The sequence below is a fragment of the Pseudomaricurvus alkylphenolicus genome (assembly GCF_011683955.1).
Lineage (GTDB): Bacteria > Pseudomonadota > Gammaproteobacteria > Pseudomonadales > Cellvibrionaceae > Pseudomaricurvus > Pseudomaricurvus alkylphenolicus.
The window spans coordinates 57,672-115,342 of sequence record NZ_JAAQPI010000007.1; the positions used below are offsets into that span (position 1 = coordinate 57,672).

Genomic DNA, 57,671 nt, shown 5'->3' on the forward strand with positions numbered 1-57,671 from the left:
ACGAAGAGACTAGGCAAACCGTGCGCTCCATGGGCGGGTTAACTATTTTCCGCGCCGAAATCAGTTTTGTTCTCGTATAATCGTGAATCAGATCCCAGGGAGCAAAGCTGTGCGCCAGACCCGCCTCCACAATCTTCAGGCTGGCATGCGCTGACTGAAAGTCCAGGGAATAGTTGAGCTGTACACCATTATCAAAAGCGTATTTTTCTACCGTTCGCCGCATGGAATGGGTGCCTGGGCTGGAAACGATTGGCAGGTCTTCAATATCCTTTCCGTCGATAGATGTCACTTGATCGAGGATCGGATCGTAGGCGCTAACCAAATAGAGATGCTCGATATACAAGGGCACACACTTCTTGTCCATTTGTTCGGGCATGTCGTAAGTAATCATCACGTCAAGCAAATCGTTGTCGTAAGAGCGCTCCAGGCTGGTGGTATTACCCTCTTCAATAATCAGGTTAATATCGGGAAAGTTTTCCAATAGCAGTTTAAACAGCGGTGCCGCCAGGGCATTGTTGGCACCGTAGGGCAAACCCAGCCTGACGTTGCCACTCGGGCTTTTCTGAGTACCCTGCAATGAGGCCCTGAGATCATCAATCTGCCGCAGGATGGCATGAGCTCCGATCAGAAACTGCTCACCTGCATAGGTCATTGCCACGCCTTTTCTGCCCTTATTAAGCAGCTGAACCCCCAGATCCGTCTCCAGGTTCTTGATGCTCATACTCAGAGCCGGATGGCTGATATGGATATTTTCGCTGGCCTGGCGCAGATTACCGGCCTCCACAGCGGCGATAAAATGTCGTAACTGTCTGATTTCCATAGCTTTTATCTCACAGGCTATTATGGATAGAAGGTCCTTGTATCAACGCAAGCTTCTCGCTGCAGCCGTTAACTGACTTTTATTAAGAAAAACTTACCCTTTTTGTCAAAAAAAACAAATTTATTTAACCAACAGCAGAGCTTACAGTTTATCGACACATTGTGGTACATATAAACCACATTGCGGCAAGCGAACTATCATAACAACGAAAAAGCTCTCTGAGCAGGAGATAAAGACATGCAGAACACTGAGTTCAGTGGTAAATACGCTTTGAGAAGCGCCATTGCTCTCGCCACTTTGGCGACTTCAATGGAAAGTTTTACAGCATACGCAGAAAGCAGTTTCTCCATTGAAGAGGTCGTGGTTACCGCACGGAGGGTAGAAGAAGGACTGCAGAACGCTCCAATCGCCGTTTCTGCCTTCACCGGCAAGGATCTGGAAAACCGCGGCGCCATCGATGTTACTGACGTGGCAGCAGCCTCGCCCAATGTTCACTTCCAGACCGGGGGTTCCACCAGCGGTATGTCCGCTGCACCCACAGTGTTTATTCGAGGAATCGGGCAAAGCGATTTCAACATCAACAATGATCCTGCGGTGGGAATGTATATCGACGGAATATACCTGGGCCGCATGGTGGGCAGCTTGACCGATCTTATGGACCTGGAACGTGCAGAAGTCTTGCGTGGTCCCCAGGGCACGCTGTTTGGCCGTAACTCCATTGGCGGCGCAATCAATCTGATCACCAAAAAACCCAGCACTGATGAAGGTTTTAATGGGGATGTCATGGTTTCCCTCGGCGAGCGGGATCTGCGCTATGTCAAAGCCTCTGCCAATGTCCCCATATCCGATAAAGTGGCGGCCAGACTGGGGGCCTTCTACCGGGAACGCGATGGCTACGTCGATGCCGTCCAATATGATGACCTTAAGTTGGGCGGCGAGGATGTCTGGGGCGTGCGTGGCGCACTCAGGATGGATCTGAGTGAGAACGCCACGCTTGATCTTGCCGTTGACTGGTCAGAGAGGCGTGATCCCCCTGCCGCAGTCATTCCGCTGCAACTGGGTAATGTTTCCCTTAATCCCGGCTCGGGAAATGTCGCCGGAGATGATCGCTCCAGTTTTGCCAGCGGTTTTCGTTTTAATACCGGATTGAATCACTATGGTTCTGCGCCGCTGCCGCCACCCAACCCCGCCTGGGTTTCATCTGATACCACCACCTGTAGCAATCAGTCGCTGGTGAACGCCAGTCTCGCCTGTTACGGCAATGCGCATATACTGGGGGACGACAAAGTCAACTCAGTTTGGGTGGATAAGAATGGTAATAAAATAACGCCCGAACAGGTACTGGATGTGGGCGGCCTGTCGGCAGTATTGACCTGGGAGTTACCGTTCGGGACCTTGACCTCAACAACCGCCTATCGGGAAATGGATGCCAGCTTCAATAATGACAATGACTATACCCCCTATGTTATTTTCCAAAACCTCAACGATAATTTTGAGCAGGATCAATTCTCACAGGAAATCCAATTAACCGGTTCCTTCACCGAAGATCTGACCTACGTTGCCGGCTTGTACTATTTCAAGGAGGAAGGGCTGCAAGTGGTCTCCCTGGTGACCCCGCTGCTACCGCCTGCGGGAGCACCGCCGGCGGCGGCCACCCTGCCGTTCTTTCAGACCATTGATCGAGAAGTAGAAAACGAATCTAAAGCGATCTACGGACAGGTAGTCTACAACTTAAACCATGACCTGCGATTAACCTCTGGAGTCCGCTATACCGAAAACGAAAAAGACATTGGTCTGTTCCTGTTTCGGGGAGACGAAGCTGCTCCCTGGTTCACAGTGGAAGGTACCGATCAACAATCAGCGGCTGAAACCAATGTTCTGCTAAACCTCTCCTGGGATGTCAATGAAGACATGATGCTGTATGGGCAATACGCCAATGGATTTCGTGATGGCGGTTGGCCGGTACGATTCCCGGGTCTTCCGGCAGGCATTCCGCCATTGGACACTGTAGACTTTGGTCCTGAAACCGTCGACTCCTTTGAATTGGGGCTCAAATCAACCTGGCTGGATGGCGACTTGCGGTTGAACGCCGCGCTGTTCACCACCAAATACGATGATATGCAAATTGAGTTTTCCGATCCTGTGTTGAACGGCGCCCCCAACACTTCCAATGTCGGTGAAGCGACCATCTCCGGACTGGAAGCTGAACTCAATCTATTGGTCACCGACAATCTGCGTTTTGATATCTCCCTGGGGTATCTGGACGCTGGTCTGGACAAAATTGAAGGTGGCAACCTGAATTCCGGCGCAGACAACACCCGCACGGTACTGACCACCAACAACGAAATGCCCTACACCCCGGACTGGCAGATTTCCATCGGTGCAAATCACTCTATCAATCTTGATGGGGGGGCCTATATACGCACACGGATCGACTGGGTTTACACCGACGAACAGTTCTACACCATCGAAAACAGCCACCGCAATTTTCAGGACTCCTACTCTATCGTCAATGCCAACGCAACCTATGTGTCACCCGACGAAACCTGGGAAATCACACTGGGCGCCAAGAACCTGACCGACGAAGATTATCTGACGACCTCAAGAACCCAGGCTGACTCTTCAAGTGTGTTTGGCAGTGTCGCCCGCCCGCTGGAAGTATATATCCAGGCGCGCTACCGCTTTGGTAGCCAATAACCCCTCGCTCACAGCTCTCTTCCCCATTTCATCCCTCTGCTGGGCAAAAAAGGGGAAGAGCCACTAAGGCTCCAGAATTAGACTATGAAAAAAACAATTCAGTTGTTGGCCGCGATAACCACTGTTGTCCTGACCGCTTGCCGGACAGAACAAACCGCTGTAGTAACGGCGGCAGAAAACGAAGCCTCCAATCCCAGCCGACCCAATATCCTGCTTATCGTTGCCGACGACCTCGGTATGCTGGACATTGGTGCCTTTGGCAGCGAAATCCGAACCCCCAACATCGACAAACTGGCCCGCAGCGGCATCAGCTTCAACAACTTTTATACCTCCGCCACCTGCTCCCCGACCAGGGCCATGCTTCTCTCCGGTACAGACAGCCATACCGCCGGCCTGGGAAACATGGTTGAACATATGGCCCCCAACCAACGAGGGAAGAGCGGCTATGAAGGCCACCTGAGCTCAAACATCGTGTCGGTTGCCACCCTGCTCAGAGACAACGGCTACCGCACCTACATGGCCGGCAAATGGCATCTGGGGATGAAATACGAACAACTCCCCTACAACCGCGGCTTTGATGAATCCTTCGCGTTAATGCAAGGAGGATCGAGCTACTTCAACGACATGATGGGGTTAACCTCCAAAGTGCCAAGAGCACACTATCGCCGCAATGGTGACATCGTCACCGAATTGCCATCCGACTTCTATTCTTCAGAGTACTACGCCTCGTTTATTATCGATCAACTGAAAGCAGACAAAGCAACCGGCAAACCCTTCTTCGCCTACCTTGCCTTTACCGCTCCTCACTGGCCCCTGCAAGTCAAAGATGAGCACCTGAACCTTTACCAGGGCCGTTACGACCAGGGTTATGACGCACTGTACGAAAAACGCGTGGCAGCAGCCAAGAAACATGGTGTATTTCCACCCGACGTCCACGACTCGCAGCCTCCGGCACACATCAAACCCTGGTCATCGCTAAGCGAACAAGAACAGCGCAGACAATCCCGCACTATGGAAATCTACGGCGCCGTGGTAGAAAGAATGGACCACCATCTGGGGCGCGTGATTGAACACCTGAAAGACAGCGGTGAGCTGAATAACACCCTGATCGTATTTATGTCAGACAACGGCGCAGACGGATCGGACAGATCAAAACTTCCGGGCAATGACACCTGGCTGCCACAAGCCTGGAATCTCAGCTACGAAAACATGGGAAGAATAGGCTCATACGTCTACCCCGGAGCCGCCTGGGCGCGCACCAGCGTCGGGCCTTACAGAATGTACAAATCATTTCTGTCCGAAGGCGGAATCAAATCTCCGGCCATCATCGTTCATCCGAACCTCAACGCCAGCAACACAATGACAAATGAATTTATTACCGTGAAAGATATCACGCCAACGATTCTGGACTATGCCGACGTTCGCCACCCGGGCACTCACTACCAAGGACGAGCCGTAAAGCCACCAACTGGAGTCTCACTATTACCGTTCCTCACCGGCAGGGACAATAACCCGCATCGACCCGATGAAATTATTGGTTGGGAGCTGTTCGGCCAAAAAGCCATCAGGAAAGACAACTGGAAACTGGTGCATCTCTCCTCCAAACCAAAGTGGCTGGTAAAACCCGATCTTTCCGATCAATGGGCCCTTTACAACCTCGCGGAAGACCCGACAGAACTCAACGACCTGTCAGCGGTAGAAGCCCAGATATTTTCAGAAATGAAAAAACACTGGCAAGAATACGCAACAAAACAAAAAGTGGTACTTCCAGAATGGAAATAACAATGAGGTACCACACAGCGGGTACCGCGGAGTAAAGGGTGGCTGGGTGTCCCCTGGAGGGGCATTTCAAGCGAACGCCGAAAGAGTCAATGAGACAAGCGTTTTTCAGCTTGGCTCATTGGGGACTGAGGGAAGCCCGGAGGGCCGGTAGCGTGCCCCTCCAGGGGATTCCCAGCCGCCCGATGTGGCACATGCCCTGCTGGCCCTTTCGCACTTCCCTGCCCGCGCAGCGATCACTTACCGGTAAACACCGGCTTTTCCTTCTTAAAGAAAGCGGCAACCGCATTCAGACTATCGGCGCTGGTAGAACACGCCACCTGATGGTGAGCCTCCATATCCAACACCTCCTCCATTGCCCTCTGCTGAGACGCCTTCAGACACTTCTTCCCCCAGCGATGAGCAAGAGGCGCACCTTCGGCCAGCACCTCAGCCCACTGCTGAGTCACTTCCCGCAACTGATCAGAAGGTACCACCTTATTGGCCAGACCATACTCCAAACAATCGTTAGCCTTAAGACGCCCAGCCTCCACAAACAACTGCAAGGCGCGCTTATACCCCATAGCCTTAACCACATGGAAACTCGCACCACCGTCCGGAACCAGACTGATACCCGCGAACGGAAGATAAATAAACGCATCCTCCGACATCACCGTCAAATCACAACCCATAGCCAGGGCACTACCGATACCGGCACAAGCCCCATGCACAGAAGAAATAAACAACTTACTGCTCTGATCGATCCCCATCAGAATTGGCTTATACTCTTCCTGGATTTGATCCTCAATCGTCTCAAACCCTGCCAGCCCCTCAGACAAATCCGTACCGGAAGAAAACCCGCGGCCTTCAGCGGCAATAACAGCAATACGGACACCCTCATCAGTCTCCACCTGCTGAACTGCTGCCAGCAGTTCATGACGCATCTTCTGACTGATCGCATTCATGGTGCCGGGCAGATTCAAGGTAATTGTGGCTACCCGATTGGTAACCTCATAGTTGATCGTTTCAAAATCGCTCATAATTCCATCCTCCCAAGGCAGCCCTTATTTGGGCTGCATACGGATACCGGCGTCCATACGAATACATTCGCCATTGGTGTAGTCATTTTCCACAATGTACTGGGAAAGATGGGCGATTTCGTCTGGCTTACCAAGGCGCTTGGGATACAAGGGACTCTTGGAAAGCGCCTCGTAGGCAGGCTCAGGCAAAGTATCAAACAGCGGAGTATGAATCAAACCCGGCACAATCGTATTCACACGAATACCATAGGAGGCCAGATCACGGGCGACCGGCAGAGTCATACCCACAACGCCACCTTTTGATGCACTGTAGGCCGCCTGACCGATTTGGCCCTCGTACGCCGCAATAGAAGCGGTGTTAATAATCACGCCTCGAGAACCATCATCGTTGACCGGCTCCTGCTCAGACATTTGCAGGGCAACCAGGCGCAGAACATTAAAAGTACCGATCAGGTTAACGTCGATCACTTTTTTGAACTTGTTCAGTGGGAAAGCGCCATCTTTACCAACTGTCTTGCAGGCATCACCGATACCCGCGTAGTTGTTGCAGATATGGATCGCACCAAACTTTTCAACAACCGCTTTGATGGAAGATTCCACCGCGGCTTCGTCGGCAACGTTGACATTGAAATAAGTGGTGGCATCACCCAGCTCGTTAACCAACGCGTTGCCGCGATCATCGTTCATGTCAAAAATCGCCACCTTGGCGCCGTTGGCGACGTAGCGGCGTACTGTTGCTTCACCCAAACCCGACGCACCGCCGGTGACTAGAGCGACTTTACCGTTGATTTCCATGTTTTGTTCCTCTCTGCTTAGTCTAATATACTGCTGTAATTGTCAGAAAATACATCACGACCGATGATCAACTTCATCACCTCGGAGCTGCCGGCCAAAATGCGATTGATGCGGGCGTCAGTAAACATATTGCAGATGGGGTATTCCTGCATATAACCGGCACCACCGTGCTGCTGGACTCCCAGATCCAACATGCGCCATTCGATCTCCGTGGCCTGCAGCTTCGCTTTGGCGGCCATGTTCACGGTTAACTTGCCCTCATTGTGAAGAGCCACGCAGTGGTCCACAAACACCTGCAACACTTCGATTTCCGCATCCATTTCCGCCATTTTGAACTGAGTGTTCTGGGTGTAAGACAATGGCTTGCCAAAAATCTTACGCTCCATGGCAAATTCGCGGGTAATATTGAATGCCTTACGGGCGTTGGCCGCCGCCATCACCGCCGCAATCAGTCGCTCTTCCGCCAGGCCCTGCATCAGGTAAAAGAAGCCGTGGCCCACCTCACCCAGAATATTTTCCTGGGGAATAATCACATTGCTGAAAAACAGCTCGGCCGTGTCCTGGGCCTTTAGCCCCATCTTGTCCAGATTGCGACCGCGTTCAAAACCCTCCATGCCCGCCTCGACCACACACAGGGTCATGGCATGCGGGTTGTTGTCCGGATCGGATTTACCGGCCACGACAATATAGTCGGCGTTAATGCCGTTGGAAATATAGGTCTTGGAGCCATTCAGGATAAAGTGATCACCCTCCTGCTTGAGGGTAGTGCGCATGCCGGCCAGATCGCTGCCCGCATCCGGCTCAGTCATGGCAATCGCCAGAATCTCATCGCCACTTGCGGCACCGGTTAGAAATTTCTGCTTTTGTTCGTCGGTGCCAAAGTGATCGATATAGGGCCCCACCAGACGGCTGTGCAGGGTGTTAAACCACTCGCCACAACCAGCACGACAGGTCTCTTCCATAATGATCTGCTCAAAACGAAAGTCGCGATCCCCCATACCACCGTACTGCTCGTCCGGCCAGATCATCAAAAAACCCTGATCTCCGGCCTTTTTGAAAATTTCGCGATCGACAATGCCCTGTTCGCGAAAACGCTCCATATGCGGAGCCACTTCCGTTTCGAGGAACTTGCGATAGGCTTCGCGCAGCATATTTTGTTCTTCGGTAAACTGTCTCATCATCTCATCCTAAATTATTGACCGGGGACGGTAGTCAATCGTGACCACCGCCCCAACCGGCTTCAGCCATTACTGGAAGGTTTCTCCAGCTGCGATCTTGTCGGCCACAATTTGTGGGCACTCGAAGCGTTCGCCGTACTTCTCGGCCAGCTCGCCACAACGGGCCTGGAACTTCTCCAGACCATAAGTATTAACGAACTGCAGGAAGCCGCCAGTCCAGACCGGCGCGCCGATTCCCATGATAGAGCCGATGTTGCCATCGGCCACAGTGCGCAGAACATTGGTCTGCAGACACTTGAGGGTTTCAATCACCTGGCGGAATAACAACCGGTCTTTGATATCCTCATCGCAGATATTCACATCGGCGTTGTAGTACTTCTCCAGCAACCCCGGCCAGATGGTTTTGCTGCCGTCGGCACCATACTCAAAGTAACCGCCACCGTGGTAACGACCACCGCGGCCGTTTTCACCGATCATAAACTGCACCATTTCATTCAGTGCTTTCTGCTCGCCCCACTTGTCAGTCACACCCATATCCGCCCAGGTTTCAGCCGCCTTGCGGGTCAGCTCCAGGCTCACTTCATCGTGAACGGTCAGTGGGCCAACGGGCATACCAATGGCCTTACCCAGATTATCGGTTTTCACCGGGTGTACCCCTTCGGTGACGATGCGCACACCTTCATCGAAGTAGGTACCGAAGGTACGAGAGGTAAAGAAGCCCAGGGAGTCATTTACGACGATAGGTGTCTTCTTGATCTGACGGGTATAGTCGAACGCCTTAGCCAGTGCCACATCACTGGTCTTATCTCCGCAGATAATTTCAATCAGCGGCATCTTATCGACCGGCGAGAAGAAGTGAATACCAATAAAGTTCTCCGGCTTGCTGGAGGCTTCTGCCAACTGGGTAATGGGCAAAGTCGAGGTGTTGGAGCCCCAGATACCGCCCTCGCACAGATACTGTTCCGTGGACTGAGTAATCTTGTTCTTGAGCTCAATATTTTCGAATACCGCCTCGATAATCAGATCACAGCCCTGCAGATCCGCATCGTCGGCAGTGGGTTTGATCAGGTTCAGAATTTCAGCCTTCTTCTCTTCGGTCATACGACCACGAGAGACTTTTTTCTCCAACAGCTTTTCGGTGTAAGCCTTGCCTTTTTCAGCCGCTTCCACACTGATGTCTTTCAGAATCACTTCAATGCCGGCAACGGCAGAGACATAGGCGATGCCCTGACCCATCATGCCGGCGCCCAATACGCCCACCTTTTTGGTCAACTGCGGTTCTACACCCTTGGGCCGCGAAGCGCCGCCATTCACCTTGTTCATCTGGAAAAAGAAGGTATTGATCATGTTTTTGGCTTGAGGCGTGGTTACCAGATAGGCCAGGCCGCGACTTTCAATACGCAGAGCAGTGTCCAGGTCAAGTCTTGCCGCTTCCACTGCACAATCCAGAATCTGTTCTGGTGCGGGCAGCAAGCCACGAGTTTTTTGTGCCAACATTGCCGGTGCACCCGTGAGTACCTGAGCCAGTTTCGGTGAATTGGCGTTGCCTCCCGGAATTCTGAAACCCTTTCGATCCCAAGGCTGTACGGCCGCTTCGGGATTGTCTTTTTGTTCAAGGATATAGGCCTTGGCACGAGGCAACAGTTCTTCAAGCGTCTCCACCGTTTCGTGGATCATGCCAGCTTTCATGGCTTTCTCAGGGGTTACTTTCTTGCCCTCGAGCAGGTAAGGCAGCGCGTCTTGAAGCCCTAGCAGGTTCACCAGACGCACTACGCCGCCACCGCCCGGCAACAGTCCCAACCCCACTTCAGGCAGCCCCAGTTGAACAGATTTGTGGTTGTAAGCAATACGATGGTTGGTTGCCAGGCACAGTTCATAGCCACCGCCCAATGCCGCTCCATTAATCGCGGACACAACGGGCACAGGCAGTTTTTCCAATTTACGGAAGTCGCTCTTGATGTTGGTGAGCATTTCCATAAATGCCGCTTCCTGACCTTGTTCAGCGGCGAGTAGATCGTTCAGATCACCGCCAGCGAAAAAAACTTTTTTGGCCGACGCAAAGATGACCCCCGTCAAGCCCTGCTCAGCTTCCAACTTGGCCACAGAGTCCGTCATCGCGGTTCGGAATTCTGCGTTCATTGCATTGACCGGACCGGTCATGTCCATGGTGATGGTTACGATACCGTCAGCGTCTTTTTCGTATTTAAATACACTCATGATGTTCTTCCCAAATTCTGTCGTTGATCGGTTCGTTTACACGCGTTCAATAATGGCGGAGATACCCATGCCACCACCCACACACAGAGACAGCATGGCGCGTTTGGCGTTGCGGCGTTCCAGCTCATCGAGCATAGTGCTGACCAGCATGGCACCGGTGGCACCCAGGGGGTGGCCCATGGCAATGGCACCGCCGTTAACGTTCGTCACCTCGTGATCGATATCCAGATCCTTCATGTAGCGCATGGCAACAGAGGCGAATGCTTCGTTGATTTCCCACAGATCAATGTCGGACTTTTTCAGACCGGCTTTTTGCAGGCACTTCTCGGCCGCCGGGCCAGGGCCTGTCAGCATAATGATGGGGCAGGTGGAGGTAACGGCGGTGGCAACGATACGACCGCGAGGCGTCAGGCCCAGGTCCTTGCCGGCTTTTTCGCTGCCGATAAGGACTGCTGACGCGCCATCAACAATACCGGAGGAGTTACCGGGGGTGTGAACGTGAGTCACTTTCTCCAGAGTGTTGTATTTTCTCAGGATCACGTCGTCGAAGCCGAAACCACCCATCATTTCAAAGGATGGCTTAAGCGCACCCAGCCCTTCCATCGTGGTATCCGGCTTGATGAAGTCGTCTTTTTCCAGAATCACCAAGCCGTTCTTGTCTTTTACGGGAAGTACAGACTTGCCGAAATAGCCATTGTCCCTTGCATGGGTAGCGCGCTTCTGGGATTCCAATGAATAGGCGTCAACATCTTCACGACTCCAACCTTCCAGATTGGCGATGACGTCAGCCCCGATGCCTTGCGGAACAAAACCGGTTTTCAATTGAAACGCGGCATCGCTGCCCATGGCGCCACCACTCGTGCCCATAGGCACACGGGACATGGATTCAACACCACCGGCAACCACCAGATCTTCCCACCCGGAGGCAATTTTCTGGGCGGCGATATTGACGGCTTCCAGACCGGAAGCGCAGAAGCGATCCAATTGAACGCCAGCAACGGATTCATCCCAGTCGGCATTCTGAACGATCATCTTGGCGACATCCGAACCCTGTTCACCCACAGGGCTCACGCAGCCCATCACCACATCGTCCACATAGGAGGTATCCAGATCATGGCGGGCCTGCAGCCCCTTTAGCAATCCAGCGCCCAGATCGATGGGTTTGACTTCGTGCAGGCTACCGTCCTTTTTACCCTTACTGCGGGGGGTACGTACGGCGTCGTAGATATATGCGTGATGGGTCATTGCGTGCCTCTCTAATGGGATTCTCGTTCAATGAAGCTCAGTCTGAGCCTTTGAGCCAATTTGAGCCATGGCGTAGACATACAGCGAAATAGGCATTATCTTCCAAAGCTGACTCTGTAGATTTTCAGGCCAGACCCTATGCAAGGCGCAACCATATCACCGATTTTTGTCAAAATGTTGCTGGAGGGCGCGTCACTCAAAGGCTACAGCCCTGAGGAGATACTCAGAGTGCAGGGATTACCCACGCAACTGCTGAGCAATAACAAGCTACGGATATCGACATTATCGTTTGCCGAGCTGTTTCATTCGGTCATTCAGCTGCTCAGGGACGAATCCTTCGGCCTGATGGAGAAGCCCCAGGTCAGGGGTACCTTCAAGTATGTCACCTACGCCTGTGCCCAGGCCCGTGACGTGAGGGAATCCCTGAAGATCTGGCGGGACGTGGTCAATATTATCGATGGCAGCCTGAAAGGATCTATCCATCTGGATGACAACGGCGGCTACGCGGCTTTGCACTGCCAGCGGCGCAAGGGGGTTCGCCATCAGTTTATTACGGAAACAAGCCTGACCACGCTGCATCGAGTACACTGCTGGTTAAGCAACGAGTTTCTGCCCATTGAAAAAGTGGAGCTGGCCTATCCGGAGCCCAGCTTCAGCGAGGAATATCGATTCCTGTTCTACGGCGCGCCGGTTCTATTCGGGCAAAAACGCAATGCTCTGCACTTTAGTCATGGCAGCCTGAACATGCCCGTGCGCCGCAGCCGCGACGAACTGGATGAACTGATTAAAAATGTGCATGTACGACTCATCACTCAACCGCGAAGAAGCACGTCGATTCCCATCAAAATTCGCCTGTGGATGGAAAATATATTTCGAGATGGCAGTAGCAGCCCTCACCTGGTTGAGGCGGCAAAACACGTGGGCATGAGCGAACAGACCCTGCGCCGCCACCTTAAGAAGGACGGCTATTCATTTCAGCAGCTGAAAGAGGACACACGCAGAGACATGGCCATTCATTTTATCAATGGCAAGCAATACAGCGTGGAGGAGATCGCATTTAAGTTGGGGTTTTCTGAAGCCAGTACGTTTATTCGCGCTTTTAAGAAGTGGACGGGGGTGACGCCGTTGGCCTATAGGAAGCTTTAATTTTATGGATCATTGTTCTATAGGCCATAGTTCCAGGAACTTCAGCCCCCAACGGCCATGACCATCGCTCCAACTTCCCCAGAGGCTCCCTGTAAACCTGTGGGAACAATATAGTCCGACGGATTGATGTCAGGAATCATATAGCCGTTCATCAATTCGACAAATCTGCGCCTGATTTTTGGAAACAAGTGTGCCTGATCCATCACGCCACCCCCTAGAATAATGATTTCAGGGGAGTAGGACAGAGTGATATTGACACACATTATTGCGAGATAGTGTGCCTGAAGATCCCATGCCTCATGATTTTCAGGTAACTCATGTCCCTTACAGCCCCAACGTGCCTCAATCGCTGGCCCGCAAGCCAGGGCTGAGAGACAGTCCGTATGGAACGGGCAGTGTCCTTTAAAAGTGTCTCCGGGATCTCGTGGAACGAGAATATGACCAAACTCAGTATGAGCGATTCCGTTGAGAGGTTTGCCGTCGACGAATACACCCGCGCCAATTCCTGTACCGACGGTTACATACACAAAATTCGGTCTCCCTCGGGCAGCACCGCAGTGGTATTCGCCCAAGGCGGCACAATTAACATCGGTGTCAAAGCTCACGGGCACATCCAGCGCCGAGGAAAAGAACCCCGCAATATCTGTCTGGGACCAATGGGGTTTGGGCGTTGCTGTAATGTATCCGTAGGTATTTGATCCGGGATTCAAATCGAGCGGGCCGAAACAGCCGATTCCAATACCTGCAAATTCACCGTGCTCTGAAGCCTGTGACAGAAAGAAGTCTTTCACCCTTCCGAGGGTTTCACTGGGAGTGGTGGTGGCAAATCGCTCACGGGCCAGAATAGTGAATGGGTCAGTTCCCACAACACAATTAAATTTGGTACCGCCTGCCTCAATACCTGCGTACAACGCGCTCACTAACGTCATCCCCCTTATGATGTAAACTTCTGTTTGCTGTTGATTGACACCAAAAAATTACACGGTCAGTTGCCCGTCGGGCGCGATATTGATACGCATAGGCTCTGAGAGCCCTCCAACAAAGTCGCCTTTTGTATCACGGTTCAGGAAACCCATCAGATACCAGTCCTTATCCGGACCCTGAATCACCTTACCAGAATACAGACTGAATTGTGCATCGGCATACAGGTAGCCTGATCCGACAGATTTATAGGGGCCCTCAAGGTTTTCTGACATATAGTAGATGACCCCGTTCAAAGGCTCTTCAGCCAACAGCGCTCTTTGTTGCTTGGAAGTAAACCGTTCTGATACAGAACAAAAGAGGTAATAGTGGCGGCCGATTTTTTCAACCTGTGGAACTTCCATCTCACCATAGCTTCCGGGTGCCAGGAATGGTTCCTTAACCTCCCAGTCAATCAGGTTTTTTGATTGGGCGTAACCAATCGCACCACGACCATCGTTCTCTCCCCGATTTGCACGACAAGTCACCAGCATATGGTAACGATCACTCGCAGGATCTTTCATCACCCATGGGTCACGCCAGGAAGCATCGTGCCAACGCTCCAGATTCAAACCGTCATACCAGCGCTCGTCCAACTCCACCAACGGATTGGCCGGATGTTTTTCCCAGGCCATCAAATCGTTGGACGTCGCCAGGCAGACCCGCTGCACTAACCCATCCTCCGCTTTGCTGGAACCGGTGTAATACATATACCAAGTACCGTCGTGCTGGATCACACACCCCGTCCAGGTGGTGCAGGAATCTGCGGGAATCATTCCTTGAGAGCCCTCCGGCACAGGTGAGGGCGCAATCGCATCAGGCAGGACCTTCCAGTCATTCAGATCTGTCGAGACCGCGTGACCAATACTCACATTCCAGTGCCGCAACTCCGGATCTTCGAGCGCACGATCCGCTTGCAAATAAAACAGGTGGTAATCCTCCCCATCCTTTGCAAACCAAAAATCCCAAACCCATTTATCTTTTAAGGAAAATCCCACGTAAACATCTCCTGGGGTAAAGAAGACCCGGGCACGGTTGATGCCCGGGTTCTCGATGACGAGAAAGGTCTCAGAAAGCGTATTTGAGACTCAGGGAGCTGGAGCGCCCATTGATCGAACGGGCGCGAATAATGCCGTTGTCAGGCACGGAACCCTCTTCGGCCTCGGTCAGTCCGGTTTCATCGAACAGATTGTTGACGTTGATGCTGATCGACAGGTCGGTCGTAAAGTAATAGTGTGCAAACAGATTCACCTGGGTATAAGCATCAAACTCCAGATCGTTGTTGTCCTGTGCATAGGCTTCGGTGGTACCAATGATGTTGGCACCGACACTGAATTGCTCGGTGTCGTAGGACGGCGTTACCGAATAAATCCAGTCCGCCTGACGACGCGGCGTATTGCCTACAACGGAAGGATTGAGCTGATCACCGGCGATTTCAGCATCGGTCCAAGTGGCACTGCCGGATACGTTGAAGTTGCCGATTTGATAAGACGCTTCGAATTCCAGGCCGTGAGCTTCATACTCTCTGGCAAAAAACGTTTGCGTCGTGGCTTCAAAGTTCTGCTCTTCCGTTTCCGCGTAGAAGGCAGTTACAAACAGCCCCAGATTGTCGCCGCGATACTTCACGCCCAGTTCAAACTGATCAACTTCATCGACTGCGGCATCGTCGTCAAGAACATCGCCATCGGCCAGGATATTGGGGCCAAACAGCAGGCGATCCGCGTTGGCACGACCACCGTGGCTGATTCTACCGAACACCGCCAGATCTTCTGACAACAGATAGTTGGCGCCCAATGAATAGGAGGTGTAGCTCCAGTCGTAATCGACAGGCATGGCGTTGCTGTTATCCACGAAGGAAACACTCTGCTCCGGCACAGAAATCACACCATCGCGATTCACATCCACATTGCTGGCCTGCACAGTACCGGCGTAAGAACCTGTGGCCTCACCGCTGTCATGTCTCACACTGAGATCCACGGTCAAATCACCGGTAACCCACTCAACGGACATATAGGGCGCTCGAATGTCATACTCAGCGTCGTAGTTGCGGGTACAGCAATTGCCCCAGAAAGGAACACCGTAGGCGATCAGCCCGTTGTCAGTCTGCGCATTGCCATTGGCATCCACCACATCCAGCAGAGCCGCTTTATCGCCCTTAACCTCCAGCAGGTAAGAGTTCCACAACCAGGACATATCGATGGTCTGCGAAGCCATGTAATAGCCGAAAGTAACGGTTACATCATCAAACTGCTTGCTGACTTTAAGGTCATTGGCGAAGCTGCCAAAGTCGTTGTATTCGGTATCAAACAGGTGCATGCGCATAGCCAGCCCATTACCGTTTAACGCACTGGGATCGGCAATCACTTCGCCCGCGTTGCCACCATTGGCGTAAACAAGACTGGCGCCTTCACCACCGATGGATTCGGCGATGGACTGCGCATCGTCAATCTGTGCCGGAAAGGGCGATACAAAACCACCGTCCACAAATGCCTTGCGAAAGCGATTGGTCACATTCCAGTCATCCGCCAGTTCAAACGAAAATTCCGCACCAATTGAGGTGTAGACCGGGTGCATGCCTTCAGTGATATCGCTCTTGCGCAAGCTGCCGTCATCGTCCACGCCAATATTGTTCTTCAGCAATGAAGTCTGCAGGGTGTCTTCAAGAATATCGTAGCCGGGAATCGAACTGCCACTGGCCGTCGTCGGCATGGGCATATAACTGATGCCCTGATCATCGAGATGCTTGAAGTAAACCCGCGCGTAGCCGTTTTCGAACTCGCGGGTCAAGTTGAATTTGACTTGGCCGCCGGAATTACCTTTATAGCCGGCATCACGAGGACCATCACCTTCACGGAAGTAACCACCGATATGAAAACGCCATTCGTCATTGATCGGACCGCCGTATTCAAAGTCGGTACGGAAGCTGTCGTAATCCATTCCCAGGGTAATGCCAACACTGCCGGCGGCTTCCTCACCGGTGTTACTGATAAAGTTGATCACGCCACCGGGGGAGTTGGAAGCAAAAGTGGAAGCAGAGCCACCCCGAATGGATTCGATTCTTTGCACGGTAGAATCGGCGCGTACAAAAATGTCGGCGTTACCAAAGGCAATATCACCAAACTGCATTACCGGCAGTCCGTCTTCCTGCAGCAACAGGAACTTGGCACCACCCGAAGCCACAGGCAAACCGCGCACCGCGATATTGGCGTTACCTTCACCGCCGGAGGATTCTGAGCGGATACCGGGGATATTGCGAAAGATCTCAGCGGTGGATCGGGGGGCGAAGTCAGCGATGTCATCCGTCCCCATGCTACTGACGGAAATACTGGATTCCAACTTGCTGACCGGGCGGGCGGTTGCGGTAACGATTATTTCTTCCAGGTTCAGCAGGTCTTCACCAAGGCTGGGTACAGCGAAGCTGGAGGCAATGGCAACAGCCAGGGTACTTGGGGCAAAAGCGCGAAGCTTGGGCATGCTCGTCTCTCCTCAGGTGTCTTTTTAGGCGTCTTTTCAAACGCCTTAGTGAATTATTAGTCATCCTCACTGACTCTGGATCCCATCCAGCGTTATTGAGGCGCATTTTTAAGTTACGACACATTACAACCGGTTGCAATCGTTTTTTGCAACCGGTTGTAATTTATTTTTATGAAGCCCCGTGCGGTCATAACTGTTCAGAATATGAGCCTCAATGGCCCTTTATGACCAATACAACCGGTTGCAACTATGGATGAGATGGCGTTTAATGATTTTGGGGCGCCAACGGCTAGAGAGGCGCTACGCTTTTTCTATGGCTCCCAAGATCTAATGACTCAGCAGGGTTGAAATCACAATGACAAACACACAGCACGCCGATCAGCACAATCTACTACTGATCAAGGGCCTGACCTTTTTAATGTTTTTGATGTTCGCCATGACCACGGACGCGGTAGGGGTCATTATTCCGGAGGTCATTCGTGAATTCGGCTTGAGCATGACTGCCGCGGGCGCCTTTCACTATGCGCCCATGATTGCCATCGCCCTCAGCGGTGTGCTGTTCGGTTTTCTGGCGGACAAACTGGGCCGCAAGACTACCATATTGATTGGGTTGATATTGTTCGCTGCTGCCTGTTTTTTGTTTGTGCTGGGCAATAGCTTTGAGTTTTTCCTGGGTTTGCTGGTGGTGTCCGGAGCCGCCATCGGCATATTCAAAACCGGCGCACTGGCATTAATTGGCGATATCTCCTCTTCGACACGCCAGCATACGTCCACCATGAATGCCGTCGAAGGGTTCTTTGGTGTAGGAGCTATCATTGGACCCGCCGTGGTGACCTATCTGCTGGCTGCCGGTTATTCCTGGAAGTACCTTTACGCCATCGCTGGCGGTATCTGTTTACTGCTGGTGGTTTCTGCACTGGCGGTTCGCTACCCGCAGACCAAAACCGTCGACAGCGAACCGGTAAGCCTGAAGCACACATTGACGATGATGAAGAATCCCTATGCCTTGGGCTTCTCCCTGGCGATTGCTTTGTACGTGGCGACAGAAGTGGCGATCTATGTCTGGATGCCAACCCTGTTGGCCGACTACAACGGCTCCGCCGTTTGGTTTGCCACCTACGCGTTAACGATCTTTTTTATTCTGCGCGCCGGCGGCCGGTTTTTGGGTGTTTGGATTTTATCCCGTTACAGCTGGACCATGGTGATGATGGTGTTCAGCCTGATTATCTTTCTGTGTTATTTGGGCACCATGATCTTCGGGGTTAACGCAGCGGTGTTTCTGTTGCCTGTTTCCGGGCTGTTTATGTCGATGATTTATCCCACGCTGAATTCCAAGGGCATCAGTTGTTTTCATAAATCAGAACACGGATCAGTGGCCGGAATAATTTTGTTTTTTACCGCAGTGGCGGCAGCAATAGGCCCATTAATGATGGGGGCAATCAGTGATCTGCTCGGGCATGTGATGTACGGTTTTGGTCTTGCCACCATTTTTGCCGGGCTGCTGTTTGTGGGGATGCTATACAACTGGATTAAAAATCCCGCGCAGTCCGTTTTGAATGAGCTGGAAGAAAGTGACTACGAAGGCGCAGCGGCCGCCACAAGTTAAAAGGGGGCCCTATCTCAGATGGGGTTTGGACATTTCTCCGCCTGAGGATTTACGCACAATCAGTTCCGTCTCCAGAATCCTGGATTCGGGCTCCCTGCCCTCCACCGCCGCCAGCAGGTTTTCCACCAGCAGGCGGCCGCCTTCCACCCGATCCTGTCGCACGCTGGTCAGGGGCGGATTGTAAAACGCCGAAATGGCAATATCATCGTAACCCACCACCGCTACGTCCTCGGGCACATTAATACCGGCCTCCTGGAGAGCTGTAATGGCAGCCATGGCGTAAAGGTCACTGACCGCAAAAATCGCGTCAAACGAAACACCTTCCTCAATCAACTGTTGAGTAGAAACGTAACCGGCGCTGCGACTGTGCCGGGCGGGGCGCTCCAGAGCCCCGTCAACTTTGATGCCCGCTTCTTCCAGTGCACGGCGATACCCGGCGTAACGAAGATTGATCTCCGGGACGCTGGTGTAACCCAGAAAAGCAATACGCTCGCGGCCCTGTTCGATCAGGTGTCGTGTCGCCTTGTAACCACCGAGTTCATTGTCGCTGCCCACTGTCGGATAGAGCTGTTGTTCATCAACTTTTGCGCCCCAAACCGATAGGGTTTTATAGCTTTTGGCAATCTCGTTGATCTTGTCATGCTGAGCGCCCTGACCAATCAGGATGACGCCGTCGGGGGAGTTGGAATCGATAAAGTCGGCGATCCAGTTGCCGCTCTGGGCATGGGTTTTTGCCAGCAACAGCTGGTGTCCTTCTTCGTTGATGGCTTCAGCAATACCACCCAAGAGCTCAAGAAAAAAGGGATCCGATATTTGCCAGTCACTGCGACCGGCGGCCGGCAGCAGCACCGCAATAGTCAGTGTGTTTTGCAGAAACAGATCCCGGGCCCGGGTATTGATACGATAGTTGTGTTCGGCAGCGAGCTGTTTGATCAGCTCGCGGGTTTCTTTATTGACCAGCTCACTGCCGGCGAGCGCGCGGGAGACCGTAGACTTGGAGACACCGGCCATCTTGGCCAGGTCAGACATTTTCAGCGCGGGTTTGCGGGAGCCTTTCATTCCTATCCGAGAAGCCTTGGCTATGGGTTGTTGCCGGCATTATAACCCACAACAACCCGGGCTGGCTGCCGCTGGCCGGGTTTAGTTCACTTGTCGGTCCCGGCCCTCCCAGTAGGGCTTGCGCAGCTCGGTTTTCAATACCTTGCCGGCACCGGACAATGGCAGTGGCTGCTCGCGGAAAGTCACCGACTTGGGCAGTTTATAACCGGCGATGCGCTCACGGCAGTGGGCAATCAATTGGTCTTCGGTTATTGACTTGCCCGGATGCAGTATCACGATTGCGTGCACCGCCTCACCCCATTCGTCGTGAGGAATACCGATCACCGCCACATCCTGAACAGCATCGTGGCTGATCACGGCACCCTCCACCTCGGTGGTAAATACATTTTCGCCACCACTGACGACCATGTCCTTTAGACGATCCACAATATAGAGATAGCCGTTTTCATCGAACAACCCTGCATCACCGGTAAATACCCAGCCGTTCTGCAGGGCCTTGGCGGTTTCTTCCGGTTTGTTCCAGTAGCCAATCATCGTGTGCGGCCCCCGTACCACCACTTCGCCGGATACCCCCAACGGACAATCGTTGCCTTCGTCATCAACAATGCGAACATCACTTACCGTCGTTGGCCTGCCGGCCGACTTCAAACGTTGCCCGCCGGCCAGATGATCTGCGGATGACAGCGTCGTCACCACCGGTGCCAGCTCCGTTTGACCATAGGCCTGGGCCAGACCAACACCGGGCCATTGAGCCATACACTGTTCCAGGGTCGCCGGCGGCATGGGCGAGGCGCCGTACATGATTTTTTCCAGTGCACTGACGTCAGTACCCGAGGCATCGGGGTGGTTGAGTACCATCTTGATCATGGCCGGCACCAGCAGCACATGGGAGATCTTCTCCTGAGCCAGGGTGCTGAGGACCTGGCCGGGCTCAAAGCTTTGCAAGAAAACGTGGGTGGTGCAACACATGGTGGTTACCATGGATGCGCAAAAGTCAGCCATATGGAACATCGGGGCCACGTGCAGATATAGGCTGTCACGGGTCATTTCAAAGTCGGGCAGGCAGCCGACGGTGCTGGCCCAGATGGCGCGGTGGGATTGCATCACCCCCTTCGGGAATCCGGTGGTGCCACCGGTGTAAAAAATGCCAGCCATGTCATCGCCGCCACGGCTGGAAGCATCAATAGGAGGATGGTTTTGTATCAGTTGTTCATAGGATGTTGCCCAACCAGGGCAGTCGCCGTTGCCCATGTAAATGGCAACGTCCAGGTCCTGTACCTGCTGTAATAGCTGCTCAGCCTGCCCGGCGAAGGCATCATCGAAAAACAGCACCCTGGTACCCGAATCGCTCACCGCGTATTGGTTTTCGGGCAGCGCCCAGCGGGTATTGAGCGGTACCACACAGTAGCCCGCCCAGGGCACCGCAAACAGAGACTCATAGTAGCGATCACTATTGAGACTTAAAATACCCACACGATCGCCTTCACTGAGCCCGAATTGCTGTAATCCGGAGGCGAGGCTGGCAATTCGGTCTCGAAGTTCAGTCCAGCTGTGTTCTCGGCGCTGGCCACCTTCCTCGTAGCGAGTACTTGTTCCGTTTGGATTCAGGCGCGCCGCCCGCTCGATCATACCTTGCAGGGAAATCATATCCACCTCTGTATTCGTTATTCTGACGTTGGACTGCTTTCAGTCTATTACAGAACTGCATAAACACAACGACAGAAACGAGCCCTAAGCTTGTCGAAAACGACCACGGTCGGCGCAGGGGGCCGCCCCCAGTCAACAGAACGGCTGGAGGCGGTTGAGATGGCGGGCGCCAAGGGTGTTAAGTGAAGAGCTCACCCTTTTCAGCCTTGTCCACCACAATGGCGGGTGGTTCAAAGCGATTGCCGAACTTGGCCTGCAATTCACGGGCCCGCTCAACAAACCGTTTGGCGCCATAAGTATTGATAAACTGCAGGTAGCCACCGGTCCAGATCGGTGCACCGATACCCATGATGGAGCCGATATTGCCATCGGCCACAGAGCGCAGAACACCTTCCTGAAGACACTTTAAAGTCTCGATGACGGAGCGGAACAGCAAGCGATCTTTCATATCCTGCTCTTCAATGCCGTGATCCGGTTTGTGGTACTTGTCTACCAGAGGCTGCCAGATGGTTTTGCTGCCATCTTCGCCATAGGTGTAGTAGCCGCCGCCGTGGTGACGACCACCGCGATTGTTCTCCACATAAATCCAGTCCACCATTTCACTCATGGCATCGCCGTCAACCGGCTCGACGAACAGGCCCATGTCTTTCTGGGTACCGACAACTTTGTGTGACAACTGCTGGCTGGTCTCATCGTGCACGGTAAGCGAACCGACCGGCATACCAATCGCCTTGCCCATGTTATCCACCTGGATGGGATGCACACCTTCCTGAGTGAGTCGAATACCTTCATCAATGTAGGTGCCGAAGGTGCGGGAGGTAAAGAAGCCGAGGGAATCGTTGACCACGATTGGCGTCTTCTTGATCTGGCGTACGTAGTCAAAAGCTCGGGCCAGGGTTTCATCGTTGGTTTTCTCGCCGCAGATGATTTCCACCAGAGGCATTTTGTCTACCGGCGAGAAGAAGTGAATACCGATAAAGTTGGCGGCGTTGGAAGAGGCATCCGCCAGCTGCGTAATAGGCAGGGTTGAAGTGTTGGAACCCCAGACGCCGTTCTCTGCCAGATAACCCTCGGTGGATTTGGTGATCTTGTGCTTGAGTTCCATATTCTCAAACACGGCCTCAATGATAAGGTCGCAACCCTGCAGATCCGCATCGGCGTCGGTAGCCTTGATCAGCGAGAGAATTTCCGCCTTTTTCTCTGCGCTCATGCGACCGCGGGATACTCGCTTGTCCAACAGCTTTTCGGTGTATGCCTTGCCTTTATCCGCCGCTTCCTGAGAGATATCCTTGAGCACCACTTCAATGCCGGCCATGGCAGATGAGTAGGCGATGCCCTGCCCCATCATGCCGGCACCCAGGATGCCCACTTTCTTGACTTTGGACGAGGCGATATCGGCGGGTCGGCTGGCGCCACCATTAACCTTGTTCAGACCAAAGAAAAAGGTGCTGATCATATTTTTGGCAACGTCCGAAGTTGCCAGGCGAGTAAAGTTGCGCGCCTCCACAATCTGGGCGTTATCAAAGTCCAAACGGGCCGCTTCGGTGGCCGCATCCAGAATCATTTCCGGGGCGGGCAGCAGTCCACGGGTTTTCTGCTGCAGCATTACCGGCGCCATCATCAGGGTCTGGGCGAGTTTGGGCGTACCGGCTTTGCCTCCGGGGATCTTAAAGCCTTTTTGATCCCAGGGCTGTACAGCAGCGGTTTCTGACTCCTTGTTTTCCAGAATCCAGGTTTTGGCGCGCGGCAGCAACTCATCCAGGGTGTCAACGGTTTCGTGGATCAGACCGGCAGCCAGTGCTTTTTCAGCATTGACCTTTTTGCCTTCCAGCAGATAGGGCAGCGCGGTTTCCAGCCCCAGCAGGTTAACCATACGCACAACACCACCACCCCCAGGCAGCAGTCCCAGGCCTACCTCAGGCAAACCAACCTGTACGGCTTTGCTGTTCCAGGCAACGCGATGGTTACAGGACAGACACAACTCAAAGCCACCACCCAATGCGGCACCGTTAATGGCAGCGACAACTGGAACCGGAAGCTTTTCCAGACGGCGCAGGCGCTCTTTGGTCTCGATAATACCTTCATAAAACTCTTCTGCCTGCTGCGGCTGGATGGACACCAGCATATTCAGGTCACCACCTGCAAAGAAGGTGTTTTTGGCGGACGCGAAGACCACACCGGTGAGGCCCTGCTCGGCTTCCAGTTTGTCGACAGTTTCGTTCATGGCGACGTTGTATTCGTCGTTCATGGCGTTAACGGGACCGGTCATGTCCATAGTGACGGTTACAATACCGTCGGCGTCTTTTTCGTACTTAAATACACTCATTGTTCTATCCCCTGGCTCCGTCTCTTACACACGCTCAATAATGGTGGAAATACCCATACCGCCACCCACACACAGGGACAGCATGGCGCGCTTGAGGCCGCGACGCTCCAGCTCATCCAACACAATGCTGACGAGCATGGCGCCGGTGGCGCCCAGCGGGTGACCCATGGCAATAGCGCCGCCGTTGACGTTGGTAATCTCGTGGTCGACGCCCAGATCTTTCATGTAGCGCATGGCCACAGAAGCGAATGCCTCATTGATTTCCCACAGGTCGATATCAGATTTGTTCAGGCCGGCTTTCTGCAGGCATTTCTCTGCAGCCGGACCAGGTCCGGTGAGCATGATGATTGGGTCGGTTGCCAGAATTGCGGTGGCAAGGATACGGCCGCGAGGAGTCAGGCCAAGATCCTTGCCCGCCTTTTCACTGCCGATCAGTACCGCACTGGAACCATCGACAATGCCGGAAGAGTTACCCGGTGTGTGTACGTGGTTGATCTTGTCGAGCGTGTTGTACTTGCGCAGGGCAATATCATCAAAACCGAATTGGCCCATCATCTCAAAAGATGGTTTCAGTTTACCCAAGCCCTCAAGGGTGGTATCGGGTTTGATAAAATCGTCTTTTTCCAAAACCGTAATGCCATTGCGGTCCAAAACAGGAACCACTGATTTGTCAAAGTAACCATTGGCCTGAGCGTGGCTGGCTCGTTTCTGGGATTCCAGTGCGTAGGCGTCCACATCTTCACGGCTCCAGCCCTCCAGAGTGGCGATCAAGTCGGCACCAATGCCCTGAGGTACAAAGCCGGTCTTCATGCTGAATTCGGGATCGCCACCCATAGCACCACCGTTGGAGCCCATAGGTACGCGAGACATGCATTCCACTCCCCCGGCCACAATCAGGTCTTCCCAACCGGAGGCCACGCGGGCGGCTGCGGTATTTACGGCTTCCAGGCCAGAGGCGCAGAATCGATCCAGCTGTACACCGGCGACAGACTCATCCCAGTCGGCGTTCTGGACAACCATCTTGGCAATATCGGAGCCCTGTTCGCCTACTGGCGTCACGCAGCCAAACACCACATCGTCGACGTAAGAGGTATCCAGATCATGGCGCGACTGCAGCTCGCGCAGCAGACCCGCCCCCAGATCGACCGGCTTTACCGTATGCAGCGAGCCATCTTTTTTCCCTTTACTGCGCGGTGTGCGCACCGCGTCATAAATAAAAGCTGAATTAGCCATGATGTTCCTCTCGAGTTAAGTTTCAGCCCCGGGCTGACTTATTGAAGTGGACGACAGTGTGAAATATAGATGCTGCACATGCATTGACCGCTGCGGCCACTCGTCTTGACATTCTCTGACACCGAAACCTGAGGTATCATGACCCCCTGTTCAGCCGCCCCTGCGCCCCCATAGGAACCAATGCCCCCCACAGCCACGCCAAGAGCCATCATGTTCGCCGACGTCAGCGGCAGCTCCAGCCTCTATAAGTTGATGGGCAACGAGGGCGCCAAAGCACGGGTGGACGCAACGCTGGTCTCCATGACACGCATTACCGAGGAGCATCGAGGGGTGCTGGTGAAAACCATCGGCGATGAGATCATGGTCTATTTTGCCGATGCCTCTCAGGCGGGTCAGGCCGCTCAGGTCATGCAACGCACGCTGTCAGACCCCAAGGGGCTTCTACCGGTTCGTATCGGTATGGCCTATGGCGATACTCTGCTGGAGAATGGCGACATTTTTGGCGAAACCGTCAACGACGCCGCCTACCTCACTCACATTGCACGAGCGGGCCAGATCCTGATTACCCAGGGGTTCTATGATGTCTGCTGCATGGACCTGCAGTTCGACTGCCACGAATTTGACCGTATCAGCCTCAAGGGGGAGGCCACTAAGCGGGTCATCTACCGTTTGGGCTGGGAGAACGAAACCAACACCAACTACGCCACCAAGGTAATGTCGATCGATGGCGTCACCTCAAGTGGGCTCAACCAGGCACTTACCCTGGTTTATGGAGACCACCAGCATCGCCTGACGCCGGAGCTGACGCCATTCGTGCTGGGCCGTGACCCCAGCCGCTCTGACCTGCATGTACAACATGGCCTCGCCTCCAGGGAACACTGCCAGATTCTGTTTCGCCGTGGCAAGTATGTACTGATCGATCACAGTACCAATGGCACCTATGTGACCAACCAGCACCAGCAGGAGATTTATCTGCGCCGGGAGGAGGTGCCCCTTCAGGGTGAAGGCACCATCTCGATTGGTCAGCCATTGGCTGGCGCCGACGATAACGTGATCCGCTTCTTTCACCCCGTCACCTGACGACTTTGATTCTGGTCAAGGCATTCCAAAAAAGTCTAAATTATTATTTTTAAATAAGATTTAAGAATAAGACCAGCCTAATGATTGGTTCTTTACTTAGATTATTTTGTGCTAATTCTTGGGGCTTCGATATTCCACTGTTTTAACAATGGCCCGAGAAGCCAGTCACAATCTGATCAAAAAACGCACAAGCCATTGGGAGTGGCCTTGACACAAGGCTTTCCAAGAAGTGTTCAGCAGGTATTGGGTTCAACCCAAAAGTTCAATAATTAACCATTCCATTTTGATCTAACCACGCCTATTCACAAACCCTTTAAAAATCACCAACATAGATAATACTCAGAGGTAAGAGGTGGCGAATTATGACGCGGTCCAAGGCATTAGTCATTGCAGCAGAGAGAACAGACTCCCGGTTTGTTGCCGGAGCCGTGTTTCTGATAGCCTGCCTGCTGGCGTTGCTGATCTGCGCCGGTGCCACCTCCGTCCATGCCGAGAAAATGATTGAGGCCGACAAACACGACGATCTGTTCGTGCCTGATCGCCTTAACTTTTATAACCCTCTCAAACACACCGGTAGTGAGCGTAAGCGCTACCAACCTCAAAACACCGCACTGACCAACAACCAGCTGGAAACCATTTGCGATCAGATTCGCAATAATGAGATGAGTGCCTCCCAACGCGCGCTCAACTATCAGTGGCTGGAGCAGGACGCCGAAGGCGCTGAACTGCATGTGGGGAGCAAAGTGGTCTCCAAATTGGTCAAGATGGGGCTGCGCACCTATTGGAATGGCGTCCACGGCAAACACTACGCCACCAGCTCTGTATTGCCTGACGGCAATGGCCACGGCAAGTTTACCGAAGAGGTGGACTATAAAATTCGCCTCTCAGGCAACAAACTCAAGCTGAGTGTGAAATACGAGTTTTAAGCGCAAAAGTCTCCTAAGTCCAATTGCTTTTGCTACAATCGCCCGCATTTTTTAATGCGGGCGTTTTTTATGGTTGACCTCCCCACTGCCAATCTCTGGCGCCGCCTGGCGGCCATGATCTACGACAGCCTGGTGCTCATGGCTGTGGCCATGGCCTATGGCGCGCTCTTCCTGAGTATCAAACACACTTTGCTGGGCATTGAGCTGGGTGAAGGCGAGAAAGCCAATTTAGGTGAAGCCGGATTTGTGGGACTGGTACTGGTCCTGGAAGGTTTTTACTGGTTCTTTTGGTGCCGGGGTGGCCAGACACTGGGCATGCGAGCCTGGCGCATACAAGTGCGCAATGTTGCCGGTGGCCCTGTGCAGATCACCCAGGCCCTGGTTCGTGGGCTGGTGGGGCCTTTCAGTTTCGCCCTGGCGGGTATGGGTTACTTCTGGGCGCTCATCGATAAAGAGGGGCGTAGCTGGCACGATGCCGCCAGCCAGACCCATGTGGTTCAATTGCCAAAGCCTGAGAAAAAGAAACCGTCAGTTCGCCCGCCGCAATAACAACAGTCCTATCAGCATACAGACCATGACCGGAAGGGCAACGGCGACCAACGGTGAGAAACCAAACACCAGGCTGGAGGGCCCCAGCAAATCCTGGGTGGTCCGGAAGACAATACCCACGATCACACCGGTGAAAATCCGGTAGCCCATGGTGACCTCTCGAAGAGGACCGAAGATAAACGACACGGCGATGATCACCAGACTGGCGGTGACCAGCGGCTGCAATACCTTCTTCCAGAAGGCGAGCCGATACTCCCGACTGTCCAGATTTTGCTCCTCCAGATAATTGGCGTAGGACCACAGATTGCGTATCGACAGTGCGTCCGGGGACAACACCAGTACGTTCAACAATTGCGGCGAAAGGTTGGTGTTCCAGCGGCGCCAGGTAAATTCATGCTTTTCGACCCCCTCCGTTGACAGCAGCGTCTCCCGGCCCATTTCCTCCAACCAGTGATCTCCCTGATATAACGCCGTTTCTGAGAAGCTTGCGGACACCAGCTGACCGTTGTCATCAAATCGATAACGGGTAACACCGTACAAGCGGCCATTGGGTTGCACCGCGTTAAAGTGCATAAACTCATTGCCTTCGCGGTTCCACAATCCGCGACGGGATTCCAGAGCCTTGCGGTCCCCCTGGGCAATGGCACGCCGGCTCTCCGAGATCTGATCCGTCAACGGTGTCACATACTCGCCGAGGCCAATGCTCAAAAGAATAAACAACATCGCCGGTTTCATAACCGCCCAGGTAATTTGCGAAACCGAGACTCCGGCCGCCCGCATCACCACCAATTCACTGGAACTGGCGAGAATTCCGAGACCCACCAGACAACCAATCAGCGAAGACAGCGGGATGTTGGTGTAAATGCGACCCGGCAAGGTCAAACCGACATACACCAAGGCTTCGGCGAAATCGTAATTGCCGCGGAGCTCTCCCACCTGATCCACCAATGCAGCAATCGCATCCAGTGAGACGATCACCAACAGCACCATGGACACGGCGCCGATCACCATCTTGGCGACATATTGATCGAGCTTACCCATGGACAGCCTCCCCCTTGCGAGAACGCAAATAGAGTCGCACATGGGGAATCAGGTACAAGATCAGGGCAATCAGTAAGAACACCCCGTGCACAGCCCAGATACTTTCCAGCGGTTCGGAATCACCTTCTTCCACCGCCCCCCGGGCCGCATTCAGGGAAACCAGATACACGATATAGAGCAGAATCGCGGGGATCATCTGCACATAGCGGCCTTGGCGAGGGTTGGTTTTACTCAGGGGAACGGCCAACAAGGTGACCACCAGCACCAGCACCGGCAGCGAAAAGCGCCAGTGCAATGCCGCAATATCCTCCGGCTTGCTGGATTCCATCAAGGTTTGGGTCGGCACCGCGTCGGCTTTGGTTGTGTAGTGTTTAAGGCGCTCGGTATCCGGCAAGTGCTGCCAGTAGGTCTCAAACTCCATAATCTGGTAGTTGGCCTCACCGGGGTTGCCGCTGTAACGGATACCATCATGCAGCTTCAAATAGCGCAGACCGGTCTCAGGATCCACCACCTGCTCACCCTTTTTGGCCATGACCACCGCCAGGTCGGTCTGATCACTGCCTTCGGAGCGCATCTCAGCCATAAACACCTGCTCCATGATCTTGCGGTCATCGCTCAGATCATCGGCATAGGTGATGCCCTTGTCACCACCGGTGCGCTGAAATCGCGCCGGCTTCATATGCTCAAACTCGCTGCGGTTTTTTTGTTGCTTGAGAATGGCTTCGGCCTTTTCGATACCCAGCGGGCTGACCACCAGACTCAGGGTTGCCACCAAACCGGCCACAAACAGGGCCGGAAACAGGCTGAACAGCATGATGCGTCGTTCACTGACGCCACAGGCACTGAGCACGGTCATTTCGCTGTCCATATAGAGTCGGCCATAGGCCAACAAAAAGGCGATAAATAACCCCAGAGGCAGTATCAATTCCAGGAATCCGGGCAGGCGGAAACCCATGATGGCAAAGAGAACCTCCGGCGCCAGTTTTCCAGCTGCGGCATCCGCGAGGTATTTCACAAAGCGACTGCTCATAATGATCAATAGCAGCACGGCGCTGACCGCAATCATGCTGACCATCACCTCGCGGGCCAGATACCTGAATACGATCATAGGGATGGGTACCGAACAATAATCACAAAAATTGGGAATCCGTGGTTGGAAATGTTTCGCTAGCTTCCGCCCTTGGCGTAAACTAGGCTGTTTTTATCGCGCTGTGGGTCTGAACGTTGTTTTCGTGTTCCCCTGCGAGCGCGCATTATCCCGTAAACCATCATTTTTGTCTTGGGGAAGGACTATGGATTTTCAGGCAAAAGCCGCCTCACCACTTACACAACGCACCGAATTGCTGGTGCTGCCCGTTTTCGAAGACGCCAAACTCGGTAGCGCCACCCGTCAACTCAGCAAGGCCGCCGGCGGCATTGTCGAAAAAATGTTCAAAAGGGGGGATCTCAATGGTAACTTGGCCACCACCCTGCTGCTTCCCCATGTAGACGGCTGTAAAGCGGAGCGTGTTCTGCTGGTGGGCTTTGGCAAATCCGGAGACGCACTCAATCCCGACAAGTTTGAAAAAGCCGTCAAAAAAATCGCCGCCGTGGCCAAATCCAGCAAAGCCACAGATGTCTGTTTGTGCCTGGAAGAAGTCGAGATTAAAAACCGCGACGAAGCCTGGAAAGCACGCCAGAGCGCCAAACTGATTGCGGACAGCGCCTACAAATTTGATCAATTCAAGAGCAAAGCCAAAAAGGGTAAGCATGACGGCCTGAAGAAAGGACTTTATATGTTGTCCGGTAAAGGGCAGCACAAAGCCATCAACCAGGCAGCGAAAGCGGGCGCGGCTATCGCCAAGGGCATGGCATTGACCAAAGACCTCGGCAACCTTCCGGGCAACGTTTGCACACCAACCTACCTGACCAAGGAAGCCCGCAAGCTCGCTCGCGGTAACGCCAAATTCTCCGCCAAAGCGCTGAATGAAAAACAAATGAACGAACTGGGAATGGGTTCGCTGCTGTCCGTCAGTGCCGGTAGTGACGAGCCTGCTCAGCTGATCATCATGGAATACAAGGGCGGCAAGAAGAGCCAGAAGCCCGTTGTGCTGGTAGGCAAGGGCATCACCTTTGACAGTGGTGGCATCAGCCTTAAGCCCGGTGCCGCTATGGATGAGATGAAGTACGACATGTGCGGCGCTGCCAGTGTTTTCGGCACAATGAAAGCAATCACTGAGATGCAACTGCCATTAAACGTGGTGGCCATTGTGGCGGCGGCGGAGAATATGCCGAGCGGCCGCGCCACCAAACCCGGTGATATCGTCACGTCCATGTCCGGTCAAACCATCGAAATCCTCAATACCGATGCCGAAGGTCGCCTGGTGCTGTGTGACGCACTGACTTATGCCGAGCGCTATAAGCCCAAGGCCGTTGTCGATGTCGCCACCCTGACGGGCGCCTGCGTCGTGGCACTGGGTAAACACGCCACCGGGCTCTACAGCAACAACGATGATCTGGCCCAGGAGCTGCTCCAGGCCGGCATCAACGCGGGTGATAAAGCCTGGCAAATGCCCCTGTGGGACGAGTATCAGCAACAGTTGGATAGCAATTTTGCCGATATGGCCAACATCGGTGGCCCCGGTGCCGGCAGCGTGACAGCCGCCTGCTTCCTGGCGCGCTATGCCAAGGCCTATGATTGGGCCCACCTGGACATCGCCGGCACTGCCTGGAACAGTGGCGCGGCGAAGGGCGCCACCGGTCGACCGGTCGCCATGCTGGTGGAATATCTGCAGCAGCAGGTGTAAGCGACACCATGACACGCGTGGATTTCTATGTCCTTAAAGATTCAGCCGCATCCAAGCGGCTGGATTTCGTCTGCCGCCTGACCCAGAAAGCCCATGCCAGTGGCAGCAAGGTGTACATTGCGGTAGACACCCGGGAGCAAGCCGAAGCCCTCGATCAGCGGCTTTGGAGTTTTAAACCGGAGAGTTTTGTCGCCCACGATTGCCAGGGCAATGAATTAACGGGTGCCCCGGTACATATCGGCTACAGCGATGAGGGTGCCGATCACCACGACCTGCTGATCAACCTGTGCCATGAGGTGCCGCCGTTTTTCAGCCGCTTCCAGCGACTGGCCGAAGTGGTGTGTCAGGAAGACAAGGTTTTATCCACCACCCGGGAACATTATACTTTCTACCGTCATCGGGGTTACCCCATCGAAACCCATAACCTTTGATTCAACTTTATGGCGAAACGCAAGGCGAAAAACAGACGGCCGGGGCCTCCACCGTCTAGTCCCGGCTCTAACCAACAGCCGGATGCAGGGAGCGAGCACACCAAGCAGGCACTGCTCGGTGAGCTGGAGTCCATCAAAGATCTTTTGAATGAAGAAGAATGGAGCGACATTCCCACTCTGAGTGACGAGGTTGACGCCAACCTGGCGGAGACCGAAGTCTATTCTCCCGAAGCGTCGCGGGACGCCACTGAGGTGTTCAGGCCCCAGCCTTCTGACGAAGAAACCGGGCGATTTAAGCCTGTTCCCTCACAAGAGGCCACCCAGGTTTTCACCCCGCCGCCGTCGCTGGAGGCAACCCAGGCATTCATACCGCCTCAATCCGAGGAAGCAACTCAGTTGCTGGACGCCGCTGCCCTCAATGGCGTTGAGGCTGAGATTACCGCCGATGATGCCTTTAGCAGTGAGGATCTGGAGGATCTTGACATCCCCTTACTGGATGACCCTCTCGCGATCAACACTGAGTCGGAACCGGATTTTGAAACCTTGAAGGAGGCACAGCTCGACCGTCTGGAGAAAAAGTTTTTTCATCATGACGAAAACAGCGCTGACACGGAGGTGCCAAAAGAGGACTTATCCGACCTGGAGGATCTGATCGATGACGCTCCTCGCGAGGGCCCGGTCAGCCCCGGGCGCGTCTCCCCCGGTACCATTGACGCTGTCGCACCTGCCGTTGCGACCGGGGAAAACCTTCCGAATGGAGTGCTGCCCGGTCAACAGAGCCTTTTCGACGCTGAGGAGCCGCCCGCGTCGCCGTCCAACGCTGCAGAAATTGAAGCTCCGCCCAACGCCCCTGAAGCAGCCGCCCCACACGCCGAATCACCCGAAGTGGCGGTCGACGACACAGATACCAACGCCGCCCGCCCCCAGGCAAAGGCCAGTGGTGAAAACCCCTTTCTGCCGAAACATATCCGGGATCGATTGCACACCGACAAGCCGCTGGTGGACATCATCAAGGATTCACCACTGCCACCCCCAGAGTCATCGAAGCCTCTGACCGAGCACCTTCACAGCGAAGTAAAGGCTAACTTACCAGAAGATATCCCCGAATCTCGCCTGCAATCTGTGGTGGATGAAGTGATCGCGATTTATCTGCCCAAAATCGAGGCGGAGTTACGGGAGCGGTTGCTGGATGAATTGAAGAAGTCGTGAATGCCCCCTGCCAGGGTAGGGTGCAGTTCCGGTTAAAGGGCCAACCTTGCCAGGTGGGCCCTGTGCATGAGGATCAGGAATGAAGCGGCTTACTCAGCGCTGCCCAATCCACCTCAGAGTCGTCCGGTAAATCCTCAAATTCCAGAATCCCCAGCTCCTCAAATTTGGGCCTGATCGCGTCCGTCAACAGGCCTATCCTGCGCAGGTTGGGCACCACTCTCTGAAACAGTAGCTTGCGGAATTGGGACATACCGCCACCGGCCAGGAACACTTGGCGAGCCTCTTCCTCATCCCAGCCAAAATGCCGGAATACGGTGGTTGGCACCAATCGCTCCCGGCTGACAAGACAGGCCTCATAGGCAAATTGTGCCCGCTCCTCGCGCTCTTCCTGAGAGAGCGTCTGAACATATTCGCTGAGGTAGTGAATACCAAACGCCACATGCCTGGCCTCGTCCCGAATGATCAATTCGAGCATGTCCTTCTTCAGCCCATTGGGCTCCACATAGTCGATGGTGGTATTGAAGGCCGCCAGGGCAAGCCCCTCGATGATGACCTGCATGCCGATGAATTTGAGATCCCAGCGAGGGTCCGTCAGGATCTTGTCGAGAATGCTCTTCAGGGCCCCGTCAATAGGGTACATGATGCCGGCTTTCTGCTGTAAAAAGCGATTAAACGTTTCGACGTGACGGGCTTCATCGAAGGTCTGTGAGGCCGCATAAAGTTTGGCGTTGTAGGTGGGGGCGCAGGAGACCAGTTGAGAGGCCACCAACAGCGCGCCCTGCTCGCCATGCAGGAACTGGGAATCCGTCCAGGCCTCCGTATGGAGCAGGAATTCCTCCTGTTGCTCCCGGCTCATATCCAGAAAGGGCTGATATTCCGAGAAGCCGCTGATGAATGCTCTGACGTCAAACGGGGCATTGCCAATGGGCTTGCTCCAGTCCAGGTCCAGATCAGCGTTCCAGTTCAGCTCCTTACCCAGTTTGTAGAGCTGCAGAATACGATCCTCATTGAGCTGGTAATCCCAATTGAAACTGCCGGTTAACGGCGTGTTGAAGATTTCCGCCACTTCGTTAACGGCGGAGCGGGTCAGATCCATATCAGTGTGGTCCACCTCTATGGCTTCGGCCCGTTCAAAAAAGCGAATATCGCTCGGTGCGTGCTCGACAAAATTGGCCGTCACGTTCATCCCTCCCTAGTATATTTATGCTTCTTGCCAAAACTGACTCAAATCCGTGCTGCACATCTCCAATAAACAGCTATTCTCTTAATGTAAGCGTAGACGCCTTTGCGGCATCTGGTTGGGCCAGTCAAGGCTTTGCCCCGTCAAAACAGGGCTTCCAGTTTTACTTGCAATGGCACCTCGCTCAAGGTTATCTTCAGCCATGGTGGCAGTCATTTCCGGCCAACACCGGAGGGATATCCCCAATGGGGGTTCCGGGACTGCCCCGGCTAACGACAAAATAAATTACAAGAATCGAGATAGGCAGGCTTGCCACGAGATTCAGGAAGGATGCCCATCTCACTAGCCAGAAGAGACTTTGCCATGCACAGTCGAGACTATCCAATTACTTACGCCGCCATCCTGTTGGATGAAGTACGCCAACTGGGGGCTTCCCGCCACGAACTGCTCCAGCGCACCGGCCTGGACCCAACCACCCTGAACAACCCCGAGAGTCGCATCAGCGACCAACAGTTCAAAACCATGTTTATAGCCGCCACAGAGCTGACGGGAGAACCCGCCATCGCACTGAGGTTTGGCCAGCATCTGACGCTCACCTCTCACGGGGTGTTTGGCTACGCGGTTATGAGCTGTCGCAATATCCGCCAGGTGATTGAGATCCTCACCAAGTATTATCGCCTGTTGCTTAACGAAGCATCGTTGAATGTCAGCATTGAAGGAGACGATGTGGCAATCGAGTACCGGCCGGCCCGACACCAGATGATTGACCGCATTCGAGACAGTGAGGTGTTCTTTTCAGGGGTAGTAAGCTCCATTAAACACCTCTTGCACCTTCACCACCTGGACGCCAGGTTGGAACTGTCGCATCAGCCGCCGGAGTACTCAGACAGCTACTCTCAGATTCTGGGCATTCCTGTGAGTTTCGGCGCCTCTTCCAATCGCATCGTGCTACCACTCGAATTGATGGAAGAGAAACCCGAGTACGCCAATCCGGTCATGCTGAAGCTGTATCAGCAGCAGTGCGATGAGCTGCTGTCTCGCATGGACAACAGTGGAGGCCTGCATTCGCGGGTGCGGGAATATCTGGTGGGGGCCAAGCAGCAATTTCCCAGCCTGGAGCAGAGCGCCAACCATTTCCATATGAGTCCCCGCACCTTCCGGCGGCGTTTGCGCGAGGAGCAGGTGTCCTTCCAGAAGATTTTGGATGAAGTGCGCCAGGAACTGGCAGAGACCTATCTGCGTAACCCGGCCATTTCGGTAAACAATACCGCCGACCTGCTGGGATTCCACGATGTCTCAAACTTCCGGCGGGCCTTTATACGCTGGAGCGGTCAGTCGCCTTCAGCCTATAAAAAAGCCAGTAGCGGCGGTGCACACGCTCGCATGTAGTGACTGCTTATTCTGGCGGTGACACCGAGTCCCGCAGGTGAAGCTGGCACTGAAAGGTGCTTTGGATATCGTCAGGGGGTTGTTTGCGCAACTCCCCGATTAACAATCGAGCCGCGCTGGAAACCATTTCGCTGATAGGCTGGCGAACTGTCGACAGCGCCGGCCAGCATTGCGCCGCCTGGGGAGAATCATCAAACCCGACCACGGACAATTGCCCCGGCAATTTCAGACCGCGTTCATGAGCCGCCACCAATGCCCCACAAGCCATATCGTCACTGCTGGCAAAAATCGCCGTGGGTGGCTGTGACAGATCCAACAGCTCCTCAGCACATTGCTTGCCGGAGACGAAGTCGAACCGGCCCTGCTGTATCAAGCTCCGGTCCACCTCAAAGCCTTGTGCCAATAGCGCCCGCTCATATCCCCTAAGCCGCTGCTGCGACACACTGTGGTCCGGGTGCCCCAAAATATGGCCAATCCGGCTGTGCCCCTGAGCCAGCAGATGTTCCGTTATCTGTTGTGCGGCCCTTTCATCATCGCAGCAGACGCTCAAGCCCCCCTGCTCACCGGTGCGTGGCGCCACGCAGACACAGGCAATATTCTCGTCGGCCAGACGTTGCTGCAACTGCGGGTTATCGGATAAGGGAGGCGTCAGGATCGCGCCGTCCACCCGCGACTCTTTCAAACGATGTAACAGCTCTCCAACCCTATCAGGCGATTGGTAGTCACAGGGCTGAATCAACAGTCCAAATCCCTCTGCGCCGCAGGCCTCCAAGGCGCCCTGCTGGGCTCGGGTGACGTAGCTGGAACTGGGGTTGGAATAGAGCAGAGCAATCAGAAAGGATTTACTGCCCGCCAGCCCGCGCGCCGATGGACTGGGCTGGTACTGCAGCTGCTCAATGGCCTTGTGAACCTTATCCCGGGTAGAGCCCCGAACATTGGGCTCTTTGTTGATGACCCTGGAAACCGTCTTCAGCGAGACTCCCGCCAGCTCGGCAACATCATAGATGGTCGCTTTGAGTTCTGACGACTTGGGCATTGACCGTTATCCGCTCTGGTTATCGTCAAGCCAGGCGGCGGCACCAATCAGCGCCGGATGGCTGTGCACGATCAGGTAAACGGGCAAATTGTCGAATAAACCCGACATTACGCCCTTATGGCGCAGTCGCTTTGCGAAACCACTGCTTTTCAAGAACTCAACCATTCTCGGCAAAATGCCCCCGCCCAGATAGAGCCCGCCCTTGGCAGCGTAGTTGACCACAGCATCACCGGCGACCGTTCCAAGACCGCAGCAAAACAGCTCCAGGGCTTCCAGCGCCAATGGCTGGCCGTCTTCCAAGGCTCGACGAGTCACCTCGGCTGGCTCCTCAGTGCGTTCCTCACGACCATCGACCTGCGCCAATGCGTTGAAGGTATTGACCAGGCCTATGCCAGACAACAGCTTCTCGGCGCAGACATAACCCTGTTCGCGCAGCACCTGCATCACGGCGACTTCACGGTCTGTCTGGGGGGGGTAGGCCACGTGCCCGCCTTCGCCGGGCACCGGCAGCCAGTGATTGCGATAGGGCATCAGTGCCGCCACGCCCAACCCGGTACCAGGCCCCACTATCGCTTTGGTCGCTGTCTGGGCCTGGCCGTCGACGATAGTCACCAGATCTTCATCACCCAGGTGAGTTACCGAACAGGCCAGGGCGGCAAAGTCATTTAATACCTCAAACCACTCAAAGCCCAGCTGTTGCTTGACGCCTTCACAGGAAAACACCCAGCCCACATTGGTCAGCTTCACCTCATCACCGGTAACGGGCCCGGCAACGGCGATACAGGCTCGGGTGGGTCTATCGCCCTCAATGTGGTCAAGGTAGGCCGTCACGCACTGCTCAAAGGTAGGATAATCACCCGTACGCAGATCCCGCGTCTGTGTCAGTTGGTAGCGACCATCGGTGCTGTCTGTTACCAGACTGAAACGGGCATTGGTCCCACCGATATCAGCGACAAGCCAAGGAAACATGATCAAACCTCTCTGAATGCGGCACTTAAACTATGAGCAAGAGGGCTATGCTATGACCAAATGACAGCGCTGTCAATTGATGATATTTTAGTCGCTCGATAAGTGCATACCAGCTAAGGGGTAAGCCGACGGTAGTGCCTGCCAGCCAAGCCCCGTAATCTGTCACTTTAAAGGCCCTACGCCATCCACGATCACTCAGCGCCTGTTGTTCAAATCCTATGATTCAAAATCCTTCCGTCGAAGCCTCCGAATTGCGCCAGTTTCGCCTCCAAAACCAACAGGGGGCTTCCGTTTGCGTTCTGAATTTCGGTGCCCGCCTGACCGAGCTCAATATCCCAACCCGACGATACGGTACCATCAATACGATTCTGGGCTTTGATCACCCGGAGACCTATCTGCAGGATGCCATGTTTCACGGCGCTATCGCCGGGCGCTACTGCAATCGCATAGGAGATGCGAGATTCACTCTCAATGGTAAAGTGTTTGAACTGCCAGCCAATAATGGCAAGCATCATTTGCACGGGGGCCACGGGTTTGCTGATCGCATCTGGCAACTGCAGGAGAAGGCAGAGCACTACGTTGTGCTGACGCTTTCCAGCGAGGACGGTGATCAGGGCTACCCGGGCAACCTGAGTGTGGAACTGCGCTACCTGTTAAACGACGATAACGGGCTTGAAGTCCAGTGGCGTGCCCGCAGTGATCAGGACACCATTGTCGGTCTGACCAACCACAGCTATTTCAATCTGGCCGGGCACGGCGATATCAGCAGTCACCAGCTGCGCATAGCTGCCGATCACTATACGCCGGTAGACGCCGAACTGATTCCAACCGGCGAGATCGCTCCCGTTGAGAATACGGTATTTGATTTGCGCCAGCTGCACTCACTGGCGCCCTGCCTGAATGGAGAAATAGCCGCACTGCAAGCCACCGATGGCTTTGATCACAACTGGGCCAGGGGTCGCAGCGGAGCGATGCTGCCAAGCGCTGAACTCTATTGCCCGGACAGCGAGCTGCGGCTGCTGGTGTCCAGCACCCTGCCTGGCATTCAGTGTTATACCGGTAACGCGTTGGGTAAAACCGGCTTTCACGGCAGCCATGAGGGCATCTGCCTGGAAACCCAGTTCTATCCGGATTCTCCCAACCAAACTGGATTTCCCAGTCCGGTATTAAAGGCTGGAGAAACCATGGCTCACACCACGCTCTTCCAATTTTCGGATTGATGATCGGCTACTCCTGAAACTTTTGTCCGGTAAGCTTGACCCTATGAGCCTGTTCGATAACATCGGCTTTTTTAAACACGATGTTATCTCCATGCTCAAGATCGCCTCACTGCATATGAACGCCGTCAACTCCTTTCTCGATGGCTGTCGGCGACGAGGTGTAGACCCAAAGGATATTGTCGCCTCGATAGGCATGAACCCGGCGATCCTCGAACAGCAGGAAAGTCGGTTTCCCGCTGAAAAAGCGGGAGAGTTGCTCACGGCCATCTCCCGTACACTCAATGATGAAACTCTGGGGTTCTTCCAGCGCTCGACCCTTCCCGGTGGCATTGAAATGTCCTTACATGTGGCCATCCATGCCTCAGATATCGAGGAAGCCATCAATCGTTGGGGGCGTTACTGGTGTCTGCTGCATGACGAGTGTCGGTTCAAACTTCACTATGAAAACAAACTGGGTGAAGATGAACTGGCGATCATTAACATCGATTTTACCGACCGCTATCTGCTTCAGTGCGCCAGCTTTATCACTTGGTTCGTGTTCTTCTTTGTACGCTGGGCCAGCTGGATGATGGACAAATCTCTGCTGCTGGAACGGCTCGATCTGCCCTTTCCTTTCTCGCACGTCGCGGAAGACTACCCGGATATGTTTCCGAGCCAGTTCTATTTCGATCAGCCCTGTATTCGATTGGTGTTTGCGCGCCGGTTTCTCACCCTGCCCATCGCCAAAAAACCCAAGGATATCCCGGAATTCGCGGCCGTCATTCCAAATCTGATGACCACGCACCGCGTTGACAGAAGCTACACCGGTCGCATTCGTCGCCTGTTGCGTCAGTCTGACAATGTGGATGCACTGCCTTTGAAAGCGATTGCCCATGAGTTCTCCCTCACTCCGGAAACCCTGCGACGCCGGTTAAAAAACGAGGGCAGCTCCTATGCCTCCATCAAAGAGGCCGTACGTCGGGACTTGGCTGTTTACCAGCTTTGCCAAACCGACCTGGCCATCAACCAAATTGCCATCAATACCGGTTTTTCAGAGCCCAGTGCATTTAATCGAGCATTCAAGCGCTGGACGGGGCAGACACCTGGTGACTATAGAAAGGGTTAACTGGAGTTATTCCGGCAGGTGCAGGGGAACGAAGGTATAACCATAGTGATCCCGCTCGTAATCGATTTGTCCAAAACCATCTTTGGCAATCTCCAGAATGCTGTTGCCGACGGGAATCACGAGCTTCCCGCCATCTCCCAGTTGATCCAGCAAGGCTGCCGGTAAAACCGGCGCCGCTGCACTGACCAGGATACGGTCAAAGGGTGCGAGCTGCGGCAAACCCAGTTCTTCTCCGGCCAGGTAGAAGGTCACGTTCGAACATCCGTAAGACAGGCAGTTGTTTTCGCCAAACACTTTCAGCTCCGCAATGCGCTCGACTGCCAGCACGGTACCCTCAGGCCCGACCAAATGCGATAGCAATGCCGTTGACCAGCCGGAGCCGGAGCCCACGTCGAGAATACGATCACCACGCTCAGGCGCCAACCATAGCAACATGTTTCTGACGGTATAGGGCTGACTGATGGTCTGGTCATAGCCAATGGGAATGGCGCCATCCACGTCCGCCATATGACGCACACTGGCCGGCATAAAGTGTGCTCGATCCGTTTCGCGAAGTGCACGGTCGACTCTGATATCCAGCAACTCAGAACTCATGGCAGAACACACCTCAAAGTCCGGCAAATTGCCTATAGTTAAGATGGGAATTACCCATCATTTCTAACATGCCCACAGGAGAGCTTAGATGGCCCACTTCTTAATTCAAGTCACCTACACCCCGGAAGCCTGGGCTTCCATGATGCACAACCCCCAGAGCCGACGCGACGCTATCCAGCCGGTGATCGAAAACCTGGGCGGCAGTATTACAGGTTCCTGGTTTGCACTGGGTGAATATGATGGCGTGGCTCTCCTGGAGTTGCCGGATAATGTCAGTGCCGCCGCTTTCTCCCTGGCCTGTTCCGCCTCCGGTGCCTTAAAGTCGTTTAAAACCACGCCACTGATTACCAACGAGGAGGCGATGGATGCTATGGGCAAAGCCAACGCATCGGGATACCGGCCGCCGAGCGAGTAAGATTCGAGCCAGACGCTGGCTCAGGTGGTTGCCGCCGCTATTGATAGGGGTCTGCTTGGGCCAGGCTTCTCCCACTTTTGCCATTGACTGGGACAGCCGCAGGGCAGAGATGCTGAACGCGGTGCGCGCCATGACACGCGATACCGCTGACTATATCGGTAAACCCTTTATCGACGCTCGCGTACTGATGGCGCTGGACAAAGTTCCGCGCCATCGTTTCGTGCCCATGCATCTCAAATTGTTTGCCTATCACAATCGTCCTCTGCCAATTGGCCACGGGCAGACCATATCGCAACCCTATATTGTAGCTTTGATGACCGACCTCCTCGATCCGCAACCGCAGCATGTGGTGCTGGAGGTAGGCACGGGCTCGGGTTATCAGGCAGCGGTGATGTCAGAGCTGGTGCGCCAGGTCTACACCATGGAAATCATTGCAGACCTCGCGGAAGAAGCCAGAGAAAGACTCAACACCCTGGGCTACGACAACATTAAAGTTCGCGCGGGCGACGGTTACTACGGCTGGCCGGACAAGGCACCGTTTGACAGCATTATTGTCACCGCCGCCGGCAATCAGATACCTCCGCCGCTGATCAAACAACTGAAGGTGGGCGGCAGGATGATTCTTCCCGTCGGCGATTTGTTTTCGGTGCAACACCTGGTATTGATTGAAAAACGGTCGGAAGGGGAAATTCAATCCCGCCAGATTCTACCGGTGCAGTTTGTTCCTTTGACCGGAAAGCACTGATATGGCGGTGGGGGAGCGCCAAATTGCCAGTATCGGCTCTGCCGTTACGCCTCCATGGCTGCTGATGTTCACGATCTCCGGTGCCACCATTGCCTACGAAATTTTGCTTATACGTTGGCTGTCTATCGTTCAGTGGTACCACTTCGCCTTTTTAGTGGTCAGCCTGGCATTACTGGCGCACGGAGTCAGTGGTAGCCTGATCACGATCTGGATTGACGCTTTCCAGCGTCACTACACAAGAGTGATTGCCACCGCCACGCTCGCCTTTGCGCTTGGCTGCCCCGTTTGCGCCTGGCTCTCCCAACATTTGGACTTTAACAGCCTGGAGATATTCTGGGATCCCTGGCAATGGCTGCGACTGCTGGGCATTTATTTGTGTTTGTTGATTCCGTTTTTTTTCGCAGCCACTGTTATCGCACTGACCTTACGACGGTTTCCGGCGCATATTAACAGTCTCTATGCGGCTGATCTTGTGGGTGCCGGTATTGGCGCCATTGCCGCTAGCCTGGCACTCTATTTCCTGGGACCGGGTGATCTGGTCTGGCTATTGGTGCTGTTTCTGATACCAGTTCTGGCCTTAACACAGTGGCACTGGAAGCTGGAACATTGCTATCGGCCACAAATCGTGAATGTCTCTGTCTGTATAATTCTCTTGGCATTGGCACCCCTAGTTACCAAACTGCAGCCGACGTCCTATAAACCTTTGACTCAGGCCCTGCGATTACCGGAAACCACAATCCGGGAACAAAGACACAGCCCTTTTGGTTGGCTGGCGTTGTTACAGAGCCCGGTCGTCCCCTTGCGAATCACACCCGGGTTGAGCTTTCACAATCAACACCCCATACCAAAGCAGTTGGGTTTATTTGTTGACGGCGACGGACCATTTGCCGTTAACCTCAGCGCTCAACAGAACCGCAGCTATGGTTTTTTGCGACATAGCCCTGACGCGCTTGCTTTCCAGTTGTCAGAGTCATCGAAATCTCCCCGAGTTCTGCTTATCGGATTCTACGGCAACGGCGATCTTCTCCAGACCAGAGAAATGGGGAGGAGTCGAATCGACATTGTGGAACCCAACCGACAACTATTGGAGTTAATGATCAACCACCTCCCCAAAGACGCGGGGACGCCGTCGTTAAACTATCATCATGCTACGGTACGCGGATATCTTTCCCGCAGTCCCGATCACGGCGACATTTCACTCACCTACGATCTGATAAAACTTCCCACGGTGTCTCGTTTCGGTCATGCACTGGTGCCGGAATACCGCTTAACCCGGGAAGCCTTCGAAACCTACTGGCGACACCTGAGTCCGGGTGGGTTTTTGGTCATCAACTCGGAAGTTCAACTGCCCACGAGAATGGCACCCAAACTACTCAACACCTTGTTGGACGCACTCAATAACCAATCGATCACTGCCGCCTCCAGACACCTGCTGATCTTGCGCAGCTGGAATCGGGTCAGTCTGTTTGTCAGCCGTTCGGAATTATCGCCTGCGCAAATTCAAACAACTCAGGCCTTTGCAAAGCATCAGGGTTTCGATGTCGTCTATTATCCCGGCATCCTTCCCGCAGAAACCAATCGTTTTAATCGCCTCTTGAAACCCGAATTTCACACCACAACAATGGCCCTGCTGAGCACGGATCGAGAGAATTTTGTTCAGGCCTACCCTTTCGATATCAGCGCGAGCACCGATGATCAGCCCTACTTTTTTCGATTTGTCCGATGGAAAACCCTAAAGCCACTATGGAATGCCAGGGAGTCCGGCGGCCTGACACTGATCAGCCGCGGTTACCCGGTGCTGATACTGGCATTGTTAATCGCTTCGTGTATGTCCATCATTCTGGTGCTGACCCCACTCAGCCGATTAGGCAGCTCCGGCACCAGCTTCCAGACCTTGTACTATTTTGGCGCTATCGGTTTGGGGTTTTTGATGGTGGAAATTGCATTGCTGCAGTGGCTGGTATTGTTTTTGAGTACGCCAACATTATCTGCCGCAGTGACAATGGGCAGCGTGCTGGTCTTCGCGGGATTGGGCAGTCTCAGTAGCAAGCGGGTTCTGCAACGTTGTCCGGACGCCATAAGCTGGGTACCGGCACTAACCAGCCTACTGGGGTTTGTCTATTGTCTGGCACTACCGGAATTGTTTGATCTGCTGGACCACTGGTCATTGATCGGGAAACTGACCGTATCCACACTGGTGGTGGCGCCACTGGCCTGGTTAATGGGTATGCCGATGCCCATGGGTCTGAGCCGCTTGGCCCAACTGGCGCCCGACCAGATACCCTGGGCCTGGGGTATAAATGGTTGTGCCTCTGTGATCAGTGCCATTATAACCGTCTTGCTGATACTGCACTGGGGACTTAAATGGACTCTGGCCGTTGCGTTTGGCTTCTACTTGCTTTTGAGCATCATCGAAGCCAGACGAACGGCCCTTACCCATTAGATTGGGAGCCCCCTGGACAGGCAAACAATAGGCATCAGAAGTGGAAACTTAACTCCAGACCATAATTCCTGGGCATCTGCCGGTAAACCACACGACCACCTTCAGGGCTGGTAAAAGAATAGGTGGTGGCGTTACGGTTTTCGAGATTGTCCACCCAGGCGGACAACTGCCACTGGCCGTCTTCTGGCTCAACCATTAACCGTAACCCCAGGTTTTCCACTTCGCCATATTTGGCTTGCGGATCTGCCAGAGCACCAAACTGCTCATCGGTCCAGCTATATTGCAGCTGTGCCTTGGTCAGGTAACCAGCTACCGGTTGCAACTCGTAACTCACCACTGCGTTGTAAGACCATTGAGGGGCTTGGGCCAAATCCACCCCCGCCTCAATCGGCTGAGCCAGCGAGAGGCCGCGAATATCCTCAACATCACCACTGACCTCACTGTCGATATAGGAAACCCCGGCACGAATATCCAACTGCTGCAGGGGCAACCAGCGGAATTCCAATTCGCCCCCGGAGATCTCTGACTCGGTAATGTTACCAAGCGTGGCGAAAATAAAACCGGGTATGGTAGGGCTATTGGCGATCACCAAAGACTGCCGATCATCGTACTCGTAACGATACCAGGCACCGGTGATCTGCATGGTATTGTCCAGCATCGCACCCTTAAAGCCCAACTCGTAGGACAGCACTTCTTCCGGTTCAACGTAGGATAATGCCTCTGAAGAGCCCGCTGGAGAGCCATAAAAAAGCCCCGCCTTGTAGCTGGTCGCCACATTGCCGTAGATCAACCAGTCCTGATCAATGGCGTAATCCAGGCCCACTTTTCCGGATACATTACGCTCCGTGCGGCTGTCATCAAGAGTCGCAATCGTCATGCCCGGTACCGGTGCGGGTGAACCGCCGAAGAGCGCATTCCAGCCGTCCAGATCGACAGAGTCACCATCAAATTCCCGTTTGTCTTGAGAATAACGAAGCCCCACCGTCAGCGTCATGGCTTCTGTCAAATCGGTTTCGGTATGAATATAGGCCCCCAGAGAGGTGGTGCTTTGCGTGTATTCTGAAAGGCTGCGGGCGTTGTCCACCACACCCGGGCCGATAATGCCATCAATGAGATCACCCGCATTGGCCATGGTGCGGGCATCAACCTCGTCGTAGGAAACAACAAGTCCGCCCACCCAGTGAAAGCCATCACTGTCACTGGAGGTTAAGCGCAGCTCCTGAGTATAAACGTCGAATTCGTCATCAAAATGAAAATCACCACTGCTCAGGGCCACTCCATCGTAGTTATCAACCACTGTGCGTTCATAAGTATCCATCGAAGTGATCGAGGTCAGGGAGAAATGATCAAAGTCCACGGTAAGCGTGGCCGCAGCGCCGTAGCCTTCCTCCGAGCGGCTCAGGTGCAGATCACCCGCGCGCACTTTGGTCGGATCATCATCACTTATACCAACCACTCCCGCCGGCAAACCAAAGACATCATCAATAGTGATATTTTGCGGCGAAACGGGTGTACTCTCGTCTTTGCTGTAGTGAATATTCAGTAGCAGTTCCGCAGACTCACCCAGATCGAATCGGGTCAGAGCGCGCACCGCCGAGCGATCGGCATCACCAAACTCACGGCCGTTGTCCAGATCTTTTTGCCATCCGTCCCCCTGGGCTGTTACAAAAGCCAGTCGGGTACTGACAGTATCACTGAGCGGTACACTGACGGCGCCTTCCAGTTGCACATGGTTCCAGCGAGAGAGTCCGGTACTGAGATAGCCTTCAAATTCCTCACCCGGCTTCACCGATACGTAGTTAATCGCGCCACCTGTCGTATTCTTTCCATAGAGGGTTCCCTGAGGCCCCTTGAGCACTTCAACCCGTTCCACATCGAACAGCTGGCCGTTCAGAAATACGGGATAAGCCGCCAGCACTTCGTCAATGTAGACCCCAACGCCGCTGGTGTTGTTGCTGTTAAAATCGTCCAGCCCGATGCCCCGAATGGCGAAAATCGGAGTGCCGCTGGATGTGGCATTGGCTGTGGACAGCCCTGGCGTTTGTGCAGCAACATCCGAGGGTTTTTCAAAGCCCAATTCTTTGATGTCGTTCTCTCCAAACGCAGTGACGGTAACACCGATATCCGCCACAGATTGCGCCCGCTTTTGGGCGGTTACCACAACCTCCTCAATGGAGAAGCCTTCGTCCAGCCCATGGGTGGTGAAGCTGGCGCTGATGGCGGCAGCAATAATGGCGGGTTTAAATACTCTCGCTTTTAGTAGTTTCATAGTGCGCTCCTCGTTGTTAGTAGAGTGTCTGTCGACTCTTGAATCGTTATTGTTCTGACTGCTGCGCCAGTGATGCCTGGCCACGTTGGTAAACCGCATCGCCGGCGATATAAGTCGTCTCCACCTGCAGTTGTAGCAGACGTTCATCCAGCGTTTGCGGCAGTGAACTGTCCAAAATGACAAAGTCTGCCCACTTACCGGTGCTGATGCTGCCCAGCTGGTTTCCCCAACCGCTCAGATCCGCACTTTGCTGTGTCATGGCATAAAGAGCTTCTTCAAAGTTCAAAGCTTGCTGTGGTTGCCAACCTCCCTTGGGTTGACCGGACAGATTTTGTCGATTGATAGCGGCGTGCAGTTGCGACAGAGGCGATGCGTCTGCGGTGGGCCAGTCGCTGCTCAGCGCCAGCCTGGCACCGCTGTTGAGTATGCTGCGCCAGGCGTAAGCCAAGTGCTCACGCTCGTCACCGATGCGTTGCACCACGTAGGGATCAATGGCCATGACAGCATGTTGCGGCTGCATGGACGCCACCACGTTCAGCTGCGCGAAGCGGGGCAGATCTTCCGGTTGCACCAGTTCAAGGTGTTCGATTCGGTTGGGCAGACTTGGTGTTTTGGGCGAGGCTTCGAAAGCGTCCAGCGCGGACCTTACCGCACCGTCACCCAGTGCATGCAGTGCCACCGGAATGTTTTCCCGGTTGGCCGCAGCCACAATGCCATTGACGGTGTCCTGAGAAATAAAGTACTTGCCCTTCTCACCCGGTGCATCGCTGTAATCGTCCAGCAGTACGGCGGTGCGGCTGGACATAACGCCGTCAACAACTGCCTTAATATAACCCAATGATAACCGGGGACCTTTGTCCTGTTGACGAACGGCACGGCGATTGATTCGTTCGCGCACCGGTAACAATGCGGCGACTTCTTCGCTAGAGTTAACCACGCCGCCATACCACATACGCAGCGGAAAGCGGCCCTCCTCAACCAGTTTGATCAAATCATCCAGATCCCTCAGATCCCCCATATTATGAAGACCCGTGATACCCAGGCTATTCACATAAGACAGGGCTTCCTGCCAAACCTTGTCGCGCTCTTCGTCTGAGGGACGAAAGGCATCGGACATCCACACAACAAATGCGGCCGTCTCCTTGAGAATACCGGTTGGCTCACCGGTTTTCGGGTCTTTAACAATTTCACCACCCGGGGGGTTGGGGCTATCGGCTTGGATATCGAACATATCCATGACCTTGCTGTTGACCCACATGGTGTGGTGGTCAATATCCCCAAGGGCTACCAGGTGGTCGGGGGCTACGGCATCCAACTGGGCTGCGGTAGGGAATTCACCGCCAGCAGCGTTATGATCCCAGCCACCGCCGACAATCCATTCCCCCTTGGGCGTCACCGCCGCTTTTGCCGCTACCCGCTCGACCCAGGTATCTATATCGTTGGTATCGGTGAGGTTGACACCGCGGCTCAGCTCGTACCAGCTGAACAGATGAAAATGACCGTCGATAATGCCCGGAATAACGGTCTTACCATTGAGGTTGTGCACCTCGGTACGCTGATCAGCCAGCGCCCGGACCTCTTTGTTAGAACCCACCGCAACGAAGCGTCCATCTTCAAGGGCAAACGCCTCCGCCTGAGGAGCGCTCGGGTCTGCGGTGTGTACATCGCCGTTCAGCCAGATCTGGTCTGGTGCGGCCTGTAGCGATGAGCTGACCATGGCGGCAAGCAGCAGAGCGGTGAGTGTTCTGCGGGAGGGAAATACCATGAAAACGTCTCCTGTGCCGTTGCCGGCGCTATTGGGAGTTTTCAGGTTATCAGTGGTGGGGCGGGCGTTTCTTTTGCGCACAGCCGCAAAAGTTTTTGCAGCCGTTTGAGGAGCGAATCACTTGCCGATGCATACCCCTCTTCAGACTAGAGAGAATCAGGCTCTCTGGCGCTCGCGGCCCGCTTTTTGGAAGGCCTTGGGGGTCATTCCAAACTGCCTCTTAAAAGCAGTCACAAAGTTGCAGGGATGCTCATACCCTACCTCCCAGGCGACCTGACTCACATTCAGGTTACTTTCCGTCAACAGCTGCTGCGCCTGTTGCATTCGAATCCGCATCACATAGTCGGAAATGGAATAACCGAATAACCACTTAAAACACTCTTTAAGTCGGCTTTTACCAATGCCCAGTAGCTGCACCAGCTCATCCTGGCTGGGCGGGTTTTGCCATTGTTTCTGTAGCAGTCGGCGGGCTTCGCTCATTTTCTGCTGTTCGCGCTTGGAGATGTGCGCCTGACCCCGTTGGTTTTCCTGCTGAAGAATGTCTCGCAGAGCAAGACAAAGGATTTCCACCGATTTGGCCCTCAGGTAGGGGCGCCCCACACTGTCAGTGGTATCGCTGTCGAGTAACATACGCAAGGATTGAAGCAGCTCCGGTCCCATCGAAAATCCCTCGGTGACCAAACTTTGCCCTTCGAGCACTTTTTGCACCACTTCGGGCAGTTGAGCCGCTTCCAGTTCGAAGGGCGGCAGCATCAGAGTATCCGGTTCACACAACATGCTTACCAGTAGAAAAGGCTCTCCCGACTCGCAGATATCCAACATCTCTTGTTCTTCGTCGTTGTAATTGAACCAGAGACTCCCCTCGGTGATAGCGCCCATAGTACCATCGGGAAACTCAACCTGGTGGTCTCCCCGCACTTTGAAGTTGAACATCAATCGCTTTGCGGGGCTCAGCAGGGGTACCGGTTTGCCGGAGAGAATCGTCAGATCCATCACCCGCAACAAAACACCTGGTTGCAGCTGATAAATCGCCTCAAACCCCTGTTCCTGCTCATTATCACGACGAATGTGATAGCGTCCAGATCCAAGATGAAAGCGACTGGAGTCTGTAAATGGGAGATTATCCTTCGCGGTATTGGCTGCGTCGGCGCTGTGATCAGACATTTTTGTACGGACTCCGGACGGCTACTGTGAAGGGCACTCATTCTCGAACACCTTACTCTAAGCCTAGCCCAGAATCCGAGCCATCCCCCAAGCGAGTGATAGACGATATCTACCCTCTCGATCTATCTGCCTCTCCATTGGGGTTTGCGCTTCTGTGCAAAGGCCTGGCTGCCCTCGAAAAAGTCTTCACTATTGAGCAGATTATCAAATACTGAGTGGGGGTAGTTCACAGCATCATCCACGTTGGCGCAATGGGAGGTTTCATTGTGCAGCTGCAGGCTGCTGCGGACAGATACCGGCGAGGCATCGCAGATCTTGCCAGCCAGTGCCAGTGCTCGCTCCAACACCTGCTCCGCGGGCACGGCATGATTGATGAGTCCCAGCTCCAGAGCCCTTTTACAGTCTACCGGTTCTCCAGTCAGAATCATTTCCATGGCGCTCTTCAGGCCAATCTGACGAGTTAACCGCTGTACACCTCCCGCGCCGGCAAACAGACCCACTTTGACTTCCGGCAAACCAAACAAAGCCTCTTGCGATGCCACCACCAGATCGCACGCCATGGCGATTTCCAGACCACCACCCAGCGCGAGTCCATTGACCGCCGCAATAACCGGTTTGGTTCGATCCCGTCGGCTGGTCAGCCCCGCGAATCCGGTTTTGGGAATCCACATGGGCTGTCCGGACGCCAGATACTTCATGTCATTACCGGCAGAAAATGACTCGGAACCGGCACCCGTCAGAACAGCCGCCCAGAGATCCTTGTCTTTCTCATAGGCATTAAAAATGCCTTCGAGTTCTTCGTTAGCGGGCGGATGAAGTGCGTTTCTGGCTTGCGGACGGTCGATGGTCACGATCAGCACATGACCACGTCTCTCCACTTGGCAGAATTCGTAGGTATCTTTGAAGTGCTCCACTTTTTCCGGCGTGAATTTCTTCAGCTGACCCAAACTGAATGCAAACCGATTACCCTTCGGATCCGCTTCTACGTAAATGGTCTCGCCCATGCAATTGCCCGCCACCACCTTTTGCAGTGTCTCGGCGTCAAAGAATGCATTAACCGCGTAGAAGCGCTTGTTGCTGCTCTTTAATCTCCCAACTGCCACACAATTAAGCGGGTCGCCTTTGAAGTAATTGACCGTGTAGGTTTCCAGCACGGCTTCGCCTTGCGGTTGCTGCTCCACCTCTACGGCAGGCAGATTATCCACCTGCGCCTGCCAGGGGCGGCTATCACTGGGTGTCCAGGTTTCTCGGGGCGGTTGTGTTGAATAGATGCCGACCGAGTGTTTGGACATCCAACCGCCGTTGGCATAGGCGAGGCCAAGGCTGCCGCGATCCGCCCGCAGCGTATCTACCAGCGAAGCGATCGCGTGCATACTGTAGTTATTACCCGGACCACCAAAAAACGGCAGCCCTCCGGTTTGAGTCAGAGGACGAGGGTCATCCTTTGCAATATTTAAAATGTCCCGCGCTTCGTTCACGACAATGGGAAAGCAACTGTAGATATCCAGATGATTGATATCACTGTCATTGCAACCGGCTTTTTTCAATGCTGCCTCGAAAGCCAACTCCATGGCCAGGGAACGCGAAAGTCCGGGACGTTGCAACAACACCCGGTCACCCACATCCGCATAGCCATGCAAGAAAATCCAGCGACTTTCATCAATGCCCAATTCCCTGGCAGCGCCCACGGTGGTCAACAAAAGTGCCGCCGCCTGATTAACGCCATCTTTGGCCACCAGGTTTTTTGGATACGGCGACGTCAACATACGGTTTTTTTCAGTAACGGTAATCAGCTCTTCCTCCGTATAGGACTGAGGGAAGGCGGAATAGGGATTATCCGCAGCAACGCGGGACAGCCCCGCAAAAGTTTCTGCCATTTCCTGACCGTACTGTTCAAGCGTCTTACCCTGCTTGGCACGTCGCGCATTTTCCATCAGCCCATAGAACTGAATCGGCTGCAATAACTGATGCTCAAATTCCTGGCGCGTGATCAGGTGAAAGCCATCCGTTTTGCCTCGGTCCTCCAACTGACCACCAGGATCTTCGTTCCAATCCAGATTGGCTTTTTGCCTGACCGCTGCGCGGATATTGCCGACCACCTCGCCCCCCACCAGCAATACCAGCTTGCTGTCTCCGTTATGGAGCCGTTCGCTGAATTCGTTCACCAGTTTCTGGGGAGACTGACCGCCAACGGATTCGTAAATGGCCAACGCCGGGTCGGCACCGATACGGCCAGCTACCGAGCGGGGAAAGTTCCTGGAACCACCGAAGGGGCAATCTGAAAGCGGCGTGGAATCCGCAAAGGTTCGCTGCCCTACAACCGTGTCGATTTTAGCGGCAACATTCTGCACGCCGGTATCTTCCAAAGCTATTCTCGCCGCCTGGGCGGCAATCACAACATGAGAACTTGCCTCTTGAATGTTCTCCGGCACCCTTTCGGTAACCTGACCTACACCCACCAGAATCGGTGTGTTGTCTGCAAGCGTATTCATAATATCTGATATTTTTCCAATTTAATGATACGGAAAGTGTAGTGTATTAAATAGATTTAGAGTCCCAATTGACGCGCCGTCAAGTCGCGCATGATTTCTTCCGATCCACCACCGATAGCCATAACGCGCACCTCGCGATAGAGGCGTTCCGTCTTACAGCCGCGCATATAGGATATGCCACCCATAATCTGCATGGCTTCACGGGCGCAGAATTCCATCGTCTCCGTGGCCTGCACCTTAAGCATGGCAATGTCCTGCACCTGTAACTGCCCCTGCATCATTTGCCAGGCACACATATCCAAATAGGCCTGGGTGGCGTTAATGCGTTTTAACATCTCCGCAAACTTGTGCCGAATCACCTGATGTTTGGACAGGGGTTTGCCAAAGGTCTTGCGATCCACCGCCCATTGAGCTGCTTCTTCCATGCAGACTTTGGCAGCCCCCAGAGATAAGGACACAATACCGATTCGTTCATGGTTAAAGTTGTGAACAATGGGCAGAAAGCCCTGGTTTTCTTCACCAATCAGATTGGTGACGGGCACCTTTACATTATCCAGATAAATGGTCGCCGTATCCGAACACCACCAACCCTGTTTTTTATCCAATTTAGTACGGGATACACCCCCGGCGTTCATAGGAATCAGCAGCAACGAGATACCGCCAATGCCCTCACCCCCAGTGCGAACGGCCGTTGTCAGCCAGTCAGCACGCATGCCGCCGGATATAAACGTCTTGCTGCCGTTGACGACATAGTAGTCCCCTTCCCGGCGGGCACTGGAGCTGATATTGGCCACATCCGAACCTGCGCCCGGCTCCGTAATACCCAGGGAAATCCGTTTCTCACCCGCCAATACCTGGGGTACCACTTCCTCCTTCATGGCGTCAGTGCCGTAGTTAGCCACCGGAGGCAAACCGATACCATGAACCGTCAGGGATGAAGAAATTCCGGTGGCACCACAACGGGCCAACTCTTCGGAGCTGACAATAGTATGAAAGATATCGATACCCTCAGATACACCCCCGTAGCTTTCGTCGTACCCAAGTTGCAATAGACCGACTTCGGCCGCCTTGCGCCAAAGCTCCAGTGGCAGCTCACCCGCCTCCTCCCAGTCATCTATATGAGGTGAGATTTCCCGCTCAACAAATTTGCGCAATTGTTGCCGCCACTGCAGATGCGACTCCGTGTAAAAGGGACTGTTCAATTGCAGGCTGTCAAAGTCGATATTCATTATTGAACCTCAGAAATTCAGAGAAGCGCTCAGGGCCAGGGTACGGGGCGCGTTGTAATAACCAAAGTGGGCTCCACTCATCAGCGGTGTGTCCGCCGCGTAGTTAAGGGTTTCCTGGTCACCCAGATTTTTCCCGACCAGGGCCAGCTCCCAGGTATCCGCGAAGTTGCTCAGTGCCACACGCAAATTGACGGTGCTGCTGGCCGCTCTTTCTCCGTGGCGATCCAGATCATTGACCAGGTAGTAGTTGTCCATAAAGTTCACGTCGAGGCGAGTGCGCAGTTCCAGGCTGTCATTAAGCGTCGTGACGTGATCCAGTGCCAGGCTTGCGGACCACTCCGGTGAAAACACCAGCTCTTTATCGGTCAAGTCTTGAAAGCAGGCAAAATTCAAAGATGACTGGGCAATGGTACAGGGAGCGCCGTCGAACTCTTTGTAGTGTGCATCGAGGTAAGCGGCAGCGCCGGAGAGAGTCAGGCTTTCACTCATGCGCCACATGCCATCCACTTCAACGCCTTGTGAGATTGCCGTACCGGCGTTGCCGACAGTAAACCCGTCAGAGGTAAAGGTACTCACTTGAAGGTCGTCAAATTCGGTATAGAATACCGCGAAATTCAGGCGAGCGGCTCCATCGAGCAAAGTGGTCTTGCCTCCGACTTCAAATGACGTTGCCTTTTCTTCGGCAAAGCCAAACGGTTTACCACCTGCATTGGGGTCGTCGACACCGGCTTCATTAAAGCCGCCTCCCTTGTAACCTACCGAAGCGCTGGCATACAACATAACGTCCTGATTAACATCCCAGCTGACATTCAGGGATGGAGTCCATTGCTCTTCCCGCAGTTCATCGCTAGCGACGTGCTCTTCGGTGTTGGTAATGATTTTGTATACTGCGGATGTCAATCCATAGATAGGCGAAGTGGGGTCCAACACGGTATTTGTGCCGGGTACCACAAACGTCAGATCACGATAAGCTGCTTTTTCTTCGAGCGAATAACGCAATCCAAAGGTCATAGCGACACTTTCATTGAGGTGCCAGGTCAGCTGCCCAAAAGCGGCATAGGTGTCGGAGTCCTGGTCAAACCGTCGCACGTTGCTGATGCCGGGCAGGGACGCCAAGGTGTGCAGCGTCGGCACAACACCAAAAGGCGCACCAAAGTTAACCCCGCCTGCAAACAGACCGCGCTGTGCCAGCGCGGCGGCCATGGCAATATCCAATTCCTGGCGGTATCCCGCCAGAGGCGCAAGGTAGGCGTCCTGACGATTGGTGGTTTCCAATTCGCTGGTCTGGAAGTAAAGCCCTGCGATGTACTCCAGGGTTTCACCCACGGGTGATGCGATACGGAACTCCTGGCTGATCTGGTCAAACTTTTGCGTCGCGTAACGATCCAGAACCGTCGCTGGAGAAAAATCCACATCCTGCAGATCGTCAGCATCAAAGCTGGAATAGCCCGTAATTGACGTCAATGTGTAGTCTTGAATGTCGTGCTCGATACTCAAGACCCAGTTTTGATTGTCGGTGGTGGACTCATCTCGATCCAGTGACTGGCGGAAGGCGTCAGTTCTAAAGTCTGCATCGGACTGTCGCATCAGATCCGCGTAGTCTCCGGTAGCGGTGGGGCTGATCAAGCCGCCGTTGGCATTGGCCTGAGCCACCAGACCGGCAAGGCCGGTGTTATTGGGGAACATCAGCGCCGGTGCCAGAGGACCGCCAGCACTCAAGGCGCCCAGTGCGAGAGGATTAACCGCTACCACAGGCAAGGATTCGGTGATCCGTTGACGGGTATGAGCACCATCGACGTCAAAGCTGCCAAACTCTGCCTTGAGAGTCACTTCGGTATTTTCGTTGACGTCCCACACCAAGGTCCCGCGCACAACGGATTCGTCCTTGGCTGGCGCATCTTCACCGGTGAGACTGTTTTCAAAGAAGCCGTCCGATTGTCTATGAGATACGGCTAATCGACCAGAGAAATCTTCACTCAAAGGCCCGGAGATAACTCCGCTGAATCGATATTGGTTGTAGCGCGGCTCGACCTCAGCAGTAACCGACGCTTCAAACTCCTGAGTCGGTTTGGCAGTGGCAATATTAATTGCACCGGCAATGGTATTTTTGCCAAACAGAATACCCTGGGGACCACGCAACACCTCTACGCGCTCAATGTCGAGAAACGGTGCTCGGAACTGGCGATCACGGCCACCGTAAACACCGTCGATATACATTCCGACGGATTGCTCGAACCCGACATTGGCACCAGAGCCAAAACCGCGAATATAAATATTGGTAGACGTGGTACCCTCGCTGATACTGAGATTAGGCACATAGCTCGACAGATCATCAAGACCCGTCATGTTCATTTCGTTGATCAGCTCGCCACTGACGGCATTAACAGACAACGGAACGTCCTGCAGGCTCTGGGCGCGTTTTTGTGCGGTAACGATTATCTCTTCCAGCATCAAGCCGTCGGCACTGGAGCTCGCCGAAAATCCACTCAACGTGGTTAACGCAATTGCCCAGCAAAGTGTGGCTTTCTTATTGGTGTAACTTTTATTGAGAAGGTTGGTGTTCATGAGTCTCTCCATATCGTTATTGTCGGGCTCCGGTTGCACGGAACCTGGTCATGAGTCGTGAATCCACGTTACAGCGAACGGGAAATCAACTCCTTCATGATCTCGTTGGTACCACCATAGATTTTTTGTACTCGACTGTCCGCGTAGAACCGGGCAATGGGGTATTCCCACATGTATCCGTAGCCACCGTGCAGTTGCAGACATTCATCGACGATGTCGCACTGCTTTTGCGTACACCACCACTTGGCCATGGAAACCTTTTCGGCCGTCAGCTCGCCGCGCACCTGCTCCTCAATGCACTCATTGACAAAGGTACGCATGATCGTGGCCTCGGTCTGACACTCCGCCAATTTAAAACGGGTGTTCTGAAACGACATGACTGGTTTGCCAAAGGCTTCCCGCTCTTTGACGTACTTGACCGTTTCCCCGATCGCCATCTCCGCAACGGTGGCGGCTGTACAGGCAATGCTGAGTCGTTCCTGTGGCAGGTTTTGCATTAATTGATAAAACCCCTGCCCTTCCTCTTCGCCCAACAGGTTCTCGCTGGGAACCCGCACATTGTCAAAAAACAGTTCAGAGGTATCTGCCTCTTTCAATCCGATTTTTTCGAGATTACGGCCCCGCTCAAATCCCGACTCCACTTCTGTGGTATCCACCAGCACCAGAGACACCCCTTTGGCACCTTGTGCGGAGTCCGTCTTGCACACCACCACAATCAACTCCGCGTGCTGGCCATTACTGATAAAGGTTTTAGCGCCATTGAGGATATAGCTGTCACCTTCCTTGCGAGCCGTTGTTTTGATCCCCTGCAGATCGGAACCGGCGCCGGGTTCGGTCATCGCCACCGCCCCCACTCGCTCACCCGTGGCCATCAGTGGCAGCCACTTTTTCTTTTGGTCTTCGCGACCGCAGTTCAGTAAATAATGCGCCACAATCTGGCTGTGAACGGTATTGCCACCACCTACAGATGCGGCGGCTCCGCCGCGGATCATGGCATCCAGAATAACCGCCTCATGGTAATAGTTGCCGCCGGCACCACCGTACTGCTCGGGGATACTCGCGCACAGCAACCCGGCCGCCCCAGCCTGCTTCCAGGCTTCACGGTCACACAGGCCGGCCTTTTCCCAACGCTCGCGATGCGGGTCAAATTCAGTTTTGGTAAAGCCGTGGGCGGCATCGTGCAGAATCCGCAGCTCATCGTCGATCCAGCGGGCATTGAGAATACTCATGGGTGACTCCTTGATGTCTACAATAAGTTCATGGTGATGGATTAGTGGTCATATGCCACTGGCTTGGCTGAGCAGATTTTCTGGCAGAAGTGGTTTGGCGGGCGATTAGAGTGCTCTTTTGGCACTTACTCACTGGGATTTCATTGCTATAAAGAGTATGAGAACCTAACCCAAAGTGACTGGGGATGATCAAGATATGAAAATGAACTGGGCTGTTCTTGGCTTAACACATATTGCGGCTATCGCTGTGGGGTTCGCTGCCGGCATCTATGCGTTGCCGATACTGATTGCGCCTCCGGCACCAAGTGAAGGTGACATTCAGGCCATGTCGTCGCAATCCGTCTATTCGGCACAGTTCACCAGAGAACTGACCGGCAGCGACGCCTTTCATTGGGGAGAGGGCAAGGTGTCGCTCGGCAATGACTACATTACCTTTATGGGCGAACTGGCGCCCGGCCCGGACTACAAACTTTACCTGTCGCCACAGTTTGTGGAAACGGAAGCGGAATTTGAACACATAAAATCATCAATGCTGCGCATCGGGGATGTAAAGACCTTTGAGAACTTTATCGTGAAAGTAGACTCAGGCACAGACCTGGCCGCCTTCAATACAGTGGTGGTCTGGTGTGAGACCTTTGG

General features: G+C 54.0%; 43 protein-coding genes (2 of these 43 cut by a window edge). 17 read left to right on the forward strand and 26 right to left on the reverse strand.

Annotated features, from left to right (window positions below; genetic code table 11):
• Window positions 1–820, reverse strand: partial view of a LysR family transcriptional regulator gene (locus HBA55_RS18090; protein ID WP_166994328.1) — the 5' portion only. Its footprint begins 116 nt before the window's first position; only the first 820 of its 936 coding nucleotides appear in the window; the start codon lies at window positions 818–820; its stop codon lies off the left edge, out of view.
• 237 nt (window positions 821–1,057) lie between these two features.
• Between HBA55_RS18090 and HBA55_RS18095 the strand changes: the two genes are divergently transcribed.
• Window positions 1,058–3,517, forward strand: a complete 2,460-nt coding sequence (locus tag HBA55_RS18095) for a TonB-dependent receptor (RefSeq protein WP_166994330.1) — start codon at window positions 1,058–1,060, stop codon at window positions 3,515–3,517.
• Window positions 3,518–3,601: 84 nt separating this feature from the next.
• The gene (locus tag HBA55_RS18100; RefSeq protein WP_166994332.1) at window positions 3,602–5,299 is read left to right on the forward strand and encodes an arylsulfatase; all 1,698 of its coding nucleotides are present in this window, start codon (window positions 3,602–3,604) and stop codon (window positions 5,297–5,299) included.
• Between the two features lie 233 nt (window positions 5,300–5,532).
• On the opposite strand, the gene HBA55_RS18105 is transcribed toward HBA55_RS18100, so the two are convergent.
• The 5 genes from HBA55_RS18105 to HBA55_RS18125 all read right to left on the reverse strand — a co-directional run bounded on the left by HBA55_RS18105 (window position 5,533) and on the right by HBA55_RS18125 (window position 11,750).
• A complete protein-coding gene (locus HBA55_RS18105) occupies window positions 5,533–6,315 on the reverse strand; it encodes an enoyl-CoA hydratase/isomerase family protein (protein WP_166994335.1) in 783 nt (260 codons plus the stop codon).
• A gap of 24 nt (window positions 6,316–6,339) precedes the next feature.
• A complete protein-coding gene (locus HBA55_RS18110) occupies window positions 6,340–7,110 on the reverse strand; it encodes an SDR family NAD(P)-dependent oxidoreductase (protein ID WP_166994337.1) in 771 nt (256 codons plus the stop codon).
• Between the two features lie 17 nt (window positions 7,111–7,127).
• On the reverse strand, window positions 7,128–8,288 hold the full coding sequence (locus HBA55_RS18115) for an acyl-CoA dehydrogenase family protein (protein WP_166994339.1): 1,161 nt from the start codon (window positions 8,286–8,288) through the stop codon (window positions 7,128–7,130).
• A 69-nt stretch (window positions 8,289–8,357) separates the two neighbouring features.
• Window positions 8,358–10,505, reverse strand: coding sequence for a 3-hydroxyacyl-CoA dehydrogenase NAD-binding domain-containing protein (locus HBA55_RS18120; RefSeq protein WP_166994341.1), 2,148 nt, complete (start codon window positions 10,503–10,505; stop codon window positions 8,358–8,360).
• Window positions 10,506–10,541: 36 nt separating this feature from the next.
• Entirely contained in the window at window positions 10,542–11,750 is a 1,209-nt protein-coding gene (locus tag HBA55_RS18125) for an acetyl-CoA C-acetyltransferase (RefSeq protein WP_166994343.1), read from the reverse strand.
• Between the two features lie 138 nt (window positions 11,751–11,888).
• Here HBA55_RS18125 and HBA55_RS18130 point away from each other — a divergent pair, with 138 nt between their 5' ends.
• Window positions 11,889–12,896, forward strand: coding sequence for an AraC family transcriptional regulator (locus HBA55_RS18130; protein ID WP_166994345.1), 1,008 nt, complete (start codon window positions 11,889–11,891; stop codon window positions 12,894–12,896).
• Window positions 12,897–12,937: 41 nt separating this feature from the next.
• Here the strand turns inward: HBA55_RS18130 and HBA55_RS18135 are convergent, their stop codons facing one another.
• From HBA55_RS18135 to HBA55_RS18145, 3 genes are all read right to left on the reverse strand, one after another.
• Window positions 12,938–13,825 (reverse strand): ROK family protein, encoded by an 888-nt coding sequence (locus HBA55_RS18135; RefSeq protein WP_166994347.1) that lies wholly within the window; start codon window positions 13,823–13,825, stop codon window positions 12,938–12,940.
• A 48-nt stretch (window positions 13,826–13,873) separates the two neighbouring features.
• Window positions 13,874–14,854 (reverse strand): family 43 glycosylhydrolase, encoded by a 981-nt coding sequence (locus tag HBA55_RS18140; RefSeq protein ID WP_166994349.1) that lies wholly within the window; start codon window positions 14,852–14,854, stop codon window positions 13,874–13,876.
• A gap of 70 nt (window positions 14,855–14,924) precedes the next feature.
• On the reverse strand, window positions 14,925–17,330 hold the full coding sequence (locus HBA55_RS18145) for a TonB-dependent receptor domain-containing protein (protein WP_166994351.1): 2,406 nt from the start codon (window positions 17,328–17,330) through the stop codon (window positions 14,925–14,927).
• Window positions 17,331–17,685: 355 nt separating this feature from the next.
• On the opposite strand from HBA55_RS18145, the gene HBA55_RS18150 reads away from it, so the two are divergent.
• Window positions 17,686–18,936, forward strand: coding sequence for an MFS transporter (locus tag HBA55_RS18150; RefSeq protein WP_166994353.1), 1,251 nt, complete (start codon window positions 17,686–17,688; stop codon window positions 18,934–18,936).
• Between the two features lie 9 nt (window positions 18,937–18,945).
• On the opposite strand, the gene HBA55_RS18155 is transcribed toward HBA55_RS18150, so the two are convergent.
• The 4 genes from HBA55_RS18155 to HBA55_RS18170 form a co-directional block, all read right to left on the reverse strand.
• Complete coding sequence (locus HBA55_RS18155) at window positions 18,946–19,995, reverse strand: LacI family DNA-binding transcriptional regulator (protein ID WP_166994355.1); 1,050 nt, start codon at window positions 19,993–19,995, stop codon at window positions 18,946–18,948.
• 81 nt (window positions 19,996–20,076) lie between these two features.
• Complete coding sequence (locus HBA55_RS18160) at window positions 20,077–21,642, reverse strand: acyl-CoA synthetase (protein ID WP_166994357.1); 1,566 nt, start codon at window positions 21,640–21,642, stop codon at window positions 20,077–20,079.
• Between the two features lie 178 nt (window positions 21,643–21,820).
• Window positions 21,821–23,968 (reverse strand): 3-hydroxyacyl-CoA dehydrogenase NAD-binding domain-containing protein, encoded by a 2,148-nt coding sequence (locus HBA55_RS18165; protein WP_166994359.1) that lies wholly within the window; start codon window positions 23,966–23,968, stop codon window positions 21,821–21,823.
• A 24-nt stretch (window positions 23,969–23,992) separates the two neighbouring features.
• Window positions 23,993–25,201 (reverse strand): acetyl-CoA C-acetyltransferase, encoded by a 1,209-nt coding sequence (locus tag HBA55_RS18170; protein WP_166994361.1) that lies wholly within the window; start codon window positions 25,199–25,201, stop codon window positions 23,993–23,995.
• 180 nt (window positions 25,202–25,381) lie between these two features.
• Here HBA55_RS18170 and HBA55_RS18175 point away from each other — a divergent pair, with 180 nt between their 5' ends.
• From HBA55_RS18175 to HBA55_RS18185, 3 genes are all read left to right on the forward strand, one after another.
• Window positions 25,382–26,281: an FHA domain-containing protein gene (locus HBA55_RS18175; protein WP_166994364.1), complete on the forward strand. Its 900-nt coding sequence runs from the start codon at window positions 25,382–25,384 to the stop codon at window positions 26,279–26,281.
• A gap of 362 nt (window positions 26,282–26,643) precedes the next feature.
• Window positions 26,644–27,207, forward strand: coding sequence for a hypothetical protein (locus HBA55_RS18180; RefSeq protein ID WP_166994366.1), 564 nt, complete (start codon window positions 26,644–26,646; stop codon window positions 27,205–27,207).
• 69 nt (window positions 27,208–27,276) lie between these two features.
• Window positions 27,277–27,756: an RDD family protein gene (locus HBA55_RS18185; RefSeq protein ID WP_166994368.1), complete on the forward strand. Its 480-nt coding sequence runs from the start codon at window positions 27,277–27,279 to the stop codon at window positions 27,754–27,756.
• On the opposite strand, the gene lptG is transcribed toward HBA55_RS18185, so the two are convergent.
• Window positions 27,736–28,797, reverse strand: coding sequence for an LPS export ABC transporter permease LptG (gene lptG / locus HBA55_RS18190; protein WP_166994370.1), 1,062 nt, complete (start codon window positions 28,795–28,797; stop codon window positions 27,736–27,738). The genes HBA55_RS18185 and lptG overlap by 21 nt on opposite strands.
• Window positions 28,790–29,905, reverse strand: a complete 1,116-nt coding sequence (gene lptF / locus HBA55_RS18195) for an LPS export ABC transporter permease LptF (RefSeq protein WP_166994372.1) — start codon at window positions 29,903–29,905, stop codon at window positions 28,790–28,792. The genes lptG and lptF overlap by 8 nt, the downstream gene beginning before the upstream one ends.
• A gap of 184 nt (window positions 29,906–30,089) precedes the next feature.
• Here lptF and HBA55_RS18200 point away from each other — a divergent pair, with 184 nt between their 5' ends.
• From HBA55_RS18200 to HBA55_RS18210, 3 genes are read left to right on the forward strand one after another with little or no spacing between them, the layout of a single operon-like run.
• Window positions 30,090–31,583, forward strand: coding sequence for a leucyl aminopeptidase (locus HBA55_RS18200; RefSeq protein ID WP_166994374.1), 1,494 nt, complete (start codon window positions 30,090–30,092; stop codon window positions 31,581–31,583).
• An 8-nt stretch (window positions 31,584–31,591) separates the two neighbouring features.
• A complete protein-coding gene (locus tag HBA55_RS18205; protein ID WP_166994376.1) occupies window positions 31,592–32,014 on the forward strand; it encodes a DNA polymerase III subunit chi in 423 nt (140 codons plus the stop codon).
• 9 nt (window positions 32,015–32,023) lie between these two features.
• Complete coding sequence (locus HBA55_RS18210; protein WP_166994378.1) at window positions 32,024–33,223, forward strand: hypothetical protein; 1,200 nt, start codon at window positions 32,024–32,026, stop codon at window positions 33,221–33,223.
• 73 nt (window positions 33,224–33,296) lie between these two features.
• Here the strand turns inward: HBA55_RS18210 and HBA55_RS18215 are convergent, their stop codons facing one another.
• On the reverse strand, window positions 33,297–34,409 hold the full coding sequence (locus HBA55_RS18215) for a ferritin-like domain-containing protein (RefSeq protein WP_166994380.1): 1,113 nt from the start codon (window positions 34,407–34,409) through the stop codon (window positions 33,297–33,299).
• 324 nt (window positions 34,410–34,733) lie between these two features.
• On the opposite strand from HBA55_RS18215, the gene HBA55_RS18220 reads away from it, so the two are divergent.
• Window positions 34,734–35,792 (forward strand): AraC family transcriptional regulator, encoded by a 1,059-nt coding sequence (locus HBA55_RS18220; protein WP_166994382.1) that lies wholly within the window; start codon window positions 34,734–34,736, stop codon window positions 35,790–35,792.
• Window positions 35,793–35,799: 7 nt separating this feature from the next.
• Here HBA55_RS18220 and HBA55_RS18225 read toward each other — a convergent pair whose 3' ends face one another.
• Both HBA55_RS18225 and glk read right to left on the reverse strand, forming a co-directional pair.
• Window positions 35,800–36,828 carry a LacI family DNA-binding transcriptional regulator gene (locus HBA55_RS18225; protein WP_166994384.1) on the reverse strand — a complete coding sequence of 343 codons (1,029 nt, stop codon included), beginning with the start codon at window positions 36,826–36,828 and terminating at the stop codon, window positions 35,800–35,802.
• A gap of 6 nt (window positions 36,829–36,834) precedes the next feature.
• Complete coding sequence (gene glk, locus HBA55_RS18230) at window positions 36,835–37,797, reverse strand: glucokinase (protein ID WP_166994386.1); 963 nt, start codon at window positions 37,795–37,797, stop codon at window positions 36,835–36,837.
• A gap of 218 nt (window positions 37,798–38,015) precedes the next feature.
• On the opposite strand from glk, the gene HBA55_RS18235 reads away from it, so the two are divergent.
• Together HBA55_RS18235 and HBA55_RS18240 are read left to right on the forward strand one after the other, a co-directional pair.
• A complete protein-coding gene (locus tag HBA55_RS18235) occupies window positions 38,016–39,017 on the forward strand; it encodes an aldose epimerase family protein (protein WP_166994388.1) in 1,002 nt (333 codons plus the stop codon).
• 43 nt (window positions 39,018–39,060) lie between these two features.
• Window positions 39,061–40,122: an AraC family transcriptional regulator gene (locus tag HBA55_RS18240; RefSeq protein WP_166994390.1), complete on the forward strand. Its 1,062-nt coding sequence runs from the start codon at window positions 39,061–39,063 to the stop codon at window positions 40,120–40,122.
• Window positions 40,123–40,128: 6 nt separating this feature from the next.
• Here the strand turns inward: HBA55_RS18240 and HBA55_RS18245 are convergent, their stop codons facing one another.
• The gene (locus HBA55_RS18245) at window positions 40,129–40,716 is read right to left on the reverse strand and encodes a protein-L-isoaspartate O-methyltransferase family protein (RefSeq protein WP_206019866.1); all 588 of its coding nucleotides are present in this window, start codon (window positions 40,714–40,716) and stop codon (window positions 40,129–40,131) included.
• An 88-nt stretch (window positions 40,717–40,804) separates the two neighbouring features.
• On the opposite strand from HBA55_RS18245, the gene HBA55_RS18250 reads away from it, so the two are divergent.
• Genes HBA55_RS18250 through HBA55_RS18260 form a run of 3 tightly spaced genes read left to right on the forward strand, consistent with a single transcriptional unit; the run spans window position 40,805 to window position 44,319 of the window.
• Entirely contained in the window at window positions 40,805–41,131 is a 327-nt protein-coding gene (locus tag HBA55_RS18250) for a GYD domain-containing protein (RefSeq protein ID WP_166994394.1), read from the forward strand.
• Window positions 41,082–41,876, forward strand: coding sequence for a protein-L-isoaspartate(D-aspartate) O-methyltransferase (locus tag HBA55_RS18255; protein WP_240946164.1), 795 nt, complete (start codon window positions 41,082–41,084; stop codon window positions 41,874–41,876). Before HBA55_RS18250 ends, HBA55_RS18255 begins: the two co-directional genes overlap by 50 nt.
• 1 nt (window position 41,877) lies before the next feature.
• The gene (locus tag HBA55_RS18260) at window positions 41,878–44,319 is read left to right on the forward strand and encodes a spermidine synthase family protein (protein WP_166994397.1); all 2,442 of its coding nucleotides are present in this window, start codon (window positions 41,878–41,880) and stop codon (window positions 44,317–44,319) included.
• A gap of 34 nt (window positions 44,320–44,353) precedes the next feature.
• On the opposite strand, the gene HBA55_RS18265 is transcribed toward HBA55_RS18260, so the two are convergent.
• The 7 genes from HBA55_RS18265 to HBA55_RS18295 form a co-directional block, all read right to left on the reverse strand.
• On the reverse strand, window positions 44,354–46,588 hold the full coding sequence (locus HBA55_RS18265) for a TonB-dependent receptor (RefSeq protein ID WP_166994399.1): 2,235 nt from the start codon (window positions 46,586–46,588) through the stop codon (window positions 44,354–44,356).
• 46 nt (window positions 46,589–46,634) lie between these two features.
• Window positions 46,635–48,353 carry an amidohydrolase gene (locus HBA55_RS18270; protein ID WP_166994401.1) on the reverse strand — a complete coding sequence of 573 codons (1,719 nt, stop codon included), beginning with the start codon at window positions 48,351–48,353 and terminating at the stop codon, window positions 46,635–46,637.
• Window positions 48,354–48,509: 156 nt separating this feature from the next.
• The gene (locus tag HBA55_RS18275) at window positions 48,510–49,517 is read right to left on the reverse strand and encodes a helix-turn-helix domain-containing protein (protein ID WP_166994403.1); all 1,008 of its coding nucleotides are present in this window, start codon (window positions 49,515–49,517) and stop codon (window positions 48,510–48,512) included.
• A gap of 122 nt (window positions 49,518–49,639) precedes the next feature.
• On the reverse strand, window positions 49,640–52,009 hold the full coding sequence (locus tag HBA55_RS18280) for an enoyl-CoA hydratase-related protein (protein ID WP_166994405.1): 2,370 nt from the start codon (window positions 52,007–52,009) through the stop codon (window positions 49,640–49,642).
• Window positions 52,010–52,065: 56 nt separating this feature from the next.
• Window positions 52,066–53,238 (reverse strand): acyl-CoA dehydrogenase family protein, encoded by a 1,173-nt coding sequence (locus HBA55_RS18285; protein ID WP_166994407.1) that lies wholly within the window; start codon window positions 53,236–53,238, stop codon window positions 52,066–52,068.
• Between the two features lie 9 nt (window positions 53,239–53,247).
• Window positions 53,248–55,803: a TonB-dependent receptor gene (locus HBA55_RS18290; RefSeq protein ID WP_166994409.1), complete on the reverse strand. Its 2,556-nt coding sequence runs from the start codon at window positions 55,801–55,803 to the stop codon at window positions 53,248–53,250.
• A 68-nt stretch (window positions 55,804–55,871) separates the two neighbouring features.
• Window positions 55,872–57,032, reverse strand: a complete 1,161-nt coding sequence (locus tag HBA55_RS18295; protein WP_166994411.1) for an acyl-CoA dehydrogenase family protein — start codon at window positions 57,030–57,032, stop codon at window positions 55,872–55,874.
• 196 nt (window positions 57,033–57,228) lie between these two features.
• Between HBA55_RS18295 and HBA55_RS18300 the strand changes: the two genes are divergently transcribed.
• On the forward strand, window positions 57,229–57,671 hold the 5' portion of the coding sequence (locus HBA55_RS18300) for a DM13 domain-containing protein (protein WP_166994413.1). Its footprint extends 31 nt past the window's final position; the window shows 443 of its 474 coding nt (coding positions 1–443); it begins with the start codon at window positions 57,229–57,231; its stop codon lies off the right edge, out of view.

What these genes read in the sequence shown, in the direction of transcription:
- HBA55_RS18095 (WP_166994330.1), top strand. Translation starts at nt 1,058, where the DNA reads ATGCAGAACACTGAGTTCAGTGGTAAATACGCTTTGAGAAGCGCCATT.
- HBA55_RS18100 (WP_166994332.1), top strand. Translation starts at nt 3,602, where the DNA reads ATGAAAAAAACAATTCAGTTGTTGGCCGCGATAACCACTGTTGTCCTG.
- HBA55_RS18105 (WP_166994335.1), bottom strand. Translation starts at nt 6,315, where the DNA reads ATGAGCGATTTTGAAACGATCAACTATGAGGTTACCAATCGGGTAGCC.
- HBA55_RS18110 (WP_166994337.1), bottom strand. Translation starts at nt 7,110, where the DNA reads ATGGAAATCAACGGTAAAGTCGCTCTAGTCACCGGCGGTGCGTCGGGT.
- HBA55_RS18115 (WP_166994339.1), bottom strand. Translation starts at nt 8,288, where the DNA reads ATGAGACAGTTTACCGAAGAACAAAATATGCTGCGCGAAGCCTATCGC.
- HBA55_RS18120 (WP_166994341.1), bottom strand. Translation starts at nt 10,505, where the DNA reads ATGAGTGTATTTAAATACGAAAAAGACGCTGACGGTATCGTAACCATC.
- HBA55_RS18125 (WP_166994343.1), bottom strand. Translation starts at nt 11,750, where the DNA reads ATGACCCATCACGCATATATCTACGACGCCGTACGTACCCCCCGCAGT.
- HBA55_RS18130 (WP_166994345.1), top strand. Translation starts at nt 11,889, where the DNA reads ATGCAAGGCGCAACCATATCACCGATTTTTGTCAAAATGTTGCTGGAG.
- HBA55_RS18135 (WP_166994347.1), bottom strand. Translation starts at nt 13,825, where the DNA reads ATGACGTTAGTGAGCGCGTTGTACGCAGGTATTGAGGCAGGCGGTACC.
- HBA55_RS18145 (WP_166994351.1), bottom strand. Translation starts at nt 17,330, where the DNA reads ATGCCCAAGCTTCGCGCTTTTGCCCCAAGTACCCTGGCTGTTGCCATT.
- HBA55_RS18150 (WP_166994353.1), top strand. Translation starts at nt 17,686, where the DNA reads ATGACAAACACACAGCACGCCGATCAGCACAATCTACTACTGATCAAG.
- HBA55_RS18155 (WP_166994355.1), bottom strand. Translation starts at nt 19,995, where the DNA reads ATGAAAGGCTCCCGCAAACCCGCGCTGAAAATGTCTGACCTGGCCAAG.
- HBA55_RS18160 (WP_166994357.1), bottom strand. Translation starts at nt 21,642, where the DNA reads ATGATTTCCCTGCAAGGTATGATCGAGCGGGCGGCGCGCCTGAATCCA.
- HBA55_RS18165 (WP_166994359.1), bottom strand. Translation starts at nt 23,968, where the DNA reads ATGAGTGTATTTAAGTACGAAAAAGACGCCGACGGTATTGTAACCGTC.
- HBA55_RS18170 (WP_166994361.1), bottom strand. Translation starts at nt 25,201, where the DNA reads ATGGCTAATTCAGCTTTTATTTATGACGCGGTGCGCACACCGCGCAGT.
- HBA55_RS18175 (WP_166994364.1), top strand. Translation starts at nt 25,382, where the DNA reads ATGCCCCCCACAGCCACGCCAAGAGCCATCATGTTCGCCGACGTCAGC.
- HBA55_RS18180 (WP_166994366.1), top strand. Translation starts at nt 26,644, where the DNA reads ATGACGCGGTCCAAGGCATTAGTCATTGCAGCAGAGAGAACAGACTCC.
- HBA55_RS18185 (WP_166994368.1), top strand. Translation starts at nt 27,277, where the DNA reads ATGGTTGACCTCCCCACTGCCAATCTCTGGCGCCGCCTGGCGGCCATG.
- lptG (WP_166994370.1), bottom strand. Translation starts at nt 28,797, where the DNA reads ATGGGTAAGCTCGATCAATATGTCGCCAAGATGGTGATCGGCGCCGTG.
- lptF (WP_166994372.1), bottom strand. Translation starts at nt 29,905, where the DNA reads ATGATCGTATTCAGGTATCTGGCCCGCGAGGTGATGGTCAGCATGATT.
- HBA55_RS18200 (WP_166994374.1), top strand. Translation starts at nt 30,090, where the DNA reads ATGGATTTTCAGGCAAAAGCCGCCTCACCACTTACACAACGCACCGAA.
- HBA55_RS18205 (WP_166994376.1), top strand. Translation starts at nt 31,592, where the DNA reads ATGACACGCGTGGATTTCTATGTCCTTAAAGATTCAGCCGCATCCAAG.
- HBA55_RS18210 (WP_166994378.1), top strand. Translation starts at nt 32,024, where the DNA reads ATGGCGAAACGCAAGGCGAAAAACAGACGGCCGGGGCCTCCACCGTCT.
- HBA55_RS18215 (WP_166994380.1), bottom strand. Translation starts at nt 34,409, where the DNA reads ATGAACGTGACGGCCAATTTTGTCGAGCACGCACCGAGCGATATTCGC.
- HBA55_RS18220 (WP_166994382.1), top strand. Translation starts at nt 34,734, where the DNA reads ATGCCCATCTCACTAGCCAGAAGAGACTTTGCCATGCACAGTCGAGAC.
- HBA55_RS18225 (WP_166994384.1), bottom strand. Translation starts at nt 36,828, where the DNA reads ATGCCCAAGTCGTCAGAACTCAAAGCGACCATCTATGATGTTGCCGAG.
- glk (WP_166994386.1), bottom strand. Translation starts at nt 37,797, where the DNA reads ATGTTTCCTTGGCTTGTCGCTGATATCGGTGGGACCAATGCCCGTTTC.
- HBA55_RS18235 (WP_166994388.1), top strand. Translation starts at nt 38,016, where the DNA reads ATGATTCAAAATCCTTCCGTCGAAGCCTCCGAATTGCGCCAGTTTCGC.
- HBA55_RS18240 (WP_166994390.1), top strand. Translation starts at nt 39,061, where the DNA reads ATGAGCCTGTTCGATAACATCGGCTTTTTTAAACACGATGTTATCTCC.
- HBA55_RS18245 (WP_206019866.1), bottom strand. Translation starts at nt 40,716, where the DNA reads ATGAGTTCTGAGTTGCTGGATATCAGAGTCGACCGTGCACTTCGCGAA.
- HBA55_RS18250 (WP_166994394.1), top strand. Translation starts at nt 40,805, where the DNA reads ATGGCCCACTTCTTAATTCAAGTCACCTACACCCCGGAAGCCTGGGCT.
- HBA55_RS18255 (WP_240946164.1), top strand. Translation starts at nt 41,082, where the DNA reads ATGCTATGGGCAAAGCCAACGCATCGGGATACCGGCCGCCGAGCGAGT.
- HBA55_RS18260 (WP_166994397.1), top strand. Translation starts at nt 41,878, where the DNA reads ATGGCGGTGGGGGAGCGCCAAATTGCCAGTATCGGCTCTGCCGTTACG.
- HBA55_RS18265 (WP_166994399.1), bottom strand. Translation starts at nt 46,588, where the DNA reads ATGAAACTACTAAAAGCGAGAGTATTTAAACCCGCCATTATTGCTGCC.
- HBA55_RS18270 (WP_166994401.1), bottom strand. Translation starts at nt 48,353, where the DNA reads ATGGTATTTCCCTCCCGCAGAACACTCACCGCTCTGCTGCTTGCCGCC.
- HBA55_RS18275 (WP_166994403.1), bottom strand. Translation starts at nt 49,517, where the DNA reads ATGTCTGATCACAGCGCCGACGCAGCCAATACCGCGAAGGATAATCTC.
- HBA55_RS18280 (WP_166994405.1), bottom strand. Translation starts at nt 52,009, where the DNA reads ATGAATACGCTTGCAGACAACACACCGATTCTGGTGGGTGTAGGTCAG.
- HBA55_RS18285 (WP_166994407.1), bottom strand. Translation starts at nt 53,238, where the DNA reads ATGAATATCGACTTTGACAGCCTGCAATTGAACAGTCCCTTTTACACG.
- HBA55_RS18290 (WP_166994409.1), bottom strand. Translation starts at nt 55,803, where the DNA reads ATGAACACCAACCTTCTCAATAAAAGTTACACCAATAAGAAAGCCACA.
- HBA55_RS18295 (WP_166994411.1), bottom strand. Translation starts at nt 57,032, where the DNA reads ATGAGTATTCTCAATGCCCGCTGGATCGACGATGAGCTGCGGATTCTG.